This window comes from Saccharospirillum sp. (assembly GCF_040881935.1).
Taxonomy (GTDB): Bacteria; Pseudomonadota; Gammaproteobacteria; order Pseudomonadales; family Natronospirillaceae; genus Saccharospirillum.
In genome coordinates this window covers 1-52,179 of record NZ_JBBECH010000092.1, presented here as the reverse complement: position 1 = coordinate 52,179, position 52,179 = coordinate 1, and the positions used below count along the sequence as shown (strand labels likewise).

Sequence of the window (52,179 nt, the reverse complement as noted above, 5' to 3'; positions counted from 1 at the left end):
ACCAGATTGCCCAGCAGATGAGCCAGAACCCGGAACTGATGGAGCGGGTGCAGGCTATGCTGCAGTAATCGTCTCGACTGAGACCCTACTGTAATGAATCCAGGCCCGCCTCCGTGCGGGCTTTTTTGTGGTGTGCGTAGCACCGAGAGGTGCTGTTTCAGTTCAGGTGGTGCTGGCTGAATGACTTAGGGGTGCAAGTCCCCTGTGAGCCTGGTAAGGGGAATCACTAGCTAACAGCAAGGGTGTTCACCGCGAGGTGAAATCTGAAGGAAGCGGAAGGCAAAACACTGGCCCGACGAACAGGAACCGCCTAGAAGGCGTTGATAGCGGGTAAGGTAGCCATGACTGCCAAGGCCCAATACTTGTCACGAATGCTATTAACGTAGATGCGGCGGGCATAAGTGTGAAGTTCACGCATCTTACCCCGGGAGGCCTGACCCTCTGCCACTGTGCTACTTACCTCGCGAGGGGTGGGGATGGAGGGTCAGGAGTCAGCCGAAGCCATAGTAGGGGACCACCGATCACCGAAGGGCTGAACCGAGAGAACCGTTAGTAGGAGACAGGTACGTATGAGGCGCAGATGAACGCAGATGCTGTTGGGCTGCAACAAGCACACCGGGGAGGCACCGTAGCGTATCCGGAGTCGGAACGGGTGCGCGAACAAGTGACCCAGACGTCCTGCTCGTGGACGAACGCGGAACCGATGGCGTTGATGGAGGCGGTACTCGAACCGTCGAACCTGAGACGCGCTTACCAACGAGTGGTCGGCAATAAGGGAGCCCCGGGCGTGAACAGCATGCCGGTGGACGCCCTTAAAGACCACTTGACCCACTGGCCAACGCTGAAAGACTAACTGCTGGCCAGCACCTATCTACCGCACCCGGTCCGCCAGGTGACGATCCCCAAGCCCAAGGGCGGGACCCGCCTAGTTGGGCATTCCGACGGTCCAGGACCGCCTGATCCAGCAAGCCCAGCATTAGATCCTCAGCCCCTTGCTGTAACCGACCTTCTCGGACGCCAGCTACGGCCTCCAGCAGGGACGAAGCACCCATCAGGCGGTCATGGCCAACATCTAGCGACATTTCAGTGACGGCCATCGCTGGGTGGTGGACATCGACCTGGCGCTGTTCATCGACCGGGTAAACCACGACGTGCTGAGGAGCGTGCTGGTTCGTTACATCCGCGACTGAAGATCCTGGAGGTCAACCGAAAGCGGTTCAAGGCGCGCCTCAAGAAGGTGCTTAACCGGCTCGAGGCCACCGCGATCGGTAAATCGATTGGGCGCCTGGCACTGATCCATAGAAGCTGGGCACACCACTATCGGTTGGCGGGCTAGCTACGCTCGGAAGAGGAGCTGGATCCGACGTTGCCTGTTGTTAATCCTGTAACGTCAGCGGAAACGGTCGTCCACCCATGCGGATCGCATGATACGCATGGACTTGACGGACGAAAGAGCGCCACTAACGGTCGAGGACCCTGGTTGAGCGGTGGGCCGTTGCAAATAAACGCGGCTCTGCAAAAGAAGCTCTTTGACCGGCGCGGGTTGTTTTCGATGTTGGACAGCGTAAAGCGGTTCAAGCGCTAACTCGGAAACGCCGTATACGGAACCGTATGTACGGTGGTGTGAAAGAACAGGGGCTGCAAGGCTTCCTCCTACTCGGTTCTGGCGTGTGTGTTGGGTATGAAGCACTATCAAGTTCGCGAAAACGCCGGTTGCGTCTGGAATCACGCCAGCACCGCGCAGCGGTTGGGTGCAGGAGGCATCCGAGCCTATCCTCTCGAACTTGCCAATGAAATCAAATACTTATGTCAAGATTAAGTGGCTTACTGCGCCTGGTGACTATGTTGTTGCCATATCGTGCCCAAGTCTTCCAAATCATGATACCTTGGCCTCTAAATTTTGACCCTTGCCCAAAGTCCCTGATATGGTACGGTGCTCAAATTAATGTTCGCCACGGAGCGGTATCAAAACCGCTTAAAGTCAGCAGGGTAGTAAAACATGATACGGCTTCGTGATGCTTTACGAGTTCTCTCTAAGTCCTCGCCATATGCGGTCAAAACAGAGCGCCAGCTTGAAAAATCTGACGCACTGGATTCAATCAAAGATTATCTCTACGTCCGAACCGACATTGAGCAAGATTTTTATGACCACCTCAAGTCGCTATCATCTTCCGAGAAAAAAGTTATCTTCTTGTGCGGCAGCAGTGGTGATGGTAAATCCGAAATCTTAACACGCTACCAAAACCAATTTCAGCACCAAGCCCATTTTCATCTTGATGCTACCCATAGTTTTAGCCCAAAAGAAACCGCCATAGAGCGATTGAATAAAGTATTTACGGATTATGAGCAAGGTTCAAGGTCGCTCGTGGTCGGAATCAATATCGGCATGCTTGGTAATTACTCTGAGGAAGGAGGGCAGGAACGCTTCAAAGCCGCTATTAGGAGCTTTCTGCGTAAGTCTAAGCAGCAAGACGAGTTCATCTTCTTGGATTTTGAACAGTACCCCAAGTTTAAACTGGCTGAACACTATTACAGCTCTAGATTTACGGAGCAACTGTTGCATCGTATTACAGCAGAAAACGACAACATAATTCGTCAGTATTACGACAAAGAAAAGGTTGCTGACCAACCTGATGCACCGCTCTGTAAGAATTTTGATTTGCTTTCCATCCCTTCCGTGCAGCGTATCGTGGTGGAGTCTTTGCTAAAAGCTCGTTTGATACGGGATCAGTTTCTTACTGCAAGATCTTTGTTGGATTTTATTTACCACTTGTTCTCAGGCGATGGCTATTTGTCTGAAAACCTCTTTACCTGCAATGAAAGTGAGATTGTAGCCAAAATAGCGGACTTCGATCCCGCGCTATTACGAACTAAGCAACTCGACCAATTTATTCTTAGTTATAAACTTGGAATAGAAGAAGATGCGTTTGAAGAGTTTAAGGTAACTCTCAAGGATTTGGGCTTTGATTTAAGGCGGTTCCGCTCACCTGAAAGCATGATTCGGCTTTTCTATCTCTTGCAGTACGAGGACATTGGTAACAATTATCACCATCGTTTTCGCATCGACTTTAGTGACACATTATTAGATAAATACGCGACAATTTGGCGTTTGCATCGGGCACCAGAGACAGCTGAAGCCAAGCAAGAATTGCGAGTTTTCTATCGTGATGTTCTCCTAACAGCAGTTAGCAAATACAACAATCGTAATGCGCCCCAACTTAGCAAAGATGAATTATTGCTGGCCACACGAGGTGGCTTTCACATCGCAGCACAGGTGGATGTGAAGCAAGATAATGCAGCAATCAAGTTGGCTGCTCAGCAAGAGCCTGAACATGTAGGTTACTTCCATGTATGGCTAAGAGTCGCAGAACAACCTTTAAAGAAAATAGCTATTAACATTAACCTGCTTGGGTTGCTTTATCGAATTTGTGAGGGCTACCAACCCAATAAGCATGATAAAAATGCCGTTGTTTTACTGGATGAGCTAGTTGAGGAGCTGCACGAAATTGCTGGTAAAACAAAAACACTCTTTGTGCTACGTGACATGACACGCTATCGGGCTCATGACCCCGAAGGTGATGGTAGTGAGTTAGAAGTGAGTGGGGGATAAGGATGAATCTCAGTGCGAACCTAGAAGTAACCAAGAACCGACTGAATCGGTTTTTCCCTTTACGCACCAAGGATGAACGAAAGGATCCAGATTGGAATAGCGTTCTTGGGATGGTCATTGGCGAGTTCTACCAAAAAGAGTTGGCACTGAATGATCTACCAGCATATCAAAGCCTCTGTGAAGTTGAGTTTAAAAAGCGACTAGATGATCCGTCATTTTGGCCAGTTATTAAAACCATGTACTTTGATTCGCGCAGCATTCTAGAAGTGGCACCAGAGTTTTTGCTGTTTAGAGCAGGAGAAACCGAGGAAAACAAACATAACCAGCGTATCGGAGATATGTTTGTTCACCTGATGGGGGGGCAGGTAATGGTTGGCTTTAACCCGATGCGGTTGAATTTTATTGAGAAAATATTGTTCGATGTGCTTAATACTCAGTCGTTAAAAGTTAAAGCCAGTAAAAATAGTCACAAAGCCACAGAAGTACCATTTTTACCGTTTTTAACAAACAGCTTTAAGCAAGATTTAGCCTTTCTCGGCACCAAGCCTAGTTACTTGTTGGATTGCTTTGAAAGTTTTTTACGGCTTTACGGTTTTCTTTATGCGAGTCAACTGGCCCATAACCTCTTGAAGTGGTCTGAGGGTGAGCCAAAGCCATGTGCCAATTACATGATTTTGGACACTGAAAAGGCGAGTGCAGAACGGCACTATCTAAAGGAAGCTGGCTACAAGCAACTTTACAAGCATGCGCATCATATTTTTCCTTACCTTACCATGTCTGAAATGCTGCAGTCTGGGCATGAGGAGATTGTGCCTCTTTGGCAGCTTGCGCAGGGTATAAAGGAAGTCGATCGGGCTAAAGATCAGTTAAACGCATTTGCTCAAACCTTTAAGATCGAGCGTGCCTTGAAGCATCAGTTTCTTAGCGATAAAGACTCTCCAATGGCTGCCTTAGGTCAAGTCTTAAAGCTATCAATGGAGCAGTTTAGAACAGGCAATAAAGACAAAGACGATATCAACAGCAATTTTGCCAAAGCAACACTGAAGCATCTTTGCGCAGATTTCATTCAGCAACGAGGGGCTGCTGGGTCAGTTCTGGTGCTAAATCAGGATTACCTATTGCTTTTAACCAACTTAGTGATTGGCAACAAAGAGTCACTTCGGCTTAACGAGGTAATCCGAGGCTTTAACCAGCGAGGCGTATTCTTCGACAAGCAGAGTCAGGCTGAAGTTGTGCAATTTTATGAGCGTATTGGCAATGTTGAGCGCATGAGTGATAGTGGGGATGCTGTCTATGTCAGAAAAACAGTTTGAAGTCTTTCTTGCTTCACAATTTATTGCGTGGGGTAAGCGTGAACTGAAAGCCGGCTTTCGTTACCAGTTTAAATCACCGGATAATCAGAATAGCGAAGCTTTAATTGAGGCTTTGTTGGCAAGGCAAACAGCAAGCTTTTCTGATATGACAACTGTTCTGCCTTACATTGAGTTGAACGCTGTACGTTTAATCCCAGTCCTTCATGCTGATAACGATCATGGTTTTACCGAAAACTATATTTCCAGGTTGCGTGACTTGGTTGCGGCTCAGCAAGGTGAATTTAAAAGAACGGCCTTATTGATTGTACACAACAGCATGCTGGATACACTGGTCAACTCTGCGGAGGACTTGGCTCAATCAGGAAAGGTTTGGCATCCGCTTGCACTGAAACAGCAGTTAAAAAAGTTGATTAACCTGAACGACCCGCAACGGATTGTTTCCGAGACCTTGCTGGACCTGGTGTATGAACAAATCATCGACAATGGTGGCACTGTTTTTGGGTTTAGCAAACTATATGGTGCAATTTTAAATGGTGACTTGCGTTTTCATGAACTGGATTTGCTGCTAGATAGTGACCTGATTCGCTATGAGAACCAAAAAGAGCAAATTCAAAAGCGATTGGAAGAAAATCAGCATCTGCACCGCCGTATTTCAGAAATTACCGAACGCTTCCCCGGGGAATTGGTTGAAAAGCTGGGTGAACTGGATTTTGGTGAAAAGTTTATTGAGGAGCACTTTTCCGAGCCGAATAAGTGGCAAGCGGCACTTGAGCTAGGCGCATGCTTCGAAGAGCAGAAGAAAAACCGCAAGCCCGGCTTAAGCCTTGAAGCGGAAGAATGTGGCCTGACGGTTGATTTGACACCACGTGATAAGGCAGCTACCAAAGCCGGAAAACGCGAACGTCATCTTATTTTAGCCTTACATGAAGGTGAGCTGGCTGCGGATTTTGAGCTGGTATTTATAGGCGACGCCGTCGAAAAAAAACAAGTTGAAATTAGAGATGCGTCAGAAAACAAAGTTCAGCTTACTGGCATTAATAATGCAGGTGGTAAACGTAGTCGGGTCAAATTTAGTTGCACCGATATCACGGCCCCAGTGTTTTGTTTTATCAAAATAAATCGTGAAAAAACGGCAGAAACCTTTGGTTTTAAAGTAGTCATTTTACCACATTCAGATTTTCCGCTTAAGAATATCGCGCATAGTTTTCTGGTGCAGGTTAAACAAAAACGGTTGCTACTTCAAACCGATGACAACAACTTGGTGATATCCGATAATTTTGCTAAAGAAGAGTTAGAGCAACTTGGACAGGTATTTTCAACAGAGGAAATTGGCTGCATTAACTTTGAGACGATGGCAAATGAGTCGGCTGAGATAGGATTTGCGGTTAAAACAAACAGTTACACGTTGGATTTTGAAATAGAAGGAGCCGTTGCGACCGATGTCCTAAGTCTGCCTTTGCTCTTGGATATTGAACGTTATTCACGTTTGTTTGATCGCAGCTTTTATGGTGCTTTTAATCGTGCGAAAAATAAGATAATTATCGATAATCAAGAGGTAGCACCCAAAGGGCGTAGGCTGACACTATTGCAATGGGAACATGAATTAATCGAAGCGCAGTTACTCTATCGACATGATGAGTCAGAGCGTAGCCTGGACTTGGCCTCACTATCAGATTTTGACGAACTACAATCTGCCTATGCTGCCCTGCTGCATGAGCTGAAACAGCGTCGCTCTTTACCATCGCTTTGTGGTTGGGATCAGCAGTACGTTTTTTTGGTAAGAGCAGTTGTCGAAGCTTTCACTCAGGCGATACAGGCTATTGCAGACAATGATTTATTGAGTAAGTCGCAAAAGAAGTTGATGCAGATTGGTTTTGCAGTATTTGAGGGAGATGAGTACATAACCCCTTTGCACCCTATGGTTTTAGCTTATTATCTGTATCTGTCTGAGCAGATGCTGAACGATAAGGAGTATGCACAAAGCTTTTCCAGTATACCACGCATTACAAAAGAGCGTCTCAACCCCCAGGGGCTGATTCCGTTTTTGTACCATGCGAAGTACGAGTTTAGCTATGTGCAAACTGATCGCGAGAATAGCTTTTGGTTACAACTGGTTCCCCAGCAAGATACCAGTTTTAGTTATGTCAGAAAGCTAGTGGCAGAAAAGGTTGCTGAGTTCCAAAAAGCTTTTAGCATGCTATTTAGCAGTGGTCCTAAGGCGAAGCTGCTTATAAACTCAGTCAATGGTTATGACAATCACGATCTCTTTATGGGGCTGGTTGATCTAGTAAAAATTCTAAAAGATAAAGTGCCTTACATCCATGTTTATTTGTACGATGATGCTCTGGTTTACAACGAGTTCGATCGTTTTGCTGACATGGGCAAACACGAAGAGCTCAAACAGCGCTACGAGCTGAATAAAGGCAAAGCAAAGGATTATGCCGACTTGGTAGTGGATTTACTGCGAACCCGGCTAACTTACAGCAAATATGAGAATAACAATGTAGACGAGCAGCAGTATGCGCACATTAGTTTCTTCCGTAACAATCAACGGGTAGAAAGAACCGATGTTGATCCGGTACAAGAGCTAAGTGGGGTCGTGTGCAATGGTTTGATAGCGGGCGAAGCAGCAGCTAACAAGCAAGATAGCTACTTCACTGCGTTTGGTTTAAAAGGGGTAGCTACTCAAGAGTTGCCTCATCTACAGCTTGCGCTGCATTACAATCGCCTGGTGAAGCCTGCCAATAAAGTTAATGAACAGCATGGGCCGGCAAAGTCATCCGCGTTGGCGGTGAGCGATGGGTTCCGTAAATTGCTGGAGCGCTCTTACGACTCATCAATTTGGACCTGCATTATCGACCCCAAAGTGACTCTGGATTTTTTCGACTCTACAAAGGACGTGGTTTTAATCCATTACTCCGATAACTACACCAATTCTACCAACTACGATGCCATCACGGTGACAAAGCAAACCGATCTTTACCGAAAGGTATTGGAGCGTGATGAACAAGGTGGCCACATTGAAGAGTTCAATGCTTTCAATGGAGAGTGGTTACTTAAAATGATCACAGATCGTGATACAGAGCGTAAAGCCAAGCGCGGTATCATAGGGGCTTATAAGTACGTCAATGCTTTGCTGGCGCATTCCGATATCACCTGGGTACCTATATCCGTGGCAGAGATGATCCGGGTGGCTGGCAATATTGGCCTCAAAATTAGTGAGTCGGATTTTTCCCGCACTATCCATGGCCACAAGCAAGGTCCAATTTCAGATGATGTGCTCTTTGCAGGCTTTAAGGGCGATAAGCTCTATTTGCTACCGGTAGAGGTGAAAACGGGTAAGCGACAAACCCACAGTAAAGGCTTTTTGCAAGCGCTGGAGTTAAAGCGTTACCTTACTGAAGACCTGCTTGGCAAGCAAGACCTCGCAGGCTTGTTGTATCGTGGGCTATTTGCCCGTCAGGTGTTGATGCAAGTAGAGAAGTACAAGTTGTATAACTTGTACGAGGATAACTATTTTGATGACCTGGTCGAACACAGAGAATGGTGGTTGAAAGGTGAGTATCAGCTAGCCGAGCTGGACGATTATCCGAAAGGATTCCTGTTCGTTAACGTCGAAGATGGTACTTTCTTTGATGCTAACTATAGCGAAGAGCAGGATATTCTGAAGATTGAATTACCAAGTGGTTGGATGGGTGATCTAATTCGAAAGCCATTAAAAGAGATGTTAGCTACAGCAAGCAGCGAAACGTTGTTTCGGGTTCCAGGCCAGTATCTATTGCAACCACAAGGCAAAGCAGCAGGGTACCAGGGATCGGTGGGAGCTGAGTTACGACAAGTAGCGGAGCCAGCCGGCCCGTTGAACGCCCCTTCAGTAAGTAGCGATGAGCAACCGGAGAAGACTCCCCTTCCGATTGAGAAAACCAGCGATGGGCAGTTGCAAGTTTTGTTCGGAAACGATGCGCGAACGGATCAGCCACTTTACTGGGAGCCAACAAATACTGCCCGCTTCATGAATACCAATACCGGCATTATTGGCACTATGGGTACCGGGAAAACCCAGTTCACCAAAGCGATGATTACTCAGCTTTTCCGTAATCAACACAACAACGTTAACAGCGCGCCGATTGGTATGCTGGTTTTTGATTACAAATCCGACTATGTAGACGACGCCTTTATTTCGGCGACACAGGCCAAAAAATACAAGCTGTTTAAGCTGCCTTATAATCCGTTAAGCTTGTTTGGCGATACTCCCATGCTGCCAATCCATACAGCAGCTGGTTTCTCGGAAACCATGGCCAAAGCCTATGGTCTAGGGCCAAAGCAACAGTTAAAGCTGGAAAACCTAATCCTCGAAGCGTACTCAGCTGCTGGTATCAGCCCTGAAGACGCTTCCACCTGGCAAAAACCAGCACCAACCATTGAGGATATCTGGGCGCTGTTTATGGCTCAGGAAAAAGTGGAAGAAGATTCGCTCTATGCGGCTTTGTCCAAGCTAGCGCGTTTTAAAATCTTCGAGTCCATTCCAGAAAATATGACCAGCCTGTATGAGCTCACATCGGGAATTACCGTAATTGAATTGGCGGGATATCCGCCAGAGATCCAAAATTTGGTGGTGGCGCTTACTTTAGACTTGTTCTACTCACAAATGCAAAAACGGGGCAAGCCTGATGTGGAGGGCGACTACCGCCAAATCACTAAGATGATACTAGTTGATGAAGCCGATAACTTTATGTCGCAGAACTTCAGCAGTCTGCGCAAAATTTTAAAAGAAGGGCGTGAGTATGGGGTAGGTATGGTGCTATCCACACAAGATATTACTCACTTTAAAACCGGTGAGAATAATTACGCTTCGTACATCCTCACCTGGGTTATTCACCGCGTGGCCGAGATACGCAATGCCGATATCAAGGCAATTTTTAACGTGGATGATAAAGGCGAGCAAGAGAATTTGATGGAAACCATCCGTAAGTTGGAAAAGCACTACAGCTTGTATATCGATGGTAAAAAAACGCTAACAAAAATGCGAGATAAGGCGTTTTGGGAGCTTCTGAAATGACGATAGTAGAAGCTATAAAGGAAGTATTGCGTCGTTATCCAAATGGATTAGAGTTTGAAAAAATATACGATGAAATCGTAAAAACCAAACTCTATGAATTCGGCGCGATTGACCCGAAGCAAGTAGTTCGCAGCAAGCTTAGGCAGCATTGTGTAGGTCTTGACTTTCCGTCAGCCAGCCCGACGAAACATTTTTACTCAGACGGCGAAAAAGGTAAAGCAGCAAAGTATTTTATATGGGATGGTAAAGCACAGCCAATAAAGAAAAGTGATGTTGAGCGTCCAGATCGCTTACCTGAAGAGATTATTGATTCTAAGCACAAAGAGCATTTAAGCCAAATCAAGAATCAGATGATGGATTTTATATACAAAGCTGATTATGGATTTTTTGAAAAACTTGTTATTAAGCTTCTGCAAAAAATGGGCTATGGTTGGGATAGTAAAAAGTCGGGTTTGCATACTGGTGGGCCAAACGACAAAGGAATTGACGGAGTAATATACCTAGATCAGCTTGGCTTAGACAAAGTTTATATCCAAGCGAAACGATATAAAGTCGACTCTGCTATTAGTCAAAGCGATATACAAAAGTTTATTGGTGCTATGAATACTCAAGGTGCCAGTAAAGGAGTATTTATCACTTCGTCTTCATTTACTCGCCTAGCTATAGAGGAAGCATCTAGAGCACAACTTATGAAAGTTATCCTAATAGATGCAGAAAAACTAAGTGAACTATTGATAAAAAATCATCTCGGCGTGAGTGTTTCTCAGGCTTATGAAATGTATACAATTGATTCAGATGCTTTTATAGATCGCTAATTAACGAATTTAGAGGGATATTTATAATGGATATACTGGACTCACTGTTAGAAGCTGAATTGGCGGAGCCTAATTTCGACTTCACGATTATGGGCAGTTTTGGTTCTTTTCATACGAAAAATAGTTTTGAAGTAAACTATATGCTTTGTAGTATGAATTATAAAGAGATTAAAACTTTGCAAGTTGCAGCTGATGCATTCCAATTTAGCCAAGTCAATTTCGATGAGATGGTGCAAAGAGAAATTGATGAGAAAAGGGTGAATGAGGAAATTGTTGGACAATATTTAGAAGACGATTTGAATAGGGCGCTATTTTTCCCTCCATTAATAGTTTCGCTAGTATCTTTCTCAGATGACGATAAACCAGTTCATAAATATAGAAAGTCACGTGAATTGATAGATGAAGAAAAACCTGTAAAAGTATTTAAAAAACGTTGGGATAGATACTTTGAAGTAGAGATGCCAGTGATCGACCAGGGTATTGATTACTATAAATCTGATTACTACGGAAATATAACTATATATAAAAATGCTGTGAAGCTTCGCGGCGACTCAAAGAATGTTAAGTTAGTTGTAATTGATGGTCAGCACCGTTTGAAAGCAGTAGAGGAATACATAAGACGGCACAATGAACAAAAAGATTTCATTACTTTGCCGGTATGCATTTGTTTCTCCCCAAAGGCAATGGCTGAAAACGGGCCGGAAGATATATTAGACACTCTTAGAAATATGTTTGTAACAATCAATAACAAGGGTAAGCAAGTTAGTGGGCATTATCTAGACTTGCTAAATGACAATAGTTTAGCATCCCAAACAGTACGTAGCCTCGCCAACATGTGGAAAAAGGAACGTCAAGATTCTCTTTACAGTAAACTACAGTTTATGGAATGGAACCAAAGATCTGATTCGCAATCCAGAAGAGTAAATAGAGCTCACTCTATAACCACAGTATCAATGTTAGCAGAGTCTCTAAGAGTATCTGTATTTGAAAGTCGAAAAAGCTCTAACTTGGACAAAATCCTTAGGCTGACAGAGGACAAGACAGAATTCTATGACCCTGAGCTGAGCGTTTATGATATTAGAGAAGACCATTTCAGTTACAAGCAAAAAGACGCATTATATAATATTCTTGAGCAGAGGGTTGTACCAAGCCTTGATATTCTTTTTACTGAGCCTTCTGTCTTTAAAAAGAAAATATCAAGTTATAATGCAGCCATATCTGATTGCTACGAAAGGTCTCAAAAATCTCAGCCGGGATATAGTAGCTTTATTGATATTATGCGCCGATTTGGCGATGTTGATAAAAAGATGCATTCGGATGAGACTGTTAGTGCAAGTAATAGCTTTTACAAATATATATATGCAAATGAGCATGCAGAAAACTACACTAGGCTTGTATTTAACCAAGCATATTTAAGAGCATGGGCTGATTTAATGTGTGTAAGTCACCATTTTCTCGACAATGTAGAAGATTATACGAGGATGTACATAAACTCGTTAGAAGAAGTCTGTTTTGATGAAAGAAGGCAGGTTTTTTCTAAGTCTAGGATTTATAATCAAAATACTCTTTACAAAGGGGCAAAGCCCAACACGACTATAATGGGAAAGGATAGTTGGTATCATTTACTAATGATGACTATTCTATCAGGTGATTCGTTAAAAAAAATCAAAGAATACTTAGAAAGTAGGCATGATACCAATCATGACTTTGATAAAGTAATAGATAGACTTACCCGCTCAAAGAATTCATTTATCGAAGTTTTAAGGGATGTGATTCATAAAGACAATCTTCAGAATTGGAAAGTAAAAGATTACCCCAGCTCTTTTCGGCGAGAGCTCGCAGATTGCGAGGCAAGAGGTGATAATGAGCAAATTGCAGAGCTCTTGAACCAATGGTCTAAAGAGCAGCTCAATCAAAGACTTGTGCTTCTATCTAATGTAATCGAAATTGACGTGATTCCATCTGAACGATGATTAATACTATATCTTATTGGGATGGGAACTCTACTAGCGGCTCGCACATAATGCTTGTACCGAAGAACCTAGAGTCGGATTTTTCGGAATTCTACAGGGAGGATTGTTTTGATAGTTCGCCAAGTCATGTTTACTTTTTGGCTGATTCTTCTTTGGCAAATGAAGATGTTGACTTTGCTATGTCGGTTTTGTCAAAGAAATATCAGTGTAATTTGAATTCTAATCAGAAACTTTTAGAGCTTATACTAAGACATAACCAAAATTCTATTTATCCAGGTTTCTCTCGTGGGCTTGACAACTTTACGATAAAGGGTTACTTAAATTCATCCGTATACACATCATTTAAAAAACTATTCGAACGATTTAATGATCTTGCGGAAATTATTGATTTGTGTTTTCCTCATGCGCATGGTGTCAATTGGCTTGAGTCACCGCTATCTATAACGGTTGATAATGCTAGTGCAATTTCTCTTTCGCCGTATGGTTTGTCAATTATTGAAAAAGTCTATTATGAGAAAATTGAGAAAATCAAGTCACTATTTGAAGGTTATGCAAGCTTAAAAGTTGCTGATAAGCTCTTTTTTATTTCAGCGTATTTCTTTTCCAGAACGGAGTTATTACTAGCCCAGAAAGACCCTACTCAAGCAACAGTTTTTATGCATAGAGCTGTTGAAACACTTTTAATAGCTTGGCTAGTAGATGAGCAAATGCTAACTATAAATTCTGACGGTGAGGTTGTTGGTGACAAGTACAATTATTTAAAAGACTATATGAATATGTCAAAACCGGTTAGATCTTTTACAGATAAAGAAGTTGATACTATTACGCGTTTGAATGAGCTCCGGAATGAATGTAAGTTTGCACATGGTTATGTCTATTTGAAAATTGATGATGCTAGAGAAGTCCTTGATAGCCTTAAAAATCTATTTGAACAAGAAGAAAAGATCAGCTCTCTATTGTTGTCGTTCAGAAGTATTACTAATTTCAATGAAAATTTTTTAGACCTAATTTATTCGTATCTTCTAGAAAACCGACATTTAGTCAAATTATAAATTATCTCTAACCTTTTCCTAAAAACGACTTACTTTGCGCGAAATTAATTTTCCAAAATCAATTTGATGTATTGATACTACGTGTAGTGTTCTGAATTATTTGTCATTTCATTATTCGACACAAAACTAAGATGACATATGAACAAGCCAGCCTTTGATATGGAAGCCGTACTGTAAATCCTGAATGACTGCTAAGACCTTACCGGTAAAGACGGCTTCTGGGCCTAAGTAACGTCTGATACGTGAAAATACGGAGCCATTTGTCGTGCTGGAAACGATCAGCGACAGTTGTGTCAATGTCTATTTTCTATATCTCATACAGGCACAGCCACTTAGATACCGGCGATACATTCTCTAATAGAAAACATTTAGCTAGTCGGCTCTATCCCGAAAAATCTGCAGAATCATTGTATGCGTCATAACTGATCTTCACAGGGATTTATTATAGAGGTTTATTCCTCTATTCAAATGAATTTTTACGAAGGTCGATAGTTCTATTTCTCCAGTGCCTTTGGTGAATTTGCGGTACGACTCTTTCAAAAGGGTGAAATAGACCTCAGCATATTCACCTGCAAAGGTCTTGAAAGTCATTTCCACATTACTATCCGAAGGAATATCTTCCTTCGGTGGTATTGTTGGGTCTGCCAGCGACATGCAGAGTGCCCAGCGGCAGAGCACGTTCCAGTTTTCAATGCCGGTTTTACGTTTTAGGATAATCAGCTGCTGCTTTTGCTTTTCTGATAAACGAATAGTGTCAATGCCTTGCATAATCAGAAGTACCCTTCGTTAAAGCCGGATGTTTTGGTTTTTTCGTTGTAGCTGATTTGATACTCGCGGGCGATATGTGGCTTTAGCTTCTTGTAGTAATCACCAACGATTTCTTCATCGGTCGAAAGCAGAATCACCTGCGGGCCAGCCTTGGGGAAGTAGTTTACAACTAGATTTTTACGGTGCTTACCATCCAAGCGCCCTAAGGGGGTATCTATCACTGTTGGCAACTCTTTTCCTGATGCTTCTGCTAAGCCCCACAAAATCGCAATAGCAAGTAATTGGCGCTCACCTGCAGATAACTTAGCTGGCTCCAATGTACTACCAATAGAGTCATATAGCGTGATGGAAAAACTGGTAGGGCAAATTTTTAGATCACTGATCAGCTGAGACTTACGCCCCAAAGCATCAAATTTTTGCTTTACCAAGCTTTGTAAGTGCTCGATATTCTCACTGACTAGCTGCTCGGCAAACCCCTGCAATGTTGCTTTTAGCTTTTTGATGTGCGCGCTGACCTCGATGGTTCGCTTTTGCTCAAAGGTATCTTTATTCTGCTGTGCTAAGAGATTGGTGTAGCGCTGTGATATAACATGGCTTTTGGCAACAGCCTGGTCTAATTGCTGCTGTTTATGTTTTTGCAAGGTATGCATATTTTTGAAGGTTGCTTCAAGTTCGGCAAGCTCTTTCAGCAGATGCTGCACTGTGTCATAAGCCGGGATAGTATCTATCTGTTTCTGAAACAGAGCCTGTTGTTCAAGAAGTTTTACTTCATCCTTTTCCAAGCGTAGGCGTTGTTTTTCTTCTTTGGCGATGCGTTCATCCAGGCCAATAAAAATACCTAGGTCGGTATTAAGGTAACACTCTACCTGCGCGAGCTGCTGACGAGTTTCGGCTTGTTTTTTCATGGTACTACGAATATGTAGAAACGTCTTTTGTGATGCTGCACTTGCGTCTAAAGCGTTTAGAATATGTTGATCATAAGTACTAATGGCTTGATCCAACATTTGTGCCTGTTTGGCTTTAGTTTCAAGGCATATTTGTGACTTGGTCTGCTCAATTAAATCTTGAACCAAACCCAATGGACCGACACCTCCAGCCAACTTTATTTGTTCCGCTTTATTGAGTTTAAGCTTAGCTTCTACTGCACCAAGCTCAAATTTTAAGCTATCCCGTTTTTCAATCAGGTGTGCGCCGCTATTTCGCACTGCCTGCCGCGCTTGGCTAATCGCAATATTGGTAGCGCCAAGTTGTTGCTCGATTTCCGCCAACTCTTTCTTCAGATCGGAAATGACTACGTTATGCTGCCCCATTTCATTTTCACAGGCCTCAACTCTAGCCATAACGCTCTGGTCTACATTGCTGGCCCGCCGCTTTTTGTCGACCTGAGCTAAGTCGATTTGCAGTTGGGAAAGCAGATCCAAACCCAGTAAGCTCTCAATGCCGGTTTTCACCAACTCAGATGAGCGCTGCGGATGAGCCATATTCTCAATCTTCTCGCCATCAAAAAAGAAAAGATCAGATAAGCTAAGCGGTATAAATTCATTGACGAATTCATCCCAGTATTGGCTAAGATGCTCATCATGTTGGTTGTCAACCGCTACACTTACCTTGTCCTTGGCTTCTGTTCCCTTCACAGCCCATCTGCGCTCAATATCATAACGGCGTACATGGTTCTCTGTGCGGTGCAAAAACGTCAGGTTCAACATCACTTCCGCGTCTTTGGCGGCAAACCGATTTTTGCAGCTGGCCAAAAATGAGCCATAGACAGTACCTGCCCGACTCGAACACTTAGCATGCTTGCCGTAAAGTACCAATTGAATCGCATCCAAAAAGGTAGTCTTGCCACCACCGTTTAAGGCACCAAGTAAGATCACCGTTTGATGTTGACTGACTTCTAAATCAATGCTGTGCTCACCTTGGTAAATGCCAAAGTTTTTAATTTTTAGGTGTTCAAATATCATCGCTGACTTCCACTGTTTCGATCAGCAATGAGCTATAGCCTTGCTCTTTGATGGAGCGAGTAATGATTGCTATTTGCTGAGCAATGCTTTCTTTTTCGGATTCGATTAAGTTTGGGGAGTTGTCATACTGAATTTGTAGTTCGTGCCTTTTTCGTTCAAGCGCAAAAACCTTAGCTTCTTCCATTGAGGTAAATGCTCCTTTTTCCAGGCTTTCATCTAGTTCGGTTGCAAGGTTAGCGCGACGAAGTTGGTTCTTGTGTTTATTCGCAATGGACATAACAGCCCGAACCTGTTGATACATCAAACCGTCGGCGTCATCTTGAGTGGCACAAAAAGACTTTAGCTTATCCATCACTGATTTGTTCAAAATCGGGTGATGGGCTCTGCGTTCACCGGGATATGCTTTAGCTATGACTTTTTCGTAGATGGCCGGTAAGTTGTCCTCTACTTCCAGTTTTTCCTCAAGCCAAATACGTCGGATTTCTTCCAATTCTTCTAATGGTAGTAATTCCAGTGTTTTTACTTCCGGTGGCCCCATTTCTTGCACAGCAACTTGCGCTCGCAGGACTTTTTCCAGCAATTCTTCGCGGAAGCTCTGAATGTAGGGGCCGGGGACGATATCTGCTCCATGCTTAGAGATGTGGACGGTCAGTTTACCGTTCATACGCCTGAAGTCACGGCGCGATTTGTCACGGCGCAATTTGTCTAATTTCTTATCGCGGCTGGCATCATTGACATCGATTTCATTGCGAAGGGCGAGCAGAGGGTACATCCAGTCTTTTTCGTCATCATTGGCAATCATGGCGGCCATGGACTTATCTTCAGAGACCATGGTGCAGACATAACACCCAAAGCGACTATCGCCGCAACTTTGGGTGCTTTTATCAACAACCAGTGGACATTCACCGCCTTCAGTTGCGCCTTGGTACATACCCATCAAATCCTGATTCGGAAAGTTCCACGGATTAGCTACAGAGTTTAGGTATACCCAGACGTCATCATTGGTCCAGTCAGCAATAGGAGTATAGACCCAGACTCGATCCAAGGACCCATTCGCGGTCAAGCCATCAGCGCTTCGAGTATTAGTTTCAATGCTTTCATAATGTTCCATCGATGTGGCCCGTGCATGGCTTTCTGCTTTTCTTGTGCCAAGCACCAGGATGGCTTCACCACGTTTATCGACCAGGCTATTGATAAAGGTATTCGATGGGGCTATTTTAAGGCGGTCAGTACACCAACGGAATTTATAACGAGGTGCTGGGTAGCCCTTTCCTATCAGGTTGACCCAAAAGCGATCCTTGACTGCAGGTGTCAGTCTATGTGGGTGAATGGGGAGACCTTGTTGCTCCGTCGCCTCTTTCATTCGCTCAAGGGACTTTTCTACCCACATAGAAACAAAAGGATTTTCTACCAGGGTATCGGTGCTGATGACATGCACATCTTTATAGCACTTTCCTTCTGCTTTTAACTGCTTTAAAGCGTGCCAGACCAGTTGAAGAACCGCCGTTGAGTCCTTACCGCCACTGTAGCCGATAACCCATGGAACTTGATCTTTTAAGTAGAGTTCTTTGACATGCATAATGGCACGCTCAATGGTTTGTTTTAAACCTTGCTCAGTAAAGGCGGAGTAAACTTGAACGGCTTGTTCACTGTTCATGGTTGGCACCTGTTAGCTTAAGTTCATCCGCCTGTTCTTTGGCGGATAGAGGTAATTTGAGTAGTCGCTTAATTCTGACAGCTGTTGCTTTTGCCCGGCTGGAGTTGTTGCTCATTTCGCCATTAACCATGCATCGTCCTTCCCAGTCAGCTTTGTTACTGCGATCCCAATTGATTTGAGCAAGAGCACTTAGCTTGTGCTGCCAATCAGGCAATTTGAGTAGCTGTTTTCCTACGATACCAAGGGCTTGAAGGGTAACTGAATGCACATTCACAGAGTGTTTTCTTGCATCACCAGAGGAGACTTTATCTTCAAAAACGAACTGCCATTCGCGCATCGATTGATAGACGGCTTGCCAATATTGAGCTGCAACTATACTAAGCTCCTGATGGTTTTCGGCAGTAACTTTGTCGAATAGCTCACGCGTTGCTTTATTGAAAGCGCTGTGTGTAAGTAGTTTTTTGGATCGTGGCCCCAGGTTATTTCTTTCCAGGTCAATCAGCTTCAAGAAAACTGGACTTGAGTAAATAAGTTCTTTGGTCAGTAATGCTGTTGGCTTGTTATCGTAAGTGATCCCTAACGAGCGGTCGGCCTTTTTTGGATAAAGGTTAAGATCTTTGAAAATCCTTTGCCGTTCCTCCAGAGTTTTGTCTGCAAAGAACACGACTGAAATACTTTCATCCGCTAATGTTGGATCTTGCTTTAGTGCTTCCAAAATGGCTGCATTACGGTGTTGTCCATCTGTAATATAGACTTCTGCGTCGGCATCAATGGTTAGAGTACCAATATTGGCTTCATGCGTGCCTTTCCCAATTGGAGAAAATGCGCTTGCCCCATCTATACATGCTGTAATTGCTGAGAAAGCATAGCCATCGCGCTGTGATAGAATGTAGTTGGTGATTTCCGGGATGCGTTCAAGGTTTAGAGTCCGTTGTGCGCGAGCTCCAACCGGTAGGCTGCTTTCATCGAAAGTGAAGACTTTGCGTAGTCTTTTTAGCGAGCACATGACAATATAGTATTCAGCACCGGCCTGGAGCCCTCGAATAGCTGGAAATGACGTGCCAGATGTAATGGTGCTCATGTGTATCTGCCTACTGATTTAGCCTATTGTTTGTACAAAATATCCGGTTGTATGTACATACGGGTGGTGTATAGTAGCAGGTAAATAACCAGATGTCTTCACTTTACGACCTGACTGACGACGACTTTTATGACGATTTACCTCGACTTCAGCGCTACCACACCTGTTCTGCCAGAGGTGGCAGATTTGGTATACAAGCTCATGGTGGAAGAGTTTGGTAATGCCGGTAGCCGTACCCATGAGTACGGTGTTGCCGCTAAGCGCGGTGTAGAGATAGCGAGATCGCAGGTTGCACAAGTTGTGGCTGCAGATAAAGCTGAGGTTATATTCACCAGTGGTGCTACCGAGAGTAATAACATTGCTATTCTTGGGCTGCAGGATTTTGCCCAAAAGAATGCAAAAAAGCATATTATAACCAGTAAGCTCGAACACAAGGCAGTTTTAGAACCAATAGAATGGCTGGAGAAGCAAGGCTTTGAGGTTACTTATTTAGATGCACAAGCGGATGGACAAGTTGACCTTAAGCAATTGCAGGCATCATTGAGGGACGATACCCTGCTGGTCTCTATCATGCATATCAACAACGAGACAGGTGTTATTCAGCCGATAGAGCCGATATGTTCATTGCTAGCTGATCACCCGGCTTATTTGCATGTCGATGCTGCGCAGAGCTTTGGCAAGTTTCCTTTTGATCTAAATAATCCGCGTATCGACCTCATAAGTGCCAGCGGTCACAAGCTTTATGCACCAAAGGGCGTTGGTGCTTTGATTATGCGCCGGCGGGGGTTTGTTAAACCACCCCTAAAGCCAATATACTTTGGTGGTGGGCAAGAAAAAGGTTTGCGCCCTGGGACACTGGCAACACCCCTGATCGCCGGATTTGGTTTGGCTTGTGAAATCGCAATCAAACAGGCAGAGCACTGGTTGGCACATGCGTCCACGTTGAAACAAGAGTTGATGGACAGCATGCTTGAGTTTGATGTCCAAATAAATGGTGAGAATACTTCGCCTTATGTACTGAATTTTTCAATCCCGAATATAAACTCCGAAGCCGCTATGGTGAAGCTTAAGGGAATTGTTGCTGTGTCAAATGGCTCTGCATGTACTTCTAGCAGCTATACACCTTCGCATGTTTTGACAGCCATGGGGTTAGCACCAGAACGAATTGCTGGTGCTATTCGTGTTTCTTTTGGAGTCACTACCCGGAATATTCCATGCGACCAAATCACTTCGGCACTTCGTTCTCTGCGTTAAAAACAATCAACGCGCATTAGTTCGACTATGCTGAATGATCGGAGATGTATAACTGTAGCTGTCCCCACTAAACCGAACACTGCCTCTTTCATTTGATACAAGGCCAGCCTGGTACTCCCAAGGCGACTTCATCTTAAGCCCTTTATGTGGGTGGCTTCGATTAGAGTCTTCCATCCACTCTGGCAGTTTTGCCATCACCGGAGTGGCCACTCAGTACACCCACCCTATCACCTTATCGGTGCATTCAGTTAATAGCCCCCTGGACCACCGCAAAATATTATAACCAAACCCGCCATGAGTGGGTCTTTTGTGAGTGTTTGGTGTTGTTCTAAACGCCCCCATGCCGCGGGCAAATACCAACGCCCAGGCCCGTGCCCAGGGTCACCATCATGGCTGGCTTTGAAAACCGGAAAGCGAGTGCCGCGGCGGTGCTGTCGTGTTCGAGCAAGGCCAGTCCCGAGAAGCCTGCACCGGGCAACCACCGCTGATGCAGAGTGGTGGCCAGGTGATCACAATCGTCAATTAACCGGTGGTAGACGCCGGAGTGGTAGTCGTGCGGGTGACCCTCGTTCAGATAGCAAGCCAGGCTAATAGCCACCGGCAAGCGCCCGTCCAGGTGCTCGCGCGTATTTTTCAGTACGGCCCGAAATGCCTCTCCTCTGAACAAGCCCTGATCGTCGAGCCAGTGGTCCACGGTTAACTCCGGCAGTGGCACGATGCGGTTACCGTGGTGATAGGCCAGGCCGCGCTTGATGCCGGTGGCCCCGAAATCCATAACCACCAGCGGCTCGGCTGAACCATGGTGCTGGGCCAGCCCGACCAGCCCGGTTTGTCCGGCCCAGGGCGACACCAGTACGTTCAGCGGGGCCAGGGCGGCTTCCAGAATCTGTGCTAGTTGCTGGCCAAAGTCGCCGCTGGTCAGACCGCCCGCCAAAACCAGGGTTTCACAGGTTTGCCAGTAGCGGGCATAACCGCGTTGGAAGTCGGACCCCTCGGCCCAGGCCTGGCCGGTCTGAGCGGTACGAATGACCCGGACCAGCCGATCGGCGAAGGTCTGCAGAATGGCCCGGTCAGCGTCGGCCCCGGCATCAAAGGTGGTCAGAAACTGACGAACCGAGCGCTCATCACCCGGGTTGTGCTGGTGAATCAGAGACAGCAGCGCCGGTGTTGATACCCAGTACCGGGCAGGGCGCGGCTCATCCTGTGCGGTCATAACGACCGGCATGCGATTCAGCGAAGCCTCCGGCGTCAGCGTCAGGGGTGGACAGGGTGTATTCATAAGGGCTGGCAATCGATTAACATCCAGCCACCATAGTTCGCGATGGGCGACTTGAACAGGCGAATCGTGTCAGAATAGTGCTGACGATTAGATAACATGAAATCCGGTTCCGGCCGGATGAGGGTGGGTATGGCTACATTGCTTCATCAGATCACTATCGATGCGCCAGCCAGCCGAATCTGGGAAATGCTGACGTCCCGGCTTGGCTTGCAAGCCTGGTGGGACGGTACTGTCAGCATTGCTGGTGGGGATTGCTGGCGACTGAGCTCGGATGATCTGGAAAGTCCGGTGACCCTAAAGGTGGTCGAGGAAGAGCCTGACAAGTCGCTGGAATGGCTGTGTGTGCAGGGGGATCCGGACTGGGAAAACACTCTGGTGCTGTGGACGCTCGAGAAAGCCAAGCGTGGCTTCACTATTCGGCTGGAACACCGCGACTGGCGCCTGAGCGAGATTGATCTCGCCGCCGAGAACACCCGCTGGGGCGAACGCCTGATGAAACTGCGCCTGCAGTGTCATCATAACGATGACCTGCCGGTCAACGACGATGATCTGAGTGTCTGGACGTGATTCCACCGGCCATTATCGAATGTAATCCGCACTTTTGCGTGCTCGACAAACCCTCCGGGTGGACGGTGCAGGAGTCCGAAGATAGCTGGGGGCTGCTGCGCTGGGCGCGAGCCCAGCTCGGCGGCGAGGTATTCCCGGTACACCGGCTCGACAAACCGACCACCGGCCTGGTGCTGATGGCGCGCAACGCCGCCGCCAACCGGGCGCTGAGCATGCAGTTCCAGCAACGTCAGATTCAAAAGCAATACCTCGCCGTCAGCGATCACAAACCGAGCAAGAAGCAGGGCTCGGTCATCGGCGATATGGTGCGCAGCCGACGCGGCCAGTGGATGCTGGCGCGCTCCCGCGAACACCCGGCCATTACCCGCTTCACGTCGGTATCACTCGCACCCGGCATTCGCGGTTATACATTGCTACCCCAAACCGGCAAAACGCATCAGTTACGTGTGGCAATGAAAAGCCTGTCGAGCCCGATCATCGGCGACAAACGCTATGGCGGCAGCGAAGCCGAAAAATTGTATCTGCACGCACACCGTCTGGCGTTCGATTGGCAGGGCCGTCATTATTCGTTCGAGGCCCTTCCCCAGGGACACTGGTTTGAACGCTGGCGCGAGTTGGGTTTGCCTGACTCATCAGCAGTCTCATCCCAACTGCAAACAGACCAGTAGTTGGGCGTAACTCAAGTTGCGGAGTTCGGGTTTGGGCTGGGTGGCGTTGGCCCGCAGCGGCTACCGGGTGAACCCCTGTGGGGTCGGCGTAGATCCATCCATGGAGCCTAGACCGCAGCGTCCCTGCTGCGGACTACCCCACAGGGATTCACCCGGCAGCCGCTGCTTGAATTCGCAGCGAACTCCAAATTAAGTATTGATAGAGTCTGACACAAGGAACACCCGATGCTGTGGTGGCAATTGCCGGAAGTCTGGATCAGCCTTGCACTGTCGTGCACTCTCGGAGGCTTGGTAGTGGGTGGTTTTTCCATTCGCTCTCGCCGTCTGTTGGAGGCCCAACTGGCTGATGCTGAGTTCAAACACCAACAGGCAGAGTTTGAAGTGGCCCGGCAAACTTCTGAGCTGCAGCGACTGGACGCACAGCTCAATGATCTTAACGCTCAGAACGAGCGGCTCTTGATGCAATTGCGACAGCGCGAAACCCGGTTGGCGGGGCTTGAATCGCAACACCAGGCGGAACAGAAACACCACCGCGAACAGGTGGCATTACTGACCGATACCCGCGATGCTCTGAAAGCTGAATTCAGTCAATTGGCCAATGAGATTTTCGAAGCCAAAGGCAAACGCTTCAGTGAGCAGAACCAAACCAGCCTGAACGCTTTGCTGACTCCGTTTCGCGAACAGGTTCAGGAGTTTCGCAAGCGTATTGACGACATTCACACCCAGGATACGCGGGGTCACAGCGAGCTGATGAGTCAGCTGACTCAGCTCAAAGATTTGAATACCCAGTTGAATCAGCAGGCCGATGATCTGACCCGGGCGCTGAAAGGCGATAAAAAACTGCAGGGCAATTGGGGTGAAATGCAGGCCGAGAAAATTCTGGAAAGCGCCGGTTTGCAACGCGGCCGGGAATACGATCGCGAAGCCAGTTTCAAAGACGACAATGGCCAGAACAAACGGCCGGATTTTCTGGTCAACCTACCCGATGGCAAACACCTGATTATCGACAGCAAAGTCTCGCTGAACGATTACCAGCAGTATGTCGCTGCCGACACCGAACTTGAACGGGAGTTGGCGCTGAAGCGTCACGTCGCCGCCGTGCGTCAGCACATCCGCAGTTTAAGCGATAAAAACTACCCGCATCTGAACGGCCTGAATTCGCCGGACTTTGTGCTGATGTTCATGCCCATCGAGCCCGCCTTTGTTGCTGCCTTTCAATCCGACCCGGCGCTGTTTAACGATGGCTTCAAACAAAACATCGTCGTCGTAACGCCCACCACCTTGCTCGCGACGCTGCGCACCGTGGCGAATTTGTGGACGCTGGAACGTCAGAACGTTAACGCCAAACAACTCTTTGATCAGGCCGGTAAGGTCTACGATAAACTGCGCACCTTCGCGGTACATATGGAAAAGCTCGGCGGCCAGATCAACACCGCCAGCAACACTTACGACACCGCCTGGAAAACGCTGCGCGACGGGCGTGGTTCGCTGGTGCGTCAGGTCGAAATACTCGAAGAGCTGGGCGCCACCGTGCGCCAGAAATTGCCGGACAGTGTGGCTACTGAACTGTCGGCAAACCATCGATCCAACGGCGCGATGTCACCCTCAACCGAAGACGATTGACATGCGTCACTGTCAAACTTTCAGGCCGTTAACCACCATACCCTCCCATCGTGCTCCACCGCTGACATTTTTTGACAGACGGTTACACTGTGCTCCCCCATTCGACGGAGCCTGCCGTGGCTGACTTATCCTGGTTGCAACTAACTGGTATTTTCCTGACCTTTGTCTGGAGCGGCTTCGTGCGCTCCGGGCTGGGGTTTGGCGGGGCGGCGCTGGCGTTGCCGTTTCTGTTGCTGATCAGCGACCGGCCGGTAGTGTTTCTGCCAATTATTGCCATTCATCTGCTGGTGTTTTCGTCGCTTACGGTTTGGCAGAGTCATCGTCAGTCACAAGCCGCCAGTGATGGTGAAGTGCGGGAAGGGTCGATCAACTGGCGCTATTTGCGCACCGTTATCCTGATTCTGCTGATTCCGAAACTGATTGGGGTTTTTGGTCTGCTGACGCTGCCGGATGCGGTGATGAGCGGCATTATTTTCGTCATCGTCGGGTTGTATTCCATTACCTACATTCTGCGCATGCCGTTTCGCAGCAACAGCAAATGGCTGGATGCGGTGTTTCTGGCGCTGGGTGGTTACATCAGCGGTACTTCCTTGGTGGGTGCACCACTGATTATCGCCGTGGTGTCGCAAAAAATTCCGCGCTTTCAGTTACGCGACACCCTCTTTGTGCTCTGGTTTATTCTGGTGTGTATCAAGCTGACCGCCTTCATCTGGTTCGGTGTCGACCTGCAATTGATCCATCAGCTCTGGTTACTGCCCGCTGCCGGCATTGGCCACGTGATCGGCATGCGCTTCCATGCTCGCCTGTTGAAGACCGAGGCAACCCGATTTTACCAGTACCTCGGTTGGGTGTTGTTGATCACCAGCAGTCTCGGTGTGGTGCAACTGGTGCTTTAACCCCAGTCTTCGATGGGAAAGCCACCGTATTGTTCGGCCAGATGATGCATAGCCACCGGTGAGTCCATCAAATGCTGCAGTTCGGCCATTCGGGTGCGAACGTCGTAGTCGGTCTGGTCCGGAAAACGATGCAGCAGGGTGGTGATCCACCAACTGAAGCGCTGGGTATGCCAGACGCGTTGCAGCGCCGCTTCTGAGTATCGGTCGATGAGCCTGTCGGACTGGTTCTGGTAGCGCTCAACCAGCGCCCGCCACAGGTAGTAGACATCGGACACGGCAAGGTTCAGACCCTTGGCACCGGTGGGTGGCACAATGTGGGCGGCATCGCCGACCAGAAACAATTGACCGTAGCGCATCGGTTCGCTGACAAAGCTGCGCAGCGGTGCGATCGATTTTTCAATGGACGGCCCAGTAACCACCTGCTCGGCCAGATGCGGCGGTAAGCGTTTCAGGAAGGTGTCCCAGAAGCGTTCATCTGACCAGTCCTCAACGCTGTCTTGCAGGTCGCATTGCACATAATAGCGGCTGAGCATGGGGTTGCGTTGCGAGGCCAGGGCAAAACCATCGGGGTGCTGGACGTACCAGATGTCTTCCAGCGGAGGTGTTTCCGACAAAATACCGAGCCAGCCAAAGGGGTACACTTTCTCGAAATTTTTCTGCACCGAGGCCGGAATGGCGTTGCGTGAGACCCCGTGAAAACCGTCGCAACCGGCAATGAAGTCGCCACTCAGGCGATGCTGTTGGCCGTCCATCTCATAGGTAACGCTGGGCTTTCCGGTCAGGTTATGCAGCTCGACATTCTGCACATTGTGATGGGTGATGCCGCCCTGGCTGTCTTTTGCCTGGTATAAGTCTTCGGTAATGGCGGTTTGACCGTAGGCCATGAAGTGGCGACCGCCATGGGTATGAATGTCGAGCAGCATGGTGTGCTCGCCGCCCCAGGCGACTTTGGTGCCATTGTGAACGTGGCCTTCGCGGTCCATACGCTCACCTACACCCGCGCGCCGTAACAGCTCAACGGTGGTCCACTCCAGTACGCCGGCTCGCACCCGTGACAGAACGTGGTCGCGACCGGAGCGTTCCAGCACGACGTTATCAATACCTTCGCGGTGCAACAGCACCGACAGCAACATGCCGCTTGGGCCGCCCCCGATAATGATGACCTGGGTTTTGGATTCAATCATGCCGGTGTCTCCATCATTGATGATGCACCGACTGTAGCACTGGCTATGCTATAGCTGAATATGTCAAAATTGTTTGGGTGATAACCAAGTGTGATAGATCAATATGAAGCTGGAATTGATAGAAGCCTTTTTGGCCACCGTGACTCACGGCAGTATCCGGGCGGCGGCCAAGCATCTTGGCCAGTCCCAGCCCGGGATGTCCAAGAAAGTCAGGCAACTCGAGGAGGCACTGGGAGTGTCCCTGGTCAAGCGCAGCGCCCGTGGCGTGGACCTGACCCAATACGGCGAAGCCTTTGCCCGCCGGGCCCGCATCATCGTCAATGAAACCCAGCGCGCTGTCAGTGAAGTGGCGCAACTGCGGGGCGAGCGTGAAGGGGTGGTGCGCATGATGCTGGCGCCCGCCTCGTCGGTCGACTGGGTCGCCCGGGCGGTACGCCTGTTTCAGCGCGATTGTCCGGGGGTGCGGCTGGATATTTACGAGGGCATGCAGGAGCAGGCGGTGGAGCGGTTACGCGCGGGCAGTCTGGATTTTGCCGTATCGCCGCTGTGGCAGGCATTGCCCGACAGCGAATTTCAGGTTGAAACCCTGCAGTCGATGCGCATGGCCATTGTGACCCGTCGCGACGGGCGCTACCGGCATTGTCGCCATCTGACCGAGTTAACCGCCGCGCCCTGGTTGCACGTTGGAGCGGGTACTCACGTTAGCCCGCTGATGGTCGATCTGTTTCGGCATTTTGGCCTGAACGCACCACCGCCACAGATGGAATCCTATTCACTGACCAGCACACTGGCGTTCCTGCTCGATTCCGACGCGGTGACACTGTTACCCGCCAAATTTGGCCGCCAGCCGTTGTATGCCGATGTGCTCACAGAGCTGCCTATTGCCGAACCGCTGCCGACGCAGAATCTGTATCTGGTGCAGCGGCGCGAGAGCCCGTTAACCCCGGTCAGTGGTATTCTGGCCGGTCACATTCGCCGGGTGGCCGCGAGCTTAACGGATTAGTCGCGTTCACTGTCGAACAACTCAGTATCGATCTCTGCCAGGGTGGCCTTGCCATAACGCGGGCCGCTGACGGTGTCGAGGTTGATCGTCTGGTCGAGTTCGTCGAGCACGGCGTCGCTCAGTTCAATGTCAGCAGCGGCCAGGTTGTCCCGGGCGTGGTTGAGTTGGGTAGTACCGGGAATAGCGACCATGGTTGGGGTTTGGTTCAGAACCCAGGCCAGGGTCAGTTGAGCGGGCGTTATGCCGAGATCGGCCGCTATCGCCTTGACCGGGTCCAGCAGGGCCAGGTTCTTCGGGTAGTGTTCGTCTGAAAAACGCGGCATTTTCCGGCGAATATCGGTGTCGGGAAGCTGGTTCGGGTCGGTCAGTTCGGCGCCGAGGTAGCCCCTGGCCAGTGGGCTGAAGGCGACGAAGGTGATGTCGAGTTCTTCGCAGGCACGCAGCACGGCAATTTCCGGGTTGCGGCTCCACAGCGAGTACTCAGTTTGCAGCGCGGTGATCGGGTGTTCGCGATGCGCCTTGCGCAAAGTATCGGCTGAAACTTCCGACAGGCCCAGATGCCGTACCTTGCCCTGTTGCACCAGGTCGGCCATGGCGCCAACGCTGTCTTCGATCGGAATGCGTTTGTCCCAGCGGTGCAGGTAGTAAAGGTCGATCACCTCGGTACCCAGGCGGCGCAGAGCGTCTTCGCAGGTCTGTTTTATCACGTCGGGGTGACCATCGATCGAACGCTGACCGGTTTCGTCCTTGAACATGCCGCATTTGCTGGCCAGGTAAAACTCATCGCGGCGATGCATAACCGCCTTACCGAGCAGTGACTCGTTGTTACCAAAGCCATAGAGGGCGGCGGAATCCAGGTGGTCGTAGCCCAGGTCCAGCGCTTCGTTTAAAAATGTAACAGCGTCTGCCTCAGACGGTCGAGGGCCGTAGGCGTGTGACAGGTTCATGCAGCCAAGGCCAATGCGACGGGTGTCTTTCAGGTTTTTCATGGGGCTCTCCGCTGATTGAATGTAGGGTCAGTGTACGATTTTGTGGCGTTTCATGGTTAGTACGCACTGTTGCAGCCACTATTGGGTTGAACGCTAGGTTCCCTGCGGGAACGGCGGAAGGCGGGGCGCTAGACGGAGGCGATTATTGCTTGGTGCAAAAATAGACCAGGGCCGGGGGTATATTGATCAGCACCCGCTTGCATTCGTAGCGACCATAGACCGACAGGAAATAGGGTTGCAACAGCCGGGTGTACTGAAAGGCAATGAACACCCCACCGGGGCGCAGCGCGGCGTGGATGTCTGAAAACAGTGTGCGGCGCTGGCTGTTGTCGAAATTGGCGAAGGGCAGGCCGGAAATGATGCAATCGACGCTGCTCAGTCCCTGCTTCGCGAGTACTTCATGCAGTAAAAAAGCGTCGTGGTGGGTGTGAATGTCGGGAAACCGGGCGTTCAGCGCATGGCGCATGTCGTCGTCGCGCTCAAAACTGATAAACGTGGAACCGACTGTGCGCTGGGCGTCGATAGCTTCGGTAATCACCCCGGTACCGGCGCCGAGCTCAATAATACTGTTGGTCTGATACCAGTCCACGCTTTCCAGCATTTTTGTCACCAGAAACCGGCTGCTGGGCACAATGCTGCCAATGGCGGCCGGTGACCGCGCGAAGCGCTTCATAAAGGTCCAAGTATTTAACATCTCACCTGCCTGGTCGCCCGATGGCGAAGGTTCTTATTGTGATCGGTGCCCGCGACGGTAGTAAACAAACATGTAGAAGGTCAGGGAACAGCGGTTCCAATGTACCAGCCTGACGCCGCAACTGGCAGCATCTTTTCACCCCGCTAACAGTGTGTAAGTCCGCCAGTGGATATGGACGCTGTGAAGCGGAACCTCCATACTGGGACCTTTGACCAGACTTTTGATTAACTTTTGTTTAAGGAACAGGGGCCGGGAGTGCGCAAATCGACCAAAAGGACTATGTATTACATCAACATCGGTGTGGTCATCGTACTGGTGGCGTATCAGCTGTATCTCAATTTTTCCGAGCCGGAAGTCAGCTCGTTGCATGCCGGTCAGATTGAACAGATACAGACCCGGCTCGAAGGGCGTAACGCCTTTGAGTTTTCAGTGGTCGGCAACGTCAATAACTCGGTTAGCATTTTTCAGGATCAGATCATTCCGGTCATCAATGCCAGCGATGCAGAGTTCACTGTGTCGGCTGGCAATGCAGTCAGTGGCGGGGCCGCTGAAAACTACCGGTCGGTGTACAACATTTTTTCCTATCTGAATCATCCCTGGTTACTGACGTATGGCCGGAATGAAGATGGTGAACTTGGCCGATTACGGTTTTATGAACAATATGGGCCCCATTTCTATTCCTTCAGCGCCGCCAATGCGCACTTTATGTTTCTCGACAGTACGGATAATACTGCCTACAACTGGCAACTGGACTGGCTTGAGCATGAGTTATCGACTTCTGAAGCGGAACATTTTTTTGTGTTTATTGGCTCCCCGGTACACGCGCCGGTGCATAACACCCCGATCTTTCAGAAAGACAGCTATTTCCAAAACGAACCGGTCAGTGAAGCGATGCGCTCCCTGTTTGAAAGCTATCAGGTGGACATCGTGTTTTCGTCTCAACTATCGGTTTACTACGACCAGACCATCGACGGGGTGCGTTACATCACCACCGGTGGTGGCGGTGGTTTGATCATCGATGACGAGAACAGCTTTCACCATTTCCTCAAGGTCAGGGTGGAAGCCGATGAAGTGATGGCCGAGGTGCGGCATCTCGATGTGCTCGAGACCTCCTGGTATCGGACCATCGAGAGTCTGTGGTCATCGGTATATACCTTTTTCTACGTCAGTTTCGGTCGCTTTCTGATTATTGTTAGTCTGTTGGTGCTGATTGGTCTCAAACTGCGCGAAACCTTGTTTGAGGACAAAGACTTCTACACCCAGTTTACGGTAGACGACACGCCCTGGCGGGCACAGCCAAAGCGGGTGCTGTTTTTCACCAACAATTTTTTTCCGTTTATTTCCGGCGTAACCATTTCGATCGAGCGTTTACTGCGTGGCCTGACCGCCCGGGGTCATGAAGTAAAAGTAGTGGCCCCGCGTTATGACCAGGCCGATAGCCCCCGGGAGGATACATTACGCGTAAGAACTCTGGTTGCTTTTGGCAGTCATCGCGAATTCCGTTTGGCTAACCTGCTGCAACCGGGTATTCGCAAGCTGTTTCATCAATTCAAGCCGGACATCGTGCATTTGCATCATCCGTTCTGGCTGGGTTCGATTGGCTTGATGCTGGCCCGGCAGCACAGGGTGCCATCGGTGTACACCTACCACACCCGTCTGGAAATGTACGCGCATTATGTACCCTTACCCGGTCGTATTTTCCGTAATGTGATCTCGCATGAGCTGATCCGGCGCTTTTGCAACCGCTGTGACGGGGTGATCGTGCCTACTTTTTCTACGGAAGAATATTTACGGCTGATTGGCGTAAAATCACCGCTCTGTGTGCAACCAACCGGAATTGATTTCGACCGTTTCAATCGGCGTGACGAAGCTCGCATTGCAGATCTGAAAACCCGGTATGAGATTGCAGAAACCGACCGCGTTCTGGTCAGTGTGTCGCGGTTGGGCAAAGAAAAAAATGTTGCTTTCCTGGTGGATGCCATGCATCAACTGCAACAACAAACGGAAAAGTCCGTGCGTTTGTTGCTGGTAGGCGATGGTGATGAACGACCGGTGCTGGAAGAGAAAATAGAGACGCTGGGTTTGCAGGCATCAGTGACTCTGGTTGGTGCCGTTAGCCCAGACGTTATTCCAGACTATTACCAAATGGCTGACGTCTTTGTATTTGCCTCTAAATCCGAAACTCAGGGTATGGTGATTCTGGAGGCTATGGCTGCTGGTCTGCCGGTGGTGGCGGTTCGTTCCAGCGGCACCGACGATGTAATCGAGGAAGGTCAGACCGGCTTTAAAACCTTCGATCGGATAGACCACTGGGTAGAGCGTGTACGTTATCTGATCGAAAATGATGACGTCCGATCCGAGTTTTCAGAACGGGCTGTTACCTTTGCCAGCCACAATGATACTGACGCATTTGCGGAAAACATCAACCGGTTCTACAGCGAATTGCTGGCCCGGCGTGCGAAGGAATCGGGTTAGGGCGTCCGCTTGCGTTGCCGACGCACCAAAATCATGACCGCCGCAAAAAGGATGGCCACGACAACCGATACACCAATGGCCAGAAGAATCTCCTGAGTGTCCTGGGCCTGCAGGATTCGACTGACCTGCCCACCGAGTACGGTGACTAACGCCAGCCCGGGGATGATGCCAATGGTTGAACCCAGCATGTAGCGGCCAAAGGGCATGTCGAACGCACCGGCCATCAGGTTGGTGAAAGTAAAGGGTGCCAATGGCAGCAGGTTAATCAGGATCATGGCGCGGATGCCGCGCTCACTCATGTAACCGGACAGTGTCTTCAGGTGCTTGCCGCCATAATGTTCCAGCGCGTCTCGCCCCAGTAAATGCCCCACCCAGAACGTCACCATTGACGAGCTCAATGAACCCAGAGCGGCGTATATAAACCCCCACCAGGGCCCAAACAACAGCCCGGTCAATACCACCAGCAGGGTCAGCGGAAAGGCCAGCAACAGGGCGACGACATACACGATCATCGTGCCTGGCATAACCCAGGGGGATGACCTAACCGCATCCAGTCGGCCAATCCAGGTTTCCAGTCGTTCGGCTGTTAGCACGCCGGTACTGGCTAAATAGCGCCACAGTACGGCCAGAAGTATCAGCAGGACAACCAGCGCGACGAGTCGAATCAGGGTGCGGGGCATTGCGGTTCAGGCTCATCGTGAAAGGTTAAGGGCGTATCCTCCGGTATGAAGGCGTGAAGTTCAAGTATGGCTGGCGTCAAGTATGAGTAACGGCGGGCAAAAAAAAGACCCGCCAGAGGCGGGCCAGAAAGCACAACACAAGAAGGGTGGTTGTCCGGATTCAGATCAGGCTTTCAATCGTGGGAATACGGCTCGGGCGTTATCTTCAAACACCATTTTCTTTTCAGCGGCATTGAGCTTGGTATTGCCGTCAATGTAGCGTTTGGTATCGTCGAAATAGTGACCGGTGCGCGGGTCGATGCCGCGTACGGCGCCAATCATCTCTGATGCAAACAAAACGTTTTTGGTAGGAATCACGTCGAGCAGCAGGTCGATGCCTTCCTGGTGGTAGACGCAGGTGTCGAAGAATATATTGTTCAGCACTTTTTCTTCCAGATCGAAGCCCTGGTCCTGTGCGATACCCCGGAAACGACCCCAGTGGTAAGGCACGGCACCGCCGCCATGCGGAATGATGAACTTAAGGTCCGGGAAATCCTTGAACAGGTCCGACATCATCAAGTGCACAAAGGCGGTGGTGTCGGCACTGAGGTAGTAGGAACTGGTGGTGTGGAAACAGTCGTGGCAAGAACCTGATACGTGGATCATCGCCGGAATGTTCAATTCACTCATTTTCTCGTAAATCGGGTACCAGAACTTGTCGTGCAACGGCTTGTCTTTCCAGTAACCACCAGACGGGTCCGGGTTCAGGTTGCAGCCGATGAAGCCCATCTCGTTAACGGTACGCTCAAGTTCACGCACCACGGCATCCGGTTTGACATTGGCACTCTGGGGCAACTGGGCCACCGGCGCAAAGTTTTCCGGAAACAGATCACAGACGCGGCGAATCAGGTCGTTGCAATGCTCGGTCCAGGCGACGCTGGTGCTTTCGTTGCCAACATGATGTCCCATCCAACTGGCGCGCGGCGAGAAGATGGTCAGATCAGTGCCACGCTCCTGCTGCAGTTTGAGCTGGTTGTTCTTGATGCTGTCGCGAATCTGATCGTCGGTGATGTTCAGAATACCCTTGGTAGTCTGAAACATCGGGTCGTTTTTCAGCTCCGCTTTTTGCTGGTCACGGTAATCGCCCAGCTCTGACGGTGCGGTGGTGTAGTGTCCATGGCAATCGATGATCATGGCCGTCTCCAGTGTTGTTGTTTATTTCTGACTGCCGTCTTCCAGCACAATCAAACCCGCGCCGGTGTTGGACGCTGGCACATGATAGAACTTGTAGGTTTCCGTTGCATCGTCGCCCATGGCGCCGCGCATGATCAGCCACATCACCAGTTCGATGCCTTCAGAGCCCGCTTCGCGCATGTATTCAACGTGCGGAATTTTGGTCAGGCCGACCGGGTCTGTTGTCAGGCGGTCGAGGAACGATTGGTCGAACTCGGCATTCACCAGGCCAGCGCGCTCGCCCTGCAGCTGGTGCGACATGCCACCGGTGCCGAAAATCGCGACCTTGATGTCTTTGTCGTAGGCTTCAACAGCCTTGCGAATCGCCTTGCCCAGGTCAAAGCAACGCTTGCCGGTCGGAGGCGGATATTGAATCACGTTGACGCACAATGGAATGATTTTGCACGGCCACTGTTCGGGTTTGTCGAACATGATCGACAGCGGCACGGTGCAGCCGTGGTCGACCGACATTTCGTTGGCAATAGTCATGTCGAATTCATCGAGAATCAACGATTCAGCCAGATGCCAGGCCAGATCCGGATCACCGATGGCCGTTGGCACCTTGCGTGGGCCATAGCCTTCATCGGCGGGTGGGAATTCATCGGCTACACCCAGTGTGAAGGTAGGGATCAGGTTCAAACCGAAGGCCGAAGCATGATCGTTGTACACCACGATCGCCACGTCGGGCATGTTGTCCTGAATCCAGTCACGACCTGGCTGGTAGCCATCGAACAACGGCTTCCAATACGGATCCTGCTCTTTGTTGTTGTCGATTACGGCGCCAACGGACGGTACGTGTGAGGTGCCAATCCCGGTTACAATTTTAGCCATTCGACTGCTCCTGTTCTTTTTTACTGCGGTTGCCTTCCACCGGGCGACCGCCGGAAACCATCATTTGACGAAATTCTTCTTCAGTTACGTCGGACATGGCACCACCGACAAACTGCATGGACCGGCCATCGAAAATGGCCAGCTTAAAGGTGTAATAAATGTTGCCGCCCAGGCGTAGCATGCCCAGCCAATCCCGTTCCAGGACGGCTTTTTTCTGCTCGTCGGTCAACTTGAATTTTTCGAGAAAAGCCGCTTCATCCTTTCGGAATTCATCGCGGTTCTCGGCTTTGTTCAGTGACATGCAGAACATGTTCAGATGGTAGCCTTTGCGGCAATGCTGGCCATCCATCACGTAGGTGCCCGGAATGTCTCGATACTCGCGGTTCATGGGTCGCTCTCTCAATGTTGAATGGTTCATCACGGTACGGCGCTGCCAGTATAGTCGTTGTTATCGATGCCCTGGATTTCACGGTGCCAGAGCTGCAGTTCGCCAACGTAATCTCAGTTACGTGATGGGGGTGACAACCAGACTAGTAAAGTGCACAATCTGGGACAACCTTTAACATCAGGACGTTTCGTTCATGAAGTGGAACATATCTGATTTGCCCGTGTTTGTGGCGGTCGTAGAGAAAGAAGGCATATCGGCAGCGGCACGCTCGTTGCGCATGCCGAAGTCGAGCGTGAGCCGGTTCGTACAGCGTCTGGAAGATGATCTGCAGGTGCGCCTGCTGGAACGCAACTCCCGCCAGATGCGCATGACCAGCGAAGGCGAGGTGTTTTTCAAACACTGTCAGCTGATTATGGAACAGGTTGAAGCGGCCGATGCGCACATGAATGGGCTAAGCCACACCCCCAGTGGTGAGCTGACCATTTCCCTGCCCATGGCGTTCAGCCGCGATGTGCTGGCTGGCCATTTACATCGCTTTAATCTGCAGTACCCGGAGATTCAACTTAACATTCAGGTGACGCCGACAGCGGTAGACCTGATTGGCGAGCACATTGATCTGGCGGTTCAGGTTGGCGATTTGCCGGATTCGGAACTGATCGCGGTACCCCTGTTCGAGACCCCGTTGATCTGGGTGGCTAGCCCGTCCACCTACCCGGCCGGCCATACTTTTCCCGGCGTGGATGCTTTAGTAGAGCAGGTACACGTTTGCGAGCGCCGTTACAACAAGACAGCCTTGCCGGTGCGCTACCAGGGCGAAAAGCATAAGGTTGAAATTCAGGCCTCGATTGAAACGACCGATCCGATTATGGTGCGCGATACCGTCATCGCAGGTTCAGGTATCGGCCTGCTACCGTCACTTTATTGTCGTAGCGCCATTGAACGCGGCGAACTGGTGCAGGTCGCCCAGAACATGGAACTGGATCTGATGGCCAAAGCCTCAGCGGTCTACACCAGCCGCCGCATGCTGAGCGCCAAGACTCGGTTGTTCATTGAGTTTCTTAAAGAACTGACGGTTGAGATGTGAGCCTGGCTTAGTTACTGGGAGACACGTCGTAAATACATCCCTGTAGACTCGGAGACCGCGTCCCTGCGGTCTAACGGCCCCCAGTAGACACACCCAACGGTCCTTAGGCAGTAAGTGGTTAAATCACCTCGAATTTCTAACTCATGACACCCTGAACCAAACCATCTCAGCGAGTATGGTAACGATTTTATATTTCGATATTACTAGAAATATATTGACGTCCTATTTCCCGAGTGGATAATGAGCCCTATGACAACACTCACACTCGAACAAGCCGCCGCCCAATTGGCAGAACTGGGCCACCCGACTCGTCTGGGGCTGTATCGTCTTTTGGTGCGTGCTGGCCATGGTGGGGCGCCGGTGGCGCAGTTGCAGCAGCAACTGGATGTGCCGGGGTCTACTTTGTCGCATCACCTGAGCCGTCTGGTGCATGTCGGTCTGGTGAAGCAGGTTCGGGAAGGGCGGGTATTGCGTTGTTTCGCTCAATACGACCGGTTGAACACCCTGATCGATTACATGATGGAAGAATGCTGTACCGAGAGCAGTTGCTGACTGCTTCGAACTTTTTTGCTTAATTAATTCGATATATCTGGAAATACGGAGGCATTATGGCACTGATACCCGACCACAGCCTGGAGAGTACCCTGAGCGAGTTAAAGCAGGGCTATCAGCAACCCATTACTCATGCGCCGCGCATCCTGGTGTTGTATGGCTCACTGCGGGCGGAGTCGAACAGCCGCAAACTGGCACTGAACGCCGCTCACATGTTGGAGCAGTTTGGTGCCGAGGTTCGGGTATTCGACCCAGAAGGGCTGCCGGTAAGCGACCGGGTGTCGATAGATCACCCAAAGGTCGTTGAATTGCGTGAGCTGGCGCAATGGAGCGAGGGGATGGTCTGGTGTTCGCCTGAAATACATGGGGCGGTGTCGTCGGTGTTTAAAAACCAGATCGACTGGATACCGCTCAGTGATGGGGCCATTCGGCCGACCCAGGGCAAGACGCTGGCGGTGATGCAAGTTAACGGCGGTTCGCAGTCGTTTAACGTGGTCAATGCACTGCGCGTTCTGGGGCGCTGGATGCGGATGTTCACCATTCCCAATCAGTCGTCGGTACCGAAAGCCTTTCAGGAGTTCGATGCCGATGGCCAGATGAAAGAGTCGCCCTACCGCGATCGCGTAGTGGATGTAATGGAAGAACTGTTTCGGATGACGCTGCTGTTGCGCAATCAGTCGGCCCTGCTGACGCACCGGTTTTCCGAGAACAAGGCCGATTATAAGGCGCGGGTTGAGGATGCTTCCTGCTGCGAGCCATCGGTCGCCAACACCTCGTGCTGCGCCTGATCCACAAACACAGCCAGCCAACGGTGCTGGCCAGCGTCGTATTGACGCTGGCCCTGGTGTCCGACGCTGTTCTGTATTTATTGTTGCCGCTGTATTTTGAAGATTTTGGGCTGACGCTGATTTGGGTTGGCATTTTGCTCTCGGCCAATCGCTTCGTCCGGTTGCTGATCAACCCCTGGCTGCTGCCCTGGTTCGAACGCTATGGTCCACGAACCTCCATGCTGCAGGCCGTTGTTCTGGCAACCGCGGCGAGCCTGGCCTTTCTGATGCTAGCCAGCCCTTGGGTTCTGCTGCTCGCTCGTCTGTTGTGGGGTATGGCCTATGCGCTGATGCGGCTTGGTTGCCTGCATTACGCCACGCACCAGCCGGAGCGTCGCATGGTGAACCTGGGCTGGTACACCAGCCTGCAGGAAGTCGGCCCCTTGTCGGTCTTGCTGATCGCCCCCTTTCTGGTGCAGTTCATTGCGATCGAGGCGGTATTGGTGCTGGCCAGCGTGCTCTGCCTGGTGGCGTTGTGGCCCGCACTGGCATTGCCCCCTGCGCCATCAGACCCTCAGGCATCAACACGGGCTTGCTTCCCCTGGCCCAATGCCTGGCACCGGCTGACTTTTGTACTGTGTTTGCTGTTCGATGGGGTCTGGACGGTGGTGCTGGCACCCTTGCTGGTTGTTGCCGGCTGGTCGACGGCGGCTGCGCTGGCGATGACGGCCTGGTTGTTGCTTGCCAAGCGGTTGTTCAATTTGCTGGTGGGGGTGGTCTCGATTCGGGTGAATCCCTGGGTGCCCGAGCGACTCTGGCTGGGTATTTCCCTGGCCCTGATGCTGGTCGCCGGTGGGCTAATGGCTTTCACCGAGGTGCTTTGGGCCAGTGTGTTCGCCATCGCCGGACATGGGCTTTATATGATTTTGGTGCCCAAGCGCCTTGCCGATGAGGCCCTGTCTGACGCCAGCCGCCATCACAGCCTCAATGGCTTTACCTTCTGGCGGGATCTGGCGGCAGCCACGGGTGCTTTACTGGCCAGTCTGTTGCTGGCCGGAGCCTGGACGCCGATGTTCTACGGTTTGCTCACCGGCCTGGTGGTATTGATGTTGCTGTCGGCGAGATACGGCGCTACGTCGCCCACATCGATTTGATCGGGCAGTAGAAAACGCTCGGCATAATCTCTCCATTTGCCACTGCGCAGAAACAGCTCGAAGACATCCGGGTCGATGTGCTGATCGTCGCGCATGGATTTCAGAATGGAAAACGCCTGACTCAGCGGCATGGGGGGTTTGTAGGGCCGCTCTTTCGCCGTCAGCGCTTCGAACACATCGGCCACGCCCATAATCCGGGCCGGAATCGACATTTGATCGCGTGTGAGACCGCGCGGAAAACCGCGCCCGTCCATCCGTTCATGGTGACCGCCCGCATATTCCGGTACCCGTCGCAGCTTGGGCGGGAAGGGTAGTTGTTCGAGGATATCAATGGTGATGTCGATATGGCGGTTAATCGCCTGGCGCTCTTCGTCGTTCAGCGTGCCCCGGGTAATGCACAAGTTGGTTACTTCGGCCTCATTCAGCAGGGGCTGTTGCTGACCCCAGGCGTCCTGCCAGGATCGGGCGGCTATGGCTCGAACCCGGTCTTTATCCGACTCGGGCATAAACTCACCGCCGAGATTAATTCGTTCCAGGAAATCCAGCTCTTCACGCAGCTCGTCGGCTTCATTCGGGGAATCAGCTTGCGCCATGGCGGCGGCAAAGCGGCCGGCCACGGCATCAAAGCCATCGAGCAGGCTTTGCAGCTTGCGGCCCTTATTCAGAATGGTTTCCGGGGTGGCCAGCTTGCCGCAGTCGTGTAACCAGGCGGCGACATGCAGCTCATACCACTCATCATCGTTCAAATTGAAGTCAGCAAAATAGCCGTCGGTTTCTTCGCAGGCCGCACGCGCCATCATTTCAGTCAGCACCGGAATGCGCTCGCAGTGGGCAGACGTATGGGAAGAACGAACATCAATAATGCGAGCCAGGGCCTGAATAAAGGCATCGAGCAGGTCTTTGTGGCTTTGCACCAGCAATTGATTGTCGAGCGACAGCGCGGCGAATTTGGCCATGGCCTGCACCGTGCGCTGGTCGTCATCGGTGAACGGGCGGCTGTCGCCATCCGGAGTGCGTGCGTTGATCAGCTGCAAGACACCAATCACCCGGTCTTCGTGATTCAGCAGCGGCAGAGTCAGCATCGACCGGGAGCGGTAGCGGTGTTCGGCATCGAAATGGCGGGTGCCGGAAAAGTCGAAATCACCGGCCTGATAAACATCGTCAATATTGACCGGCTGTTGCGTCAGTGCCACCCAGGAAGCCACGTTCTGATGATTCGGCTCGCCGGCACCGGAATCGTCCGGCTGGCGGTAGTACAGCGGAATGGCGAGCCACTGACTCAACTGTTCCGGGTCCCGGCTTTCCAGCCCGAGCACGGTGTTGTGGATGGCTTTGAAGATTAGCTGCGGCGAATCGGTGGACTCGTCCAACTGATAGAAAGTGCCACCTTCGGCACCGGTCAGCATCCGGGCTTCTTTCAAAATACGATGCATCAGACCGGTAACGGTGGTTTTCCGGGCCAGCCGGACCAGCAGGTCGCTGGTGGAATCCACACTCCAGGCGCCCAAAGGTATCTCAGTCTGGTCTGAAGGGTCGGGGGTCGTCATACCGCGCTCCTGAGGTTCCGATAACAGCGTGTTCATGCCACAGCTCAAAAGCATAGCCCAGATGCGCGGCGGATTGACCCCTTTGAAGGGAAAATAATTCTGGTGTTGTCGTTGCGGTGGTTTCGTTATCAGAGCCAGAAAAGAGGGTTTCATTCGATCGTAAACCGGGTTTTATCGGTGGTCGGGCACATTGGCGTTTGACCTCCCTCTGGCAGTCACTAGAATGGGCGTTCCGCCTGATGTGAGACGCCCCGATATGTCCGATTTTGTCATAGCCCCTTCCATTCTGTCCGCCAATTTTGCCCGCCTGGGCGAGGAAGTGGATGCCGTTCTGAACGCCGGTGCCGACTGGGTCCACTTTGATGTGATGGACAACCACTATGTCCCCAACCTGACCATCGGCCCCATGGTGTGCAAGGCACTGCGCAATCACGGCGTCACCGCACCCATCGACGTGCACCTGATGGTGTCTCCAGTAGATCGGCTGATTGGCGACTTTATTGAGGCCGGGGCCAGTATCATTACCTTCCACCCGGAGGCCAGCGATCACATCGACCGCTCGCTGCAACTGATTCGCGACGGCGGTTGCAAGGCGGGTCTGGTGTTCAACCCGGCCACGCCGCTGCATTATCTTGATTATGTGATGGATAAGATCGACCAGGTGCTGATTATGTCGGTCAACCCCGGTTTCGGTGGCCAGTCTTTCCTGCCCTCGGCACTCGATAAACTGCGTGACGCCCGCGCCCGTATACAAGCCTCGGGTCGGGATATCCGGCTGGAGATCGATGGCGGCGTTAAAGTCGATAACATCCGGTCCATAGCCGAAGCCGGTGCCGATGCGTTCGTTGCCGGTTCGGCCATTTTTAACACCGACGACTACAAAACCCGCATCGCCGAAATGCGCCAGGAACTGGCTAAAACCCGCAGCGCCTGATCGTGCCTGCGCTACCCGGTTGGTGCCATGAGTCCGTGTCAGGCACCGGGGGTACCTATCCGGGGTCGGCGTAAACCCATCCATGGGGCCTAGACTGCAGCATCCATGCTGCAGACTACCCCGGATAGGTACCCCCGGCACCTGACACTCAATTGGTTGCGAACTCTGAAACGTGACTAATTATCATAGCGGCTTCATAACGACGTTCTACTACAGCGGTGCTGTCTTTGCACCGCCCTTAACCCGGGAGATCCTGTGGACGAATTACTGGTATTTGACCTCGACGGCACGCTGATTGATGGCGAAGATTGCATCACCGACCTTACCCGCACCGCGCTGAACAAGCTCGACGAACTCGGTGTCGCCTGGACCGTCGCCACCGGCCGTATGCCGCACGGCGGCCGCGAAGCCCTGCCCGATGTTCGGTTTCGCCACCCCCAAGCCTACAAGAACGGCGTACTGATCTGGGATCTGAACGAAAACGTGCGTATCAACGCCCAGCCAATGGACCCGATGGAACTGGTCGAAGTCTGTCGCCGCCTGGAAGTGCATGGCATCAACCCCTGGCTGAACACGCTGGATCACGAAGACCGCATTGGCGCTGTGATTCGCCGCATTAGCACTGAACGCGAGGAAGCCTGGGCGAAGTACATGGAAGGTCAGGCGATTAACGTCCAATTGAACGCCGATTTTTCCTCAATTGAAGAACAAATTCTGAACGTGTTCGCTGTCACCGAGAACCAGAAAGTGCTGTATATGGCGGAAGAATTGGCCGACATGCCCAACGTTCAGGTGTACGCCGGGCCCGATATGTATCGGGAAGGCTTTTACTGGATGGACATTCACCACATCAGTGGTACCAAGGGTGATGCGGTTAAATTTCTGCAACGTCAAACCGGCGCCAAACGGCTGGTCTGCTTTGGCGATTCGGACAACGACGTCAGCATGTTCAAACTCGCCGATGAAGCCTATGCCATGGAAAACGCCCTCGATGAAGTGAAGGCAGTGTCGACGGGCATCATCGGCAAGAACAGCGACAGCGCCATCGCCTACTTCCTGGCAGACCGTTACGGCTTCAGCCTGTGACCCTCACCAAAGCCATACTGTTCGACCTCGATGGCACTCTGGTCGACAGCGCGCGCGGCATTCACGCCGCGCTCGATGAGGTGTTAACGACGCTCACCGGCAATGGGTGCAGTATTGACGACGTGCGCCGCTGGGTGGGCAACGGGCCTGAAAAACTGGTCGAGCGGGGTTTGTACAGCCATGGGTTTGAGGACGATGCCAGCGAAGCCCACGTCCTGTTTCGCGAGGCCTATCAGCGGTCACTGTTGCAGGCGGATATCTACCCCGGTGTCATCGAGGGGCTGCGTACCTTGCAGGAAGCCGGGCTCAGACTGGCGTGCATCACCAATAAAAGCTCACATTTCACCGGAACCTTTCTGGCTGAACTGGGGCTAGCATCCTTCTTTGACCGGGTATTGTGCGGCGACGAAGTTGAACGACCCAAGCCCGACCCGCAAAGTCTGGTTCAGGTATGTAGCGACTTTGATATCCAGCCAGCCCAAGCCATTATGGTGGGCGATTCCGCGAACGATCTTGAGCCCGCCTATCTGATTGGTATGCCTGGCATTGCCGTCGGTTATGGTTATCATGGCAATGTGCCACTGGAGCCCTTTAAGCCACTGGCCATTGTTGACCGTTTCGAAGCGGTCGTTGAGCTGTGTCTGGCAGCGGCAATCTCCCCGCGTTAGTCTCTTTAACTGCCCCTCACATAAGGAACCCTGTGATGCATTACGCGCAAATTCTGGTGGCCATTGTCGCCTTGTTGCACCTCACCTTTCTGGTCCTGGAGATGTTCATGTGGACCTCACCGATTGGTCGCAAAGTATTTGGCATGAGTAAGGAAAAAGCCGAAATCACCCGGGTTCTGGCTGCCAACCAGGGGTTGTATAACGGATTTCTGGTGGCGGGTTTGGTCTGGGGGTTATTGCTTGGCAATGCGGGTGTGCCGGTGATGATCTTTTTCCTGAGCTGCGTGATCATCGCCGGTTTTTACGGCGCCGCGACGGTCAGCCGCAAGATACTGTGGGTGCAGGCAGCGCCGGCCATTGTCGCGCTGGTAGTGCTTGGCGTTGTGGCCCCCTTTAGCTAACACCAACGGTCACCAGGCGAGGGGTGCCCCCTTCCGTTCAACAGAAGAGGGTTCGCTGCCGGGGTTTCAAATAGCCTGTTCCGATCACCCGCGCTCACGGTCAAAAAACAAAAAGTTCGCAATCAGTTCCTTGCCACCCTCGGTAGCAAAGGATTCCGGATGAAACTGAATGCCGTGAATCGGATAATCACGATGTTTCACACCCATTAATTCGAAATTTCCACCCTCGTTTAATCGTTCCCGGTCATTAAAATCAGCAGCATTGAGCTCCCCCACCGCCGCAGTCACCATCAAACATTCCGGCAAGGTTTCAGCCGCTGCAATTAACGAGTGATAACGCATTACCTCCAGTTGATCCGGCACACCGCGAAACACCGACTGCCCATTGTGGGTGACCGGGCTGATTTTTCCATGCATCGGTAATGGCGCTTTAACCACCTGGCCTCCAAACACATGTACAATGCCCTGCATGCCCAGGCACACACCGAGCAGTGGTGTGGTTCTTCCAAGCTTCTCTATGACTTCAGCACAGACGCCAAAGTATCGTTCATCGTCCGGTGAACCCGGCCCCGGCGAAATAATAATGCGGTCCGGTGCCATTGCTACGATATCGGCAAAGCTGATCTGGTCGTTGCGGTGTACCAGAATTTCGAACTTTTCAACAGTGCCCCGGTTCTTGGCAGAGGTGAGAATCTCGCCAATAAACTGATAAAGGTTGTAGGTAAAGGAGTCGTAATTATCGATGATTAGAATCTTCATGCCGACGCCTCCGAACCTATAAACGGCTCCAGCGCCTTGCGTGTACCGGCAAACTTGCGACGAATTTCCTCGTACTCATCTTCAGCATTGCTGTCGAATACGTTGCCGCCGCAGGTTTGCACATAGGCACGATCGCCGTTCACGAAAACCGTGCGAATTGGAATGGCAAATGTGCAGTCTCCATTGAACGAAAACTGGCCCACGGCGCCGCCATAAGGGCCACGGCCATCGGTTTCCAGATCGTTGATGATTTTCATGGCTTCAATCTTCGGTGCACCCGTCAGAGTTCCTGCCGGAAAATTGCTGGCCAGAGCCGAGAACATGTCTTCACCCTCGGCCATGATGCCGACGATTTCACTGGAAATGTGCTGTACATGGCTGAAGCGTTTAATGTCCATCAGGCTGCGTACTTTTACAGTGCCAAACTGTGCCACTCGGCCAATGTCGTTGCGATGCAGGTCTACAATCATATTGTGTTCAGCAATTTCTTTCGGATCGTTCAGCAGGGTGCGGGCGTATTGGGTGTCTTCCTGGGCGGTGGCACCGCGCTTGGTGGTGCCCGCCAGCGGAAAGGTTTCCATTTCGCCCTGGCGCAGACGGAATAGCAGTTCCGGGCTGGCACCAACCAGCTTCTGTGCGCCGAATTTCACATAGTACATTTGTGGCGACGGGTTGATTTCACGCAGCTTTTCGTACAGAGCCAGGGTGTCCCCTTCAATCTTAAACCGTTTTTTAAAACCGACTTCGCACTGAAAGATCTTGCCATCGATGATGTCCTGTTTCACCTTGGCCACAGCAGCGGCGTGTTCGGCCTGGCTCATGGTGTCACCCAGTGCCGTGATGTGCAGTTTTCCGTTCGGGGCGTCTTCCGCTTCGATGAGGTTTTGCAAGAAGTCGTAGCGGCTGTTTTCGTAATAAAAATAGATGACCTCGCCGGTCATTTTGTCGAGAATCAGACCGTCTTTGTACAGACCAAAGCGAAAGGTGTCGAAATCCTCATTGGCTTTCAGCGACAGTGTCGGTTCGAAATACCGCATGGCATCGTAACCGAGATAACCGACCAACCCACCTGCGTATTTGCGCGAGATAATGTTTTGCGGCATCAGGCTGCGCAGCAGGTCATAAGGGTTGTGACTTGTGTAGGTGTTGGCGTTGCCGTCGCGGTCTTCAATCGTCAGTTCATGGCCGTTGGCATACAGGCAGTATTCCGGGTCAAACCCGATGATCGAGTGCCGGGCAATGTGGCTGTCTTCACCGAGTGATTCGAGCATGTAACAGGTGTCGAATTGCTTTTCGATCTTCCTGAACAGTTGAAAGAAATCGCAATCGGCCGCGAGCTTCACATAGTGCGGTTTGCGCGGCAGCGTAAAAGGTTGAGGGGCATCAGACATAGAGGCATCCTGGCAAGGTGATTTCCGGCATTTCGAAACAGCTCAATGGGTGTCGCGCAGGGCGCGTGAGCCCCGCGAAACAGTGGCAATACCCACGCCAAGTAATTCGGCGATTTTACGGTGCGCGACCCCCTCGTTAAGCAACTTGAAGATCTGCAGACGTTTGCTGATTTCCTGATATTCAGCCGGAGTCAGCAGGTTTTCCAGTGCTGAGTCCATGGCGTCGGCGGTATCGATGGCCAGCAGGTGGTGAATAAGCTCGGTTTTGTAGGGGTCGTCAGTCATGGTCGGGTAACCGTCGGGTTAAATGGGTTGTTTTGTTGCTGTTCTATTTCTGCTGTACTAGCATACTAGTACGATACGGGTTGACGGTTTGAAGTCAAGCCTTTTCCGTCAGCGTGATACACTGGCTGTCTGAATCCCATTGTTTTGAAGGTTGACCGAGTGCACGACGACGCCACACTGATAGCCCAGACCCGCGCCTGGGTAGAGCAAGTAGTAATCGACCTCAACCTCTGCCCATTCGCCAAACGCGAGCTGATGAAAAACCGGGTGCGGTTCAGCGTGACCCATGCCACCTCCGAAGCCGCGCTGATCGAAGCCCTGCAGGAGGAGCTGCTGTTTCTGGCCGGTGAAGACCGTATAGAAACCACTCTGCTGATCCACCCGCGCCTCTATGAGAGCTTTTACGATTACAATGATTTCCTGGGTGTCGCCGAAGGCCTGCTGATCGAACTGAATCTGGAAGGTATCTTCCAGATCGCGAGCTTCCACCCCAAGTACCAGTTCGGCGGTACCGAGCGCGATGACCCGGAAAATTACACCAACCGCTCGCCCTACCCGATGCTGCACCTGTTGCGTGAAGACTCACTGGAAGCCGCGATCGACGCCTACCCGGATGTCGATGCGATACCGGACAACAACATCCAGCGGGTCAACGAACTGGGTGCGGATCATATGAAAGCCCTGTTGTCGAAGTGCCTGATAAGTTAAAGGGGTTGGCCGGCACAGATAAGACCGGGCTCCGATCAGAGCGCTCGGTTGTCGGGTTGACCACAGTTTTTGCTATGCTATTGCCCGCTCAATAACTTAACCGAGGTCATGCATGTCGTCTTATTGGAGCCCGTTGGTTCACTCTCTGAATCCTTATATACCGGGTGAGCAACCCAAGGTAGACGGTTTGATCAAGCTGAACACTAATGAAAATCCCTACCCACCGGCACCGGGCGTTGCCCAACTGTTGCAGCGACCCGAGACGGCCGAACGACTGCGGCTGTACCCCGACCCGAATTCACAGTCACTGAAAGACGCCATTGCCGACTATCATCAGCTGACGCCGGACCAGGTGTTCACCGGCAACGGCTCAGACGATGTGCTGGCCATGGCGTTTATGGGTTTGCTGAAGCATAGTCGGCCGATCATATTCCCGGACATCACCTACAGTTTTTATCCGGTTTACTGCCAGCTGTTCGGTATTGAGTATCAACAAATCCCTCTGGGGGATGACTTCTCCCTGACTCTCGACGATTACAGCGCCGATAACGGTGGCATCATTTTCGCCAACCCGAACGCGCCCACCGGCCTTGCACTGACCCTTGAACAGCTTGAACCCTTATTGCAACGTAACACGGGTTCAGTGGTGGTGGTTGATGAAGCCTATGTGGATTTTGGGGCTGAATCCGCTGTGGCCTTGATCGACCGCTTCCCCAATCTATTGGTCGTGCAGACGTTGTCCAAATCCCGCTCACTTGCCGGCATGCGCCTGGGGTTCGCGGCCGGACAAGCGCATCTGATTGAGGCGCTGAACCGGGTCAAGAACTCCTTTAACCCCTATCCCATTGATCGAATTGCAGAGGCCGCCGGGCGCATCGCGATTCAGGATGAAGCCTATTTCTCATCCTGTTGTCAGAAAATTATGTCGACGCGCCAGGCTACCTCTGACGCCCTGATCGAACTTGGATTTGAGGTGCTACCCTCGAAAACCAATTTCCTCTTTGCTCGTCCACCCGTCGGACTTGAAGCTGCCCAATTGAGCGAGCGCTTGCGACAGGACAAGGTGCTGATCCGGTACTTTAACAGGCCTAGAATCGACGGGTACCTGCGTATATCGATCGGGACCGATGCCGATATGGCGGTCATGTTGAACTTTGTTAGGGGGTATTTGAGTGGGCCGTCAGCTGACTGACGTGTCGTTCAGAGCAGTGTCATTTGAATTGTCGTCTAAACTGCGGCCAAACACCTTCACTCTGTAATCCAGGAGGCACCTATGATTACGCTGGCATTCGATGTTTACGGTACCCTGATAGACACTCAGGGCATTCAGGTTACGCTCGCAGAAATAATCGGCGATGAACAACAGGCGAACGCGATCAGTCGTCGCTGGCGTGAAAAACAGCTGGAATACAGCTTTAGGCGTGCGCTGATGGAACACTATCAGCCGTTTTCAGTCTGCACCCGCCAGGCACTCGATTACGCACTGCGCGAAGCAAAGGTGAACCTCAACCAGAGCCAGCTGGACTCCCTGTTAGCGGCCTACCGAACGCTTCCTGCCTACCAGGATGCGCAGGATCTACTGCAGCAGCTTCAGTCCAACGATGCCCGTGCTTTTGCCTTTACCAATGGCGAGGCGAAGGTAGCATCCGATTTGCTTACTCACGCCGAACTGATCGAATACCTCGATGGCATTGTCAGTGTCGACGTACTGCGCACGTTCAAACCTTCGCCCCGGGTGTATCACCACTTTTCCGAGGCAACGGATTCGGCAGCCAATCAAACCTGGCTGATCTCCGGCAACCCCTTCGATATCATTGGTGCCCGACAGGCGGGTTGGCGAACCGCCTGGGTGCAACGCGACAACGCGCTATTCGACCCCTGGGGTGAAGAACCGGATGTTACGGTTCAGTCGTTGTCTGAGTTGCCGGAAAAGCTGGCGTTGTAGCCGTGTTTTCAAACCCTCTATACGCGGGTGGAAACAGGGTTGTGTTGTTCAATCTAAATAATAATCTGTATCATTTGTGATTATGGCATCGAAGAACACCACCCCTCAGGCAGCAGGAGACGCCCAGCATGGCCAGGCCCGAACCCCGTGAGCTCGAAGTACTGAAGACCGACAACCTCACACCCCATATGCGCCGCATCACCCTGGGCGGGGCGGGCATGGCGTCTTTCCCGGCCGATCAGGCCAGTGCCTACATTAAACTGATCTTCCCGACCGAAGGAGATGCCCGCCCGCTGATGCGGACCTACACCGTGCGCCAGCACAGGGAAAATGAAATAGATGTCGATTTCGTGATTCACGATACCGTCGGCCCCGCCTCGCAATGGGCTGTGGAAACGCAGCCGGGCGACCGGATACTGGTCGGTGGCCCGGGGCCCAAAAAACTGATCAATGAAGAGGCTGACTGGTTGCTGCTGGCCGGAGACATGACGGCCCTGCCTGCTATTAGCGTTAACCTGCAGCTGCTTCCCGACAACGCACGGGGCTACGCGGTGATTGAAGTGCTCGATCGTGCCGATATTCAGGAGCTGGTTAAGCCGGACAACCTGGAGTTGATTTGGGTCGTTAACGCCGAGCCAGACCCAAGCGGGCAGGTACTGCTCGATCGAGTCAAACAGCTCGACTGGCTAGATGGGCAGCCCGCAGTCTGGGCCGCCACCGAATTCCAGAGCATGCGCAACCTGCGCGCCTATTTCAAACAGGAAAGGCAGGTGCCGAAAAGCCACCTCTATGTATCAAGCTACTGGAAAATGGGCAGCAGTGAAGACCAGCACAAAGTCGCCAAGCAGAAAGACGCGGAAACCGCCCAATAGCGGTCCATAAGTGAAATCAGGTCACGCCTTCATGTGTTTGCTTTCTGGCTGCTCAGCCTGACGTTGTCGCCCTGCACCGGCACGGTGACCTCGTCTTTAATGATTTCCATCGCCACGTAAGAGTGCGTCTGGCGCACGTGTGGCAGTTGGCCGATCTGGGCACCCAAAACGGCACGATAATGATGAATATCGTGCGTTCTGACTTTCAATAGATAATCAAAATTCCCAGCCACCATAAAGCAGCTTTGCACTTCCGGAATTTTCCGCACCGCTTCGTTAAACCGTTCCAGCGCGTCTTCGCTGGTTTTATCCAGGGTGACCTGGACCACCAGAACGTGACCGGCGTTCAGTTGGTCCGGATCCAGATCCGCGCGGTAGCCGCGAATAACCCCGTTTTCTTCCAGCCGGCGCAGCCGCTGAGCGCAAGGCGTTTTGGTGAGGTTGATGCGACTGGCCAGCTCGACAATGGGCAAGCGGCCATGGTCCTGAAGCTGGCGCAGGATTTCCCGGCCTATTCGGTCAAGTTTCATAAAAAACTCTCTAGCCATAAAGCCTATATTTTAGTTATTTATAGGCCAATAGGTCATCAAATTAGCATTATTTAGAGCCACTTCCTAGCCAAAGTGACTAATACTGAAGGTCAGAGGGCTAACAAGAATAACTACTGGAATGTCGACAGCCTGGCCCTCGGGTGCAGCGATACTTCCGGTCAAAGTTGAAGAGCCCGGTCAGCCGTTATGTGATCGGACTGATGTCTCGCTTTGTTCATGCCAGCGTAAATCGACGGGAGTGTCTGTTTACGCAAAAACGATAGGACATGAATATGACTGACCCGACTGAGATGTTGAACGTTAAAAAACCCGGGCTCGCCCTGGCACTAACGCCCGTAATACTGACCCTGATTGTATTGGGCATCCAATTGTTCTACTTCGGTGATTTCACACCGCACATTCCGCTGGCCATTGGCCTGGCTATAACCGGCCTGGTAGGCGTAAAGCTCGGCTACAAGTGGAAAAACATCGAAGATGGCATCTTCCACGTTATTCACGTCTCACTGCCGTCGGTATCGGTGCTGATTCTGGTCGGCATGATCATCGGCGTCTGGATTGCCAGTGGGACGGTACCGACGCTGATTTATTATGGGCTGATCATCCTGTCGCCTGCTATTTTCCTGGCCGCTGCCATGATCCTCTGTTCGGTGGTGTCGTTGTCGCTGGGTACCTCATGGGGCACGGTGGGTACGGTCGGTCTGGCGTTGATGGGCATTGGCGCGGGGTTTGATATCCCGATGTACTGGACCGCCGGTGCGGTAGTATCCGGTGCTTTCTTTGGCGATAAAATCTCGCCGCTGTCCGATACCACCAACCTGGCTCCAGCGGTAACAGGTACGGATGTGTTTTCCCACATTAAGAACATGATGCCGACCACGGTTCCCTCAATGCTGATTGCGCTCGCTATTTATTTTGTGGCGGGCTTTACCCTCATCGATAACAGCGGCGCCTCGTTCGAACGGATCAGTGCTATTACCACCGCGTTGAACGCCAACTTCACCATTTCGGTTTGGCTGCTGTTGCCCGCCGCCCTGGTGATATTCCTGGCGGTAAAGCGCATGCCTCCGATTCCATCGCTGTTTGCCGGGGTGCTCGCAGGTGCCGTGGTAGCGATGATTACTCAGGGCGCTGGCGTTCATGAACTGCTGACCTACGCCAACTCCGGCTACACCATCGAAACCGGTGTTGCGGCAATGGACAGCCTGCTGAACCGGGGCGGTGTGCAGTCGATGATGTGGACCATTTCACTGGTGCTGATCGCATTGGGCTTTGGCGGCGCGCTGGAAAAAACCGGATGCCTGGAAGCCATCATCAAAGCGATCATGACCAAGGTGCGCAGCTTCAAGGGTGTGCAGACGGTGGCGGTCTGTACCTCCATGTCGACTAACCTGGTTGCTGGTGATCCGTATCTCTCCATTGCCTTGCCGGGCCGGATGTACGCGCCGATCTATCGTGGCATGGGGTATTCCACACTGAACCTATCCCGCGCGATCGAAGAGGGCGGTACGCTGATGTCGCCGCTTATTCCCTGGAATGCCGGTGGTGCCTTCGTGATCAGTGCGCTGGGGTTGGGCATCGCCGATGGCCAGGTCGAGAACCTGCTGTACATCCCGCTGGCGTTTGCCTGCTGGTTGTCGCCGGTGATCGGGATTATTTACGCCCAGCTGGGTCTGTTTTCGCCCAAAGCAACCGACGCCGAACGACAGTTGTGGAAAGAGCAAGGCGAGGCGGTCGCAGAAGGTTACGAGACCGAAGCGGATGGCCGGGTGAGTGGCTCGCCAGTCGCATCGACCTGAACTGGTGTAAAATAGGCCGCCAAGGTGACTGAATAAAAACGGGGCTCATTGAGCCCCGTTTTATGTCTGATCGTATTCAGGATATCGGTGGTGCGATGATGTCCAGGTACTCGCCATAGCCGGCTGCTTCCATGTCGCCTTTCGGAATAAACCGCAGCGCGGCTGAGTTCATGCAATAGCGCAGGCCGGTTGGTTGTGGGCCGTCGGTGAAGACATGGCCGAGGTGGGAATCGGCGTAACGGCTGCGAATTTCGGTGCGCACTGAAAACAGCCCTCTGTCTTCATGTTCAGCCACAACGTCTGATGCTATGGGTTGAGTAAAGCTCGGCCAGCCGGTGCCGGATTTGTATTTGTCCCGCGATGAAAACAGCGGCTCGCCGGAGACAATATCGACATACAGTCCTTCACGTTTTTCATCCCAATACGCATTATTAAACGCACGCTCGGTGCCATCTTCCTGAGTGACTTTGAACTGAATGTCCGACAGTGTTTGCTTTAGCATGGCTTCACTGGGTTTGGTAAACATATCGGCGTTAAATCCTTCATTGATGTCCATACTCATGTCGTCCATTGAGTCCATTTCTTCCATAGAGTCCATGTCGTTCATCTCCATGGGGCGGAACTGGCTGTAGTCGATGTGCCGGTCA

45 protein-coding genes are annotated in these 52,179 nt (G+C 51.2%); 27 read left to right on the top strand and 18 right to left on the bottom strand.

The annotated features are described in order from the left end of the window. The first annotated feature begins 580 nt into the window (after window positions 1-580). The 7 genes from WEB54_RS17065 to WEB54_RS17035 all read left to right on the top strand — a co-directional run bounded on the left by WEB54_RS17065 (window position 581) and on the right by WEB54_RS17035 (window position 13,822). Complete coding sequence (locus WEB54_RS17065) at window positions 581-853, top strand: hypothetical protein (RefSeq protein ID WP_368056794.1); 273 nt, start codon at window positions 581-583, stop codon at window positions 851-853. A 1,146-nt stretch (window positions 854-1,999) separates the two neighbouring features. Further along, window positions 2,000-3,610, top strand: a complete 1,611-nt coding sequence (gene dptF / locus WEB54_RS17060; protein WP_368056793.1) for a DNA phosphorothioation-dependent restriction protein DptF — start codon at window positions 2,000-2,002, stop codon at window positions 3,608-3,610. Window positions 3,611-3,612: 2 nt separating this feature from the next. Beyond that, window positions 3,613-4,923: a DNA phosphorothioation-dependent restriction protein DptG gene (gene dptG, locus WEB54_RS17055; RefSeq protein ID WP_368056792.1), complete on the top strand. Its 1,311-nt coding sequence runs from the start codon at window positions 3,613-3,615 to the stop codon at window positions 4,921-4,923. Further along, window positions 4,904-9,982: a DNA phosphorothioation-dependent restriction protein DptH gene (gene dptH / locus WEB54_RS17050; protein WP_368056791.1), complete on the top strand. Its 5,079-nt coding sequence runs from the start codon at window positions 4,904-4,906 to the stop codon at window positions 9,980-9,982. The genes dptG and dptH overlap by 20 nt, the downstream gene beginning before the upstream one ends. After that, on the top strand, window positions 9,979-10,797 hold the full coding sequence (locus WEB54_RS17045) for a restriction endonuclease (protein ID WP_368056790.1): 819 nt from the start codon (window positions 9,979-9,981) through the stop codon (window positions 10,795-10,797). The genes dptH and WEB54_RS17045 overlap by 4 nt, the downstream gene beginning before the upstream one ends. Window positions 10,798-10,823: 26 nt before the next feature. Next, on the top strand, window positions 10,824-12,770 hold the full coding sequence (locus WEB54_RS17040) for a DNA sulfur modification protein DndB (RefSeq protein ID WP_368056789.1): 1,947 nt from the start codon (window positions 10,824-10,826) through the stop codon (window positions 12,768-12,770). Between the two features lie 137 nt (window positions 12,771-12,907). Beyond that, window positions 12,908-13,822, top strand: coding sequence for a hypothetical protein (locus WEB54_RS17035; RefSeq protein WP_368056788.1), 915 nt, complete (start codon window positions 12,908-12,910; stop codon window positions 13,820-13,822). 429 nt (window positions 13,823-14,251) lie between these two features. Here the strand turns inward: WEB54_RS17035 and dndE are convergent, their stop codons facing one another. From dndE to dndB, 4 genes are read right to left on the bottom strand one after another with little or no spacing between them, the layout of a single operon-like run. Further along, the gene (gene dndE / locus WEB54_RS17030) at window positions 14,252-14,590 is read right to left on the bottom strand and encodes a DNA sulfur modification protein DndE (RefSeq protein WP_368056787.1); all 339 of its coding nucleotides are present in this window, start codon (window positions 14,588-14,590) and stop codon (window positions 14,252-14,254) included. 2 nt (window positions 14,591-14,592) lie between these two features. Continuing rightward, complete coding sequence (gene dndD / locus WEB54_RS17025) at window positions 14,593-16,551, bottom strand: DNA sulfur modification protein DndD (RefSeq protein ID WP_368056786.1); 1,959 nt, start codon at window positions 16,549-16,551, stop codon at window positions 14,593-14,595. Beyond that, the gene (dndC, locus tag WEB54_RS17020) at window positions 16,541-18,208 is read right to left on the bottom strand and encodes a DNA phosphorothioation system sulfurtransferase DndC (protein WP_368056785.1); all 1,668 of its coding nucleotides are present in this window, start codon (window positions 18,206-18,208) and stop codon (window positions 16,541-16,543) included. Before dndC ends, dndD begins: the two co-directional genes overlap by 11 nt. After that, window positions 18,198-19,289 (bottom strand): DNA sulfur modification protein DndB, encoded by a 1,092-nt coding sequence (gene dndB, locus WEB54_RS17015; protein WP_368056784.1) that lies wholly within the window; start codon window positions 19,287-19,289, stop codon window positions 18,198-18,200. Before dndB ends, dndC begins: the two co-directional genes overlap by 11 nt. A 129-nt stretch (window positions 19,290-19,418) precedes the next feature. On the opposite strand from dndB, the gene dndA reads away from it, so the two are divergent. Next, window positions 19,419-20,543: a cysteine desulfurase DndA gene (gene dndA, locus WEB54_RS17010; protein ID WP_368056783.1), complete on the top strand. Its 1,125-nt coding sequence runs from the start codon at window positions 19,419-19,421 to the stop codon at window positions 20,541-20,543. Between the two features lie 328 nt (window positions 20,544-20,871). On the opposite strand, the gene WEB54_RS17005 is transcribed toward dndA, so the two are convergent. After that, entirely contained in the window at window positions 20,872-21,822 is a 951-nt protein-coding gene (locus tag WEB54_RS17005; RefSeq protein ID WP_368055210.1) for a hypothetical protein, read from the bottom strand. A gap of 129 nt (window positions 21,823-21,951) precedes the next feature. Here WEB54_RS17005 and WEB54_RS17000 point away from each other — a divergent pair, with 129 nt between their 5' ends. The 4 genes from WEB54_RS17000 to WEB54_RS16985 all read left to right on the top strand — a co-directional run bounded on the left by WEB54_RS17000 (window position 21,952) and on the right by WEB54_RS16985 (window position 25,576). After that, on the top strand, window positions 21,952-22,389 hold the full coding sequence (locus WEB54_RS17000; RefSeq protein WP_368055208.1) for an SRPBCC domain-containing protein: 438 nt from the start codon (window positions 21,952-21,954) through the stop codon (window positions 22,387-22,389). After that, the gene (locus tag WEB54_RS16995; RefSeq protein WP_368055206.1) at window positions 22,386-23,057 is read left to right on the top strand and encodes a pseudouridine synthase; all 672 of its coding nucleotides are present in this window, start codon (window positions 22,386-22,388) and stop codon (window positions 23,055-23,057) included. Before WEB54_RS17000 ends, WEB54_RS16995 begins: the two co-directional genes overlap by 4 nt. Before the next feature lie 225 nt (window positions 23,058-23,282). Next, window positions 23,283-24,680 (top strand): DNA recombination protein RmuC, encoded by a 1,398-nt coding sequence (gene rmuC, locus WEB54_RS16990; protein WP_368055204.1) that lies wholly within the window; start codon window positions 23,283-23,285, stop codon window positions 24,678-24,680. 116 nt (window positions 24,681-24,796) lie between these two features. Continuing rightward, window positions 24,797-25,576, top strand: a complete 780-nt coding sequence (locus WEB54_RS16985) for a TSUP family transporter (protein ID WP_368056782.1) — start codon at window positions 24,797-24,799, stop codon at window positions 25,574-25,576. Here WEB54_RS16985 and pobA read toward each other — a convergent pair. Continuing rightward, on the bottom strand, window positions 25,573-26,760 hold the full coding sequence (gene pobA / locus WEB54_RS16980; protein ID WP_368055202.1) for a 4-hydroxybenzoate 3-monooxygenase: 1,188 nt from the start codon (window positions 26,758-26,760) through the stop codon (window positions 25,573-25,575). The two genes, WEB54_RS16985 and pobA, sit on opposite strands and share 4 nt — an antisense overlap. Before the next feature lie 103 nt (window positions 26,761-26,863). On the opposite strand from pobA, the gene WEB54_RS16975 reads away from it, so the two are divergent. Continuing rightward, window positions 26,864-27,763, top strand: a complete 900-nt coding sequence (locus tag WEB54_RS16975) for a LysR substrate-binding domain-containing protein (RefSeq protein ID WP_368055200.1) — start codon at window positions 26,864-26,866, stop codon at window positions 27,761-27,763. On the opposite strand, the gene WEB54_RS16970 is transcribed toward WEB54_RS16975, so the two are convergent. Beyond that, on the bottom strand, window positions 27,760-28,752 hold the full coding sequence (locus WEB54_RS16970; RefSeq protein WP_368055199.1) for an aldo/keto reductase: 993 nt from the start codon (window positions 28,750-28,752) through the stop codon (window positions 27,760-27,762). The two genes, WEB54_RS16975 and WEB54_RS16970, sit on opposite strands and share 4 nt — an antisense overlap. A gap of 142 nt (window positions 28,753-28,894) precedes the next feature. Continuing rightward, window positions 28,895-29,446 carry a class I SAM-dependent methyltransferase gene (locus tag WEB54_RS16965; RefSeq protein WP_368055197.1) on the bottom strand — a complete coding sequence of 184 codons (552 nt, stop codon included), beginning with the start codon at window positions 29,444-29,446 and terminating at the stop codon, window positions 28,895-28,897. A 279-nt stretch (window positions 29,447-29,725) separates the two neighbouring features. Here WEB54_RS16965 and WEB54_RS16960 point away from each other — a divergent pair, with 279 nt between their 5' ends. After that, window positions 29,726-31,921 (top strand): glycosyltransferase, encoded by a 2,196-nt coding sequence (locus WEB54_RS16960; RefSeq protein ID WP_368055195.1) that lies wholly within the window; start codon window positions 29,726-29,728, stop codon window positions 31,919-31,921. On the opposite strand, the gene WEB54_RS16955 is transcribed toward WEB54_RS16960, so the two are convergent. The 4 genes from WEB54_RS16955 to ligA form a co-directional block, all read right to left on the bottom strand. Next, on the bottom strand, window positions 31,918-32,601 hold the full coding sequence (locus tag WEB54_RS16955; RefSeq protein ID WP_368055193.1) for a TVP38/TMEM64 family protein: 684 nt from the start codon (window positions 32,599-32,601) through the stop codon (window positions 31,918-31,920). The two genes, WEB54_RS16960 and WEB54_RS16955, sit on opposite strands and share 4 nt — an antisense overlap. A gap of 165 nt (window positions 32,602-32,766) precedes the next feature. Continuing rightward, the gene (locus WEB54_RS16950) at window positions 32,767-33,774 is read right to left on the bottom strand and encodes an amidohydrolase family protein (protein WP_368055191.1); all 1,008 of its coding nucleotides are present in this window, start codon (window positions 33,772-33,774) and stop codon (window positions 32,767-32,769) included. Between the two features lie 21 nt (window positions 33,775-33,795). Further along, window positions 33,796-34,644 (bottom strand): class III extradiol dioxygenase subunit beta, encoded by an 849-nt coding sequence (locus WEB54_RS16945; protein ID WP_368055189.1) that lies wholly within the window; start codon window positions 34,642-34,644, stop codon window positions 33,796-33,798. Then, on the bottom strand, window positions 34,637-35,032 hold the full coding sequence (gene ligA / locus WEB54_RS16940; RefSeq protein WP_368055187.1) for a protocatechuate 4,5-dioxygenase subunit alpha: 396 nt from the start codon (window positions 35,030-35,032) through the stop codon (window positions 34,637-34,639). Before ligA ends, WEB54_RS16945 begins: the two co-directional genes overlap by 8 nt. A 193-nt stretch (window positions 35,033-35,225) precedes the next feature. Here ligA and WEB54_RS16935 point away from each other — a divergent pair, with 193 nt between their 5' ends. From WEB54_RS16935 to WEB54_RS16920, 4 genes are all read left to right on the top strand, one after another. After that, window positions 35,226-36,116, top strand: coding sequence for a LysR family transcriptional regulator (locus WEB54_RS16935; protein ID WP_368055186.1), 891 nt, complete (start codon window positions 35,226-35,228; stop codon window positions 36,114-36,116). A 249-nt stretch (window positions 36,117-36,365) separates the two neighbouring features. Continuing rightward, window positions 36,366-36,668 (top strand): ArsR/SmtB family transcription factor, encoded by a 303-nt coding sequence (locus WEB54_RS16930; RefSeq protein WP_368056781.1) that lies wholly within the window; start codon window positions 36,366-36,368, stop codon window positions 36,666-36,668. 56 nt (window positions 36,669-36,724) lie between these two features. Beyond that, entirely contained in the window at window positions 36,725-37,456 is a 732-nt protein-coding gene (gene arsH, locus WEB54_RS16925) for an arsenical resistance protein ArsH (protein WP_368055183.1), read from the top strand. Then, on the top strand, window positions 37,444-38,589 hold the full coding sequence (locus tag WEB54_RS16920; RefSeq protein ID WP_368055181.1) for an MFS transporter: 1,146 nt from the start codon (window positions 37,444-37,446) through the stop codon (window positions 38,587-38,589). Before arsH ends, WEB54_RS16920 begins: the two co-directional genes overlap by 13 nt. Here the strand turns inward: WEB54_RS16920 and WEB54_RS16915 are convergent. Next, entirely contained in the window at window positions 38,511-40,136 is a 1,626-nt protein-coding gene (locus WEB54_RS16915; protein ID WP_368055179.1) for a GAF and HD-GYP domain-containing protein, read from the bottom strand. The two genes, WEB54_RS16920 and WEB54_RS16915, sit on opposite strands and share 79 nt — an antisense overlap. 256 nt (window positions 40,137-40,392) lie before the next feature. On the opposite strand from WEB54_RS16915, the gene rpe reads away from it, so the two are divergent. The 4 genes from rpe to WEB54_RS16895 all read left to right on the top strand — a co-directional run bounded on the left by rpe (window position 40,393) and on the right by WEB54_RS16895 (window position 43,225). Further along, window positions 40,393-41,070: a ribulose-phosphate 3-epimerase gene (gene rpe, locus WEB54_RS16910; protein ID WP_368055178.1), complete on the top strand. Its 678-nt coding sequence runs from the start codon at window positions 40,393-40,395 to the stop codon at window positions 41,068-41,070. 255 nt (window positions 41,071-41,325) lie between these two features. Next, on the top strand, window positions 41,326-42,156 hold the full coding sequence (locus tag WEB54_RS16905) for an HAD-IIB family hydrolase (protein WP_368056780.1): 831 nt from the start codon (window positions 41,326-41,328) through the stop codon (window positions 42,154-42,156). Continuing rightward, entirely contained in the window at window positions 42,153-42,824 is a 672-nt protein-coding gene (locus WEB54_RS16900; RefSeq protein ID WP_368056779.1) for an HAD family hydrolase, read from the top strand. The genes WEB54_RS16905 and WEB54_RS16900 overlap by 4 nt, the downstream gene beginning before the upstream one ends. Before the next feature lie 35 nt (window positions 42,825-42,859). Next, window positions 42,860-43,225, top strand: a complete 366-nt coding sequence (locus WEB54_RS16895; protein WP_368056778.1) for a DUF1304 domain-containing protein — start codon at window positions 42,860-42,862, stop codon at window positions 43,223-43,225. Window positions 43,226-43,309: 84 nt separating this feature from the next. Here WEB54_RS16895 and WEB54_RS16890 read toward each other — a convergent pair whose 3' ends face one another. From WEB54_RS16890 to WEB54_RS16880, 3 genes are read right to left on the bottom strand one after another with little or no spacing between them, the layout of a single operon-like run. Beyond that, window positions 43,310-43,984 carry an aminodeoxychorismate/anthranilate synthase component II gene (locus WEB54_RS16890; protein ID WP_368056777.1) on the bottom strand — a complete coding sequence of 225 codons (675 nt, stop codon included), beginning with the start codon at window positions 43,982-43,984 and terminating at the stop codon, window positions 43,310-43,312. Beyond that, entirely contained in the window at window positions 43,981-45,375 is a 1,395-nt protein-coding gene (locus WEB54_RS16885) for an anthranilate synthase component I family protein (protein WP_368054661.1), read from the bottom strand. The genes WEB54_RS16890 and WEB54_RS16885 overlap by 4 nt, the downstream gene beginning before the upstream one ends. A gap of 42 nt (window positions 45,376-45,417) precedes the next feature. Continuing rightward, window positions 45,418-45,660: a Trp family transcriptional regulator gene (locus tag WEB54_RS16880; RefSeq protein WP_368054663.1), complete on the bottom strand. Its 243-nt coding sequence runs from the start codon at window positions 45,658-45,660 to the stop codon at window positions 45,418-45,420. A gap of 159 nt (window positions 45,661-45,819) precedes the next feature. On the opposite strand from WEB54_RS16880, the gene WEB54_RS16875 reads away from it, so the two are divergent. The 4 genes from WEB54_RS16875 (at window position 45,820) to WEB54_RS16860 (ending at window position 49,185) form a co-directional block, all read left to right on the top strand. Next, a complete protein-coding gene (locus WEB54_RS16875) occupies window positions 45,820-46,368 on the top strand; it encodes a DUF1415 domain-containing protein (protein ID WP_368054665.1) in 549 nt (182 codons plus the stop codon). Between the two features lie 112 nt (window positions 46,369-46,480). Continuing rightward, window positions 46,481-47,560 carry a histidinol-phosphate transaminase gene (gene hisC, locus WEB54_RS16870; RefSeq protein ID WP_368056776.1) on the top strand — a complete coding sequence of 360 codons (1,080 nt, stop codon included), beginning with the start codon at window positions 46,481-46,483 and terminating at the stop codon, window positions 47,558-47,560. 81 nt (window positions 47,561-47,641) lie between these two features. Beyond that, the gene (locus WEB54_RS16865; protein WP_368056775.1) at window positions 47,642-48,313 is read left to right on the top strand and encodes a haloacid dehalogenase type II; all 672 of its coding nucleotides are present in this window, start codon (window positions 47,642-47,644) and stop codon (window positions 48,311-48,313) included. 128 nt (window positions 48,314-48,441) lie between these two features. Further along, a complete protein-coding gene (locus WEB54_RS16860; protein ID WP_368056774.1) occupies window positions 48,442-49,185 on the top strand; it encodes a siderophore-interacting protein in 744 nt (247 codons plus the stop codon). Between the two features lie 29 nt (window positions 49,186-49,214). Here WEB54_RS16860 and WEB54_RS16855 read toward each other — a convergent pair whose 3' ends face one another. Beyond that, complete coding sequence (locus WEB54_RS16855; RefSeq protein WP_368056773.1) at window positions 49,215-49,715, bottom strand: Lrp/AsnC family transcriptional regulator; 501 nt, start codon at window positions 49,713-49,715, stop codon at window positions 49,215-49,217. A 287-nt stretch (window positions 49,716-50,002) separates the two neighbouring features. Here WEB54_RS16855 and nhaC point away from each other — a divergent pair, with 287 nt between their 5' ends. Further along, window positions 50,003-51,532 carry a Na+/H+ antiporter NhaC gene (gene nhaC / locus WEB54_RS16850; protein ID WP_368056772.1) on the top strand — a complete coding sequence of 510 codons (1,530 nt, stop codon included), beginning with the start codon at window positions 50,003-50,005 and terminating at the stop codon, window positions 51,530-51,532. A 76-nt stretch (window positions 51,533-51,608) separates the two neighbouring features. Here nhaC and msrB read toward each other — a convergent pair. Continuing rightward, on the bottom strand, window positions 51,609-52,179 hold a 571-nt coding region (gene msrB / locus WEB54_RS16845; RefSeq protein WP_368056771.1), incomplete at its 5' end, for a peptide-methionine (R)-S-oxide reductase MsrB.

Bases quoted from the DNA above. Each gene is read 5' to 3' on its own strand.
- WEB54_RS17065 (WP_368056794.1), top strand. From the start codon at position 581: ATGAACGCAGATGCTGTTGGGCTGCAACAAGCACACCGGGGAGGCACC.
- dptF (WP_368056793.1), top strand. From the start codon at position 2,000: ATGATACGGCTTCGTGATGCTTTACGAGTTCTCTCTAAGTCCTCGCCA.
- dptG (WP_368056792.1), top strand. From the start codon at position 3,613: ATGAATCTCAGTGCGAACCTAGAAGTAACCAAGAACCGACTGAATCGG.
- dptH (WP_368056791.1), top strand. From the start codon at position 4,904: ATGTCAGAAAAACAGTTTGAAGTCTTTCTTGCTTCACAATTTATTGCG.
- WEB54_RS17045 (WP_368056790.1), top strand. From the start codon at position 9,979: ATGACGATAGTAGAAGCTATAAAGGAAGTATTGCGTCGTTATCCAAAT.
- WEB54_RS17040 (WP_368056789.1), top strand. From the start codon at position 10,824: ATGGATATACTGGACTCACTGTTAGAAGCTGAATTGGCGGAGCCTAAT.
- dndE (WP_368056787.1), bottom strand. From the start codon at position 14,590: ATGCAAGGCATTGACACTATTCGTTTATCAGAAAAGCAAAAGCAGCAG.
- dndD (WP_368056786.1), bottom strand. From the start codon at position 16,551: ATGATATTTGAACACCTAAAAATTAAAAACTTTGGCATTTACCAAGGT.
- dndC (WP_368056785.1), bottom strand. From the start codon at position 18,208: ATGAACAGTGAACAAGCCGTTCAAGTTTACTCCGCCTTTACTGAGCAA.
- dndB (WP_368056784.1), bottom strand. From the start codon at position 19,289: ATGAGCACCATTACATCTGGCACGTCATTTCCAGCTATTCGAGGGCTC.
- dndA (WP_368056783.1), top strand. From the start codon at position 19,419: ATGACGATTTACCTCGACTTCAGCGCTACCACACCTGTTCTGCCAGAG.
- WEB54_RS17005 (WP_368055210.1), bottom strand. From the start codon at position 21,822: ATGAATACACCCTGTCCACCCCTGACGCTGACGCCGGAGGCTTCGCTG.
- WEB54_RS17000 (WP_368055208.1), top strand. From the start codon at position 21,952: ATGGCTACATTGCTTCATCAGATCACTATCGATGCGCCAGCCAGCCGA.
- rmuC (WP_368055204.1), top strand. From the start codon at position 23,283: ATGCTGTGGTGGCAATTGCCGGAAGTCTGGATCAGCCTTGCACTGTCG.
- pobA (WP_368055202.1), bottom strand. From the start codon at position 26,760: ATGATTGAATCCAAAACCCAGGTCATCATTATCGGGGGCGGCCCAAGC.
- WEB54_RS16975 (WP_368055200.1), top strand. From the start codon at position 26,864: ATGAAGCTGGAATTGATAGAAGCCTTTTTGGCCACCGTGACTCACGGC.
- WEB54_RS16970 (WP_368055199.1), bottom strand. From the start codon at position 28,752: ATGAAAAACCTGAAAGACACCCGTCGCATTGGCCTTGGCTGCATGAAC.
- WEB54_RS16965 (WP_368055197.1), bottom strand. From the start codon at position 29,446: ATGTTAAATACTTGGACCTTTATGAAGCGCTTCGCGCGGTCACCGGCC.
- WEB54_RS16960 (WP_368055195.1), top strand. From the start codon at position 29,726: ATGTATTACATCAACATCGGTGTGGTCATCGTACTGGTGGCGTATCAG.
- WEB54_RS16955 (WP_368055193.1), bottom strand. From the start codon at position 32,601: ATGCCCCGCACCCTGATTCGACTCGTCGCGCTGGTTGTCCTGCTGATA.
- WEB54_RS16950 (WP_368055191.1), bottom strand. From the start codon at position 33,774: ATGATCATCGATTGCCATGGACACTACACCACCGCACCGTCAGAGCTG.
- WEB54_RS16945 (WP_368055189.1), bottom strand. From the start codon at position 34,644: ATGGCTAAAATTGTAACCGGGATTGGCACCTCACACGTACCGTCCGTT.
- ligA (WP_368055187.1), bottom strand. From the start codon at position 35,032: ATGAACCGCGAGTATCGAGACATTCCGGGCACCTACGTGATGGATGGC.
- WEB54_RS16935 (WP_368055186.1), top strand. From the start codon at position 35,226: ATGAAGTGGAACATATCTGATTTGCCCGTGTTTGTGGCGGTCGTAGAG.
- WEB54_RS16930 (WP_368056781.1), top strand. From the start codon at position 36,366: ATGACAACACTCACACTCGAACAAGCCGCCGCCCAATTGGCAGAACTG.
- arsH (WP_368055183.1), top strand. From the start codon at position 36,725: ATGGCACTGATACCCGACCACAGCCTGGAGAGTACCCTGAGCGAGTTA.
- WEB54_RS16915 (WP_368055179.1), bottom strand. From the start codon at position 40,136: ATGACGACCCCCGACCCTTCAGACCAGACTGAGATACCTTTGGGCGCC.
- rpe (WP_368055178.1), top strand. From the start codon at position 40,393: ATGTCCGATTTTGTCATAGCCCCTTCCATTCTGTCCGCCAATTTTGCC.
- WEB54_RS16895 (WP_368056778.1), top strand. From the start codon at position 42,860: ATGCATTACGCGCAAATTCTGGTGGCCATTGTCGCCTTGTTGCACCTC.
- WEB54_RS16890 (WP_368056777.1), bottom strand. From the start codon at position 43,984: ATGAAGATTCTAATCATCGATAATTACGACTCCTTTACCTACAACCTT.
- WEB54_RS16885 (WP_368054661.1), bottom strand. From the start codon at position 45,375: ATGTCTGATGCCCCTCAACCTTTTACGCTGCCGCGCAAACCGCACTAT.
- WEB54_RS16880 (WP_368054663.1), bottom strand. From the start codon at position 45,660: ATGACTGACGACCCCTACAAAACCGAGCTTATTCACCACCTGCTGGCC.
- hisC (WP_368056776.1), top strand. From the start codon at position 46,481: ATGTCGTCTTATTGGAGCCCGTTGGTTCACTCTCTGAATCCTTATATA.
- WEB54_RS16865 (WP_368056775.1), top strand. From the start codon at position 47,642: ATGATTACGCTGGCATTCGATGTTTACGGTACCCTGATAGACACTCAG.
- WEB54_RS16860 (WP_368056774.1), top strand. From the start codon at position 48,442: ATGGCCAGGCCCGAACCCCGTGAGCTCGAAGTACTGAAGACCGACAAC.
- WEB54_RS16855 (WP_368056773.1), bottom strand. From the start codon at position 49,715: ATGAAACTTGACCGAATAGGCCGGGAAATCCTGCGCCAGCTTCAGGAC.
- nhaC (WP_368056772.1), top strand. From the start codon at position 50,003: ATGAATATGACTGACCCGACTGAGATGTTGAACGTTAAAAAACCCGGG.